The organism is Streptomyces sp. ISL-87 (genome assembly GCF_018614095.1).
Taxonomy (GTDB): Bacteria; Actinomycetota; Actinomycetes; order Streptomycetales; family Streptomycetaceae; genus Streptomyces.
Genome location: NZ_JAGGOY010000059.1, coordinates 137,980 through 194,636, shown reverse-complemented (window position 1 = coordinate 194,636; position 56,657 = coordinate 137,980). Strand labels below are relative to the sequence as shown.

49 protein-coding genes, 1 pseudogene and 1 riboswitch (1 of these 51 running past the window's edge) are annotated in these 56,657 nt (G+C 72.0%); of the genes and pseudogenes, 27 read left to right on the top strand and 23 right to left on the bottom strand.

Going from position 1 to position 56,657, the window contains the following annotated elements; genetic code table 11:
- Nucleotides 1–712: the 3' portion of a cobalt-precorrin-6A reductase gene (locus J7I97_RS21775; RefSeq protein ID WP_214937418.1), read on the top strand. The gene continues 95 nt to the left of window position 1, outside the view; only the last 712 of its 807 coding nucleotides appear in the window; its start codon lies beyond the left edge, outside the window; the stop codon is at nt 710–712.
- A 124-nt stretch (nt 713–836) separates the two neighbouring features.
- Here the strand turns inward: J7I97_RS21775 and J7I97_RS21770 are convergent, their stop codons facing one another.
- The 3 genes from J7I97_RS21770 to cobG are packed head-to-tail and all read right to left on the bottom strand — an operon-like array spanning nt 837 to nt 4,314.
- The gene (locus tag J7I97_RS21770) at nt 837–2,324 is read right to left on the bottom strand and encodes a precorrin-2 C(20)-methyltransferase (protein ID WP_214937415.1); all 1,488 of its coding nucleotides are present in this window, start codon (nt 2,322–2,324) and stop codon (nt 837–839) included.
- Complete coding sequence (locus J7I97_RS21765; RefSeq protein WP_214937413.1) at nt 2,321–2,968, bottom strand: precorrin-8X methylmutase; 648 nt, start codon at nt 2,966–2,968, stop codon at nt 2,321–2,323. The genes J7I97_RS21770 and J7I97_RS21765 overlap by 4 nt, the downstream gene beginning before the upstream one ends.
- Nucleotides 2,965–4,314 (bottom strand): precorrin-3B synthase, encoded by a 1,350-nt coding sequence (cobG, locus tag J7I97_RS21760; RefSeq protein ID WP_214937410.1) that lies wholly within the window; start codon nt 4,312–4,314, stop codon nt 2,965–2,967. Before cobG ends, J7I97_RS21765 begins: the two co-directional genes overlap by 4 nt.
- 434 nt (nt 4,315–4,748) lie before the next feature.
- Nucleotides 4,749–4,827: riboswitch (cobalamin riboswitch) on the top strand.
- A 53-nt stretch (nt 4,828–4,880) separates the two neighbouring features.
- Here cobG and cobN point away from each other — a divergent pair.
- Nucleotides 4,881–8,498 (top strand): cobaltochelatase subunit CobN, encoded by a 3,618-nt coding sequence (gene cobN / locus J7I97_RS21755; protein ID WP_214937408.1) that lies wholly within the window; start codon nt 4,881–4,883, stop codon nt 8,496–8,498.
- 15 nt (nt 8,499–8,513) lie between these two features.
- Here the strand turns inward: cobN and J7I97_RS21750 are convergent, their stop codons facing one another.
- A complete protein-coding gene (locus J7I97_RS21750) occupies nt 8,514–9,101 on the bottom strand; it encodes a hypothetical protein (RefSeq protein ID WP_214937406.1) in 588 nt (195 codons plus the stop codon).
- Between the two features lie 197 nt (nt 9,102–9,298).
- Here J7I97_RS21750 and J7I97_RS21745 point away from each other — a divergent pair, with 197 nt between their 5' ends.
- Entirely contained in the window at nt 9,299–11,515 is a 2,217-nt protein-coding gene (locus J7I97_RS21745; protein ID WP_214937403.1) for a germacradienol/geosmin synthase, read from the top strand.
- Nucleotides 11,516–11,582: 67 nt separating this feature from the next.
- On the opposite strand, the gene J7I97_RS21740 is transcribed toward J7I97_RS21745, so the two are convergent.
- The 6 genes from J7I97_RS21740 to J7I97_RS21715 all read right to left on the bottom strand — a co-directional run bounded on the left by J7I97_RS21740 (nt 11,583) and on the right by J7I97_RS21715 (nt 19,979).
- Nucleotides 11,583–12,851, bottom strand: coding sequence for a YncE family protein (locus J7I97_RS21740; protein ID WP_214937401.1), 1,269 nt, complete (start codon nt 12,849–12,851; stop codon nt 11,583–11,585).
- A gap of 117 nt (nt 12,852–12,968) precedes the next feature.
- A complete protein-coding gene (locus tag J7I97_RS21735) occupies nt 12,969–14,156 on the bottom strand; it encodes an XdhC family protein (RefSeq protein WP_214937398.1) in 1,188 nt (395 codons plus the stop codon).
- Nucleotides 14,157–14,238: 82 nt separating this feature from the next.
- Nucleotides 14,239–15,702 (bottom strand): NCS2 family permease, encoded by a 1,464-nt coding sequence (locus J7I97_RS21730; RefSeq protein ID WP_214937395.1) that lies wholly within the window; start codon nt 15,700–15,702, stop codon nt 14,239–14,241.
- Between the two features lie 337 nt (nt 15,703–16,039).
- Nucleotides 16,040–18,445, bottom strand: a complete 2,406-nt coding sequence (gene pucD, locus J7I97_RS21725) for a xanthine dehydrogenase subunit D (RefSeq protein WP_214937393.1) — start codon at nt 18,443–18,445, stop codon at nt 16,040–16,042.
- 2 nt (nt 18,446–18,447) lie between these two features.
- Entirely contained in the window at nt 18,448–19,080 is a 633-nt protein-coding gene (locus J7I97_RS21720) for a (2Fe-2S)-binding protein (protein WP_214937391.1), read from the bottom strand.
- A gap of 2 nt (nt 19,081–19,082) precedes the next feature.
- The gene (locus J7I97_RS21715; RefSeq protein WP_214937389.1) at nt 19,083–19,979 is read right to left on the bottom strand and encodes a xanthine dehydrogenase family protein subunit M; all 897 of its coding nucleotides are present in this window, start codon (nt 19,977–19,979) and stop codon (nt 19,083–19,085) included.
- A 254-nt stretch (nt 19,980–20,233) separates the two neighbouring features.
- On the opposite strand from J7I97_RS21715, the gene J7I97_RS21710 reads away from it, so the two are divergent.
- Nucleotides 20,234–21,910, top strand: coding sequence for a PucR family transcriptional regulator ligand-binding domain-containing protein (locus J7I97_RS21710; RefSeq protein WP_214937387.1), 1,677 nt, complete (start codon nt 20,234–20,236; stop codon nt 21,908–21,910).
- A 154-nt stretch (nt 21,911–22,064) separates the two neighbouring features.
- Nucleotides 22,065–22,841 (top strand): hypothetical protein, encoded by a 777-nt coding sequence (locus J7I97_RS21705; protein WP_308363565.1) that lies wholly within the window; start codon nt 22,065–22,067, stop codon nt 22,839–22,841.
- 184 nt (nt 22,842–23,025) lie between these two features.
- On the opposite strand, the gene J7I97_RS21700 is transcribed toward J7I97_RS21705, so the two are convergent.
- On the bottom strand, nt 23,026–23,706 hold the full coding sequence (locus J7I97_RS21700; protein WP_214937385.1) for a GntR family transcriptional regulator: 681 nt from the start codon (nt 23,704–23,706) through the stop codon (nt 23,026–23,028).
- Nucleotides 23,707–23,867: 161 nt separating this feature from the next.
- Here J7I97_RS21700 and J7I97_RS21695 point away from each other — a divergent pair, with 161 nt between their 5' ends.
- Together J7I97_RS21695 and J7I97_RS21690 are read left to right on the top strand one after the other, a co-directional pair.
- Complete coding sequence (locus J7I97_RS21695; RefSeq protein WP_214937383.1) at nt 23,868–24,734, top strand: (2Fe-2S)-binding protein; 867 nt, start codon at nt 23,868–23,870, stop codon at nt 24,732–24,734.
- Between the two features lie 198 nt (nt 24,735–24,932).
- On the top strand, nt 24,933–25,991 hold the full coding sequence (locus J7I97_RS21690; protein WP_214937381.1) for a DUF2637 domain-containing protein: 1,059 nt from the start codon (nt 24,933–24,935) through the stop codon (nt 25,989–25,991).
- A 50-nt stretch (nt 25,992–26,041) separates the two neighbouring features.
- Here the strand turns inward: J7I97_RS21690 and J7I97_RS21685 are convergent, their stop codons facing one another.
- From J7I97_RS21685 to J7I97_RS21670, 4 genes are all read right to left on the bottom strand, one after another.
- Nucleotides 26,042–26,443 carry an ATP-binding protein gene (locus tag J7I97_RS21685; protein ID WP_214937451.1) on the bottom strand — a complete coding sequence of 134 codons (402 nt, stop codon included), beginning with the start codon at nt 26,441–26,443 and terminating at the stop codon, nt 26,042–26,044.
- Nucleotides 26,444–26,631: 188 nt separating this feature from the next.
- A complete protein-coding gene (locus J7I97_RS21680) occupies nt 26,632–28,374 on the bottom strand; it encodes a pyruvate dehydrogenase (protein WP_214937379.1) in 1,743 nt (580 codons plus the stop codon).
- Nucleotides 28,375–28,440: 66 nt separating this feature from the next.
- On the bottom strand, nt 28,441–29,910 hold the full coding sequence (locus J7I97_RS21675; protein ID WP_214937377.1) for a protein phosphatase 2C domain-containing protein: 1,470 nt from the start codon (nt 29,908–29,910) through the stop codon (nt 28,441–28,443).
- A gap of 102 nt (nt 29,911–30,012) precedes the next feature.
- Nucleotides 30,013–30,282: a hypothetical protein gene (locus J7I97_RS21670; protein ID WP_214937375.1), complete on the bottom strand. Its 270-nt coding sequence runs from the start codon at nt 30,280–30,282 to the stop codon at nt 30,013–30,015.
- 198 nt (nt 30,283–30,480) lie between these two features.
- Here J7I97_RS21670 and J7I97_RS21665 point away from each other — a divergent pair, with 198 nt between their 5' ends.
- The 3 genes and pseudogenes from J7I97_RS21665 to J7I97_RS21655 all read left to right on the top strand — a co-directional run bounded on the left by J7I97_RS21665 (nt 30,481) and on the right by J7I97_RS21655 (nt 32,457).
- A complete protein-coding gene (locus J7I97_RS21665) occupies nt 30,481–31,458 on the top strand; it encodes a helix-turn-helix domain-containing protein (protein WP_214937449.1) in 978 nt (325 codons plus the stop codon).
- A 24-nt stretch (nt 31,459–31,482) separates the two neighbouring features.
- Entirely contained in the window at nt 31,483–31,971 is a 489-nt protein-coding gene (locus J7I97_RS21660; protein ID WP_214937373.1) for a DUF456 domain-containing protein, read from the top strand.
- Between the two features lie 108 nt (nt 31,972–32,079).
- Nucleotides 32,080–32,457: pseudogene (locus J7I97_RS21655) on the top strand (PPOX class F420-dependent oxidoreductase).
- A gap of 162 nt (nt 32,458–32,619) precedes the next feature.
- On the opposite strand, the gene rsgA reads toward J7I97_RS21655, so the two are convergent.
- Nucleotides 32,620–33,744 (bottom strand): ribosome small subunit-dependent GTPase A, encoded by a 1,125-nt coding sequence (gene rsgA / locus J7I97_RS21650; protein ID WP_214937370.1) that lies wholly within the window; start codon nt 33,742–33,744, stop codon nt 32,620–32,622.
- A 335-nt stretch (nt 33,745–34,079) separates the two neighbouring features.
- Between rsgA and J7I97_RS21645 the strand changes: the two genes are divergently transcribed.
- Complete coding sequence (locus J7I97_RS21645; RefSeq protein WP_214937368.1) at nt 34,080–34,469, top strand: VOC family protein; 390 nt, start codon at nt 34,080–34,082, stop codon at nt 34,467–34,469.
- On the opposite strand, the gene J7I97_RS21640 is transcribed toward J7I97_RS21645, so the two are convergent.
- On the bottom strand, nt 34,412–35,134 hold the full coding sequence (locus J7I97_RS21640) for a helix-turn-helix transcriptional regulator (RefSeq protein WP_214937366.1): 723 nt from the start codon (nt 35,132–35,134) through the stop codon (nt 34,412–34,414). The genes J7I97_RS21645 and J7I97_RS21640 overlap by 58 nt on opposite strands.
- A gap of 21 nt (nt 35,135–35,155) precedes the next feature.
- On the bottom strand, nt 35,156–36,271 hold the full coding sequence (locus J7I97_RS21635; RefSeq protein WP_214937364.1) for a YihY/virulence factor BrkB family protein: 1,116 nt from the start codon (nt 36,269–36,271) through the stop codon (nt 35,156–35,158).
- A gap of 17 nt (nt 36,272–36,288) precedes the next feature.
- Here J7I97_RS21635 and J7I97_RS21630 point away from each other — a divergent pair, with 17 nt between their 5' ends.
- From J7I97_RS21630 to J7I97_RS21570, 14 genes are all read left to right on the top strand, one after another.
- Nucleotides 36,289–37,932, top strand: a complete 1,644-nt coding sequence (locus J7I97_RS21630; protein WP_214937362.1) for an acyl-CoA dehydrogenase family protein — start codon at nt 36,289–36,291, stop codon at nt 37,930–37,932.
- A 345-nt stretch (nt 37,933–38,277) separates the two neighbouring features.
- Nucleotides 38,278–39,561, top strand: a complete 1,284-nt coding sequence (locus tag J7I97_RS21625) for a GAF domain-containing protein (protein WP_214937446.1) — start codon at nt 38,278–38,280, stop codon at nt 39,559–39,561.
- 5 nt (nt 39,562–39,566) lie between these two features.
- Entirely contained in the window at nt 39,567–40,130 is a 564-nt protein-coding gene (locus J7I97_RS21620; protein ID WP_214937360.1) for a GNAT family N-acetyltransferase, read from the top strand.
- Between the two features lie 181 nt (nt 40,131–40,311).
- A complete protein-coding gene (locus J7I97_RS40375) occupies nt 40,312–40,395 on the top strand; it encodes a putative leader peptide (RefSeq protein WP_312847410.1) in 84 nt (27 codons plus the stop codon).
- A 212-nt stretch (nt 40,396–40,607) separates the two neighbouring features.
- Nucleotides 40,608–42,317, top strand: a complete 1,710-nt coding sequence (locus J7I97_RS21615) for a nitrite/sulfite reductase (RefSeq protein ID WP_214937358.1) — start codon at nt 40,608–40,610, stop codon at nt 42,315–42,317.
- Nucleotides 42,314–42,493 carry a hypothetical protein gene (locus J7I97_RS21610; RefSeq protein ID WP_053785636.1) on the top strand — a complete coding sequence of 60 codons (180 nt, stop codon included), beginning with the start codon at nt 42,314–42,316 and terminating at the stop codon, nt 42,491–42,493. Before J7I97_RS21615 ends, J7I97_RS21610 begins: the two co-directional genes overlap by 4 nt.
- Nucleotides 42,490–43,188 carry a phosphoadenylyl-sulfate reductase gene (locus J7I97_RS21605; RefSeq protein ID WP_214937356.1) on the top strand — a complete coding sequence of 233 codons (699 nt, stop codon included), beginning with the start codon at nt 42,490–42,492 and terminating at the stop codon, nt 43,186–43,188. Before J7I97_RS21610 ends, J7I97_RS21605 begins: the two co-directional genes overlap by 4 nt.
- A 38-nt stretch (nt 43,189–43,226) precedes the next feature.
- Nucleotides 43,227–43,772: an adenylyl-sulfate kinase gene (cysC, locus tag J7I97_RS21600; protein ID WP_214937354.1), complete on the top strand. Its 546-nt coding sequence runs from the start codon at nt 43,227–43,229 to the stop codon at nt 43,770–43,772.
- Complete coding sequence (gene cysD / locus J7I97_RS21595) at nt 43,769–44,722, top strand: sulfate adenylyltransferase subunit CysD (protein ID WP_214937352.1); 954 nt, start codon at nt 43,769–43,771, stop codon at nt 44,720–44,722. Before cysC ends, cysD begins: the two co-directional genes overlap by 4 nt.
- 1 nt (nt 44,723) lies before the next feature.
- Entirely contained in the window at nt 44,724–46,073 is a 1,350-nt protein-coding gene (locus J7I97_RS21590) for a sulfate adenylyltransferase subunit 1 (protein WP_214937350.1), read from the top strand.
- A 221-nt stretch (nt 46,074–46,294) separates the two neighbouring features.
- Nucleotides 46,295–47,428: an aliphatic sulfonate ABC transporter substrate-binding protein gene (locus tag J7I97_RS21585; protein ID WP_214937348.1), complete on the top strand. Its 1,134-nt coding sequence runs from the start codon at nt 46,295–46,297 to the stop codon at nt 47,426–47,428.
- Nucleotides 47,429–47,462: 34 nt separating this feature from the next.
- Nucleotides 47,463–48,257, top strand: a complete 795-nt coding sequence (locus J7I97_RS21580; RefSeq protein WP_214937346.1) for an ABC transporter ATP-binding protein — start codon at nt 47,463–47,465, stop codon at nt 48,255–48,257.
- Nucleotides 48,244–49,143 carry an ABC transporter permease gene (locus J7I97_RS21575; protein WP_214937343.1) on the top strand — a complete coding sequence of 300 codons (900 nt, stop codon included), beginning with the start codon at nt 48,244–48,246 and terminating at the stop codon, nt 49,141–49,143. The genes J7I97_RS21580 and J7I97_RS21575 overlap by 14 nt, the downstream gene beginning before the upstream one ends.
- 5 nt (nt 49,144–49,148) lie before the next feature.
- Nucleotides 49,149–49,904 carry a sirohydrochlorin chelatase gene (locus tag J7I97_RS21570; RefSeq protein ID WP_374103566.1) on the top strand — a complete coding sequence of 252 codons (756 nt, stop codon included), beginning with the start codon at nt 49,149–49,151 and terminating at the stop codon, nt 49,902–49,904.
- Between the two features lie 157 nt (nt 49,905–50,061).
- Here the strand turns inward: J7I97_RS21570 and J7I97_RS21565 are convergent, their stop codons facing one another.
- On the bottom strand, nt 50,062–51,063 hold the full coding sequence (locus J7I97_RS21565) for a ketopantoate reductase family protein (RefSeq protein ID WP_214937341.1): 1,002 nt from the start codon (nt 51,061–51,063) through the stop codon (nt 50,062–50,064).
- 44 nt (nt 51,064–51,107) lie between these two features.
- Between J7I97_RS21565 and J7I97_RS21560 the strand changes: the two genes are divergently transcribed.
- Nucleotides 51,108–51,956, top strand: a complete 849-nt coding sequence (locus J7I97_RS21560) for an aldo/keto reductase (protein WP_214937338.1) — start codon at nt 51,108–51,110, stop codon at nt 51,954–51,956.
- A 27-nt stretch (nt 51,957–51,983) separates the two neighbouring features.
- On the opposite strand, the gene J7I97_RS21555 is transcribed toward J7I97_RS21560, so the two are convergent.
- Genes J7I97_RS21555 through J7I97_RS21540 form a run of 4 tightly spaced genes read right to left on the bottom strand, consistent with a single transcriptional unit; the run spans nt 51,984 to nt 55,657 of the window.
- Nucleotides 51,984–52,550, bottom strand: coding sequence for a DUF1697 domain-containing protein (locus tag J7I97_RS21555; RefSeq protein WP_214937336.1), 567 nt, complete (start codon nt 52,548–52,550; stop codon nt 51,984–51,986).
- Nucleotides 52,551–52,593: 43 nt separating this feature from the next.
- Nucleotides 52,594–53,919: a sugar ABC transporter substrate-binding protein gene (locus J7I97_RS21550; RefSeq protein ID WP_214937333.1), complete on the bottom strand. Its 1,326-nt coding sequence runs from the start codon at nt 53,917–53,919 to the stop codon at nt 52,594–52,596.
- Nucleotides 53,919–54,758 carry a carbohydrate ABC transporter permease gene (locus J7I97_RS21545; protein ID WP_214937331.1) on the bottom strand — a complete coding sequence of 280 codons (840 nt, stop codon included), beginning with the start codon at nt 54,756–54,758 and terminating at the stop codon, nt 53,919–53,921. The genes J7I97_RS21550 and J7I97_RS21545 overlap by 1 nt, the downstream gene beginning before the upstream one ends.
- A complete protein-coding gene (locus tag J7I97_RS21540; RefSeq protein ID WP_251049582.1) occupies nt 54,755–55,657 on the bottom strand; it encodes a carbohydrate ABC transporter permease in 903 nt (300 codons plus the stop codon). Before J7I97_RS21540 ends, J7I97_RS21545 begins: the two co-directional genes overlap by 4 nt.
- Nucleotides 55,658–55,789: 132 nt before the next feature.
- Between J7I97_RS21540 and J7I97_RS21535 the strand changes: the two genes are divergently transcribed.
- Nucleotides 55,790–56,641, top strand: coding sequence for a phosphotransferase enzyme family protein (locus J7I97_RS21535; RefSeq protein WP_214937329.1), 852 nt, complete (start codon nt 55,790–55,792; stop codon nt 56,639–56,641).
- The last annotated feature ends 16 nt before the right edge of the window (nt 56,642–56,657 follow it).

The following is a 56,657-nucleotide window of genomic DNA, read 5'->3' as shown; positions in this document are numbered from 1 at the left end:
GGGCGGTACGACGGAGGCCCGCCGCCTCGCGGAGGCGCTGGAGCGGGCCCCGTACCGGGTGACCACCTCCCTCGCCGGCCGGGTCACCGCGCCGGTGCTCCCGCCGGGCGAGACGCGGATCGGCGGCTTCGGCGGCCCCGCCGGCCTGGCGGCCTGGATCACCGCGCACCGGGTCACGCACCTGGTCGACGCCACGCACCCCTTCGCGGAGCGCATGAGCTTCAACGCGGCCGAGGCGGCGGCGCTTTCGGGCGTCCCGCTGCTGGCACTGCGCCGCCCTGGCTGGAGCCCCGGTCCCGGCGACGACTGGCACTTCGCGGACTCCCTCACCGAGGCGGCCGCCCTGCTGCCGGGCCTCGGCTCCCGCGCCTTCCTGACCACGGGCCGGATGGGCCTGCACAGCTTCGCGCACCTCACCGAGCCCTGGTTCCTGGTGCGTTCGGTGGACCCTCCGGCCGCACCTGCCCCGCCGCGCCTCGAAGTCCTGCTCGCCCGCGGCCCGTTCACCCTCGACGACGAACGGGAGCTGCTCGCGCGGCACCGTATCGACGTCCTGGTCACCAAGGACAGCGGCGGTTCGGCCACCGCCCCCAAGCTCACCGCGGCCCGCGAGGCCGGCATCCCGGTCCTCGTCGTCCGCCGCCCCCCGGTCCCGCGAGGTGTGGCGGAGACTTCGTCGGTGGAGCAGGTCCGGCACTGGCTGGACCACTGAGTCCGGGCCGGCCTCCTCGGCCCCGGCACGGCAGGCCGGGTACGGCCCGCCTCGTCGCCGCGCGCCACGGGTGAGGCCCGGGGCGGATACCGCCCCGGGCCTCATCTGACGCGGTTCCCCCCGGTCAGGGGTAGCGGCGCGGCGTCCAGGTGACCCTCGACCCGTCGGCCCGTTCCGTGACCTGGGTCTGCGAAGAGCCGATCAGCAGGATCGTGCGCATGTCCACCTCGGACGGCTCCAGTTCGGCGAGCGTGACGATCCGTACCGTCTGCGCCGGGCCGCCCACGTCGCGCGCGACGACCACCGGGGTCTGCGGCGAGCGCAGCTCCAGCAGCAGTTCGCGGGCCTGGGCGACCTGCCAGGTCCGGCTGCGCGAGCCCGGGTTGTACAGGGCGAGGACCAGGTCGGCCGCGGCGGCCGCACGCAGCCGCTCCGCTATGACCTCCCACGGCTTGAGCCGGTCGGAGAGCGAGATGGTGGCGTAGTCGTGGCCCAGCGGGGCGCCGGCCGCGGCGGCTGCCGCGTTGGCGGCGGTCACCCCCGGCAGGACCCGTACCGGCACGTCCTTGTACTCCGCCTGCCCCGCGACCTCCAGGACCGCCGTGGCCATGGCGAAGACCCCCGGGTCGCCGCCGGAGACCACGGCCACCCGCTTGCCGCGCCGGGCCAGGTCGAGCGCGAACTCGGCCCGCTCCGACTCCACCTTGTTGTCGGAGCCGTGCCGGATCTGCCCGGGCTTGACCGGGACCCGGTCCAGGTACGTCGTGTACCCGACCAGCACCTCGGCGTCGGCCAGCGCCCGCCGGGTCTCGGGCGTGAGCCACAGGGGACCGGCCGGACCGGTGCCGACGACCACGACCTCACCGGGCCCGGAGGGCACACTGCCCGGGTTGCCGATCCGGCTGGGCACGACGGCGACGGCGAAGTACGGCACGCTCTCGGGGTCGGTGTCCGCCAGGACGCCGGTGCGCTCGCCGGCCATGGTCGCGCGCTCGACGTACCGGGCCTCGGCGAGGCGCCCGCTGCCCTCCATGGCCCGCCGCACGGCGGGGAAGGTGCGGCCGAGCTTCATCACGACCGCCGAATCGGTGGCGGCGAGGCGGGCGGTCAGCTCCTCCTCCGGCAGGGTGCCGGGCAGGATGGTCAGCACCTCCTCACCCTCCACGAGCGGGGTGCCGAGCCGGGCGGCGGCGGCGCTCACCGAGGTCACCCCGGGGATCACCTCGGCCTCGTACCGGTCCGCGAGCCGCTTGTGCATGTGCATGTACGAGCCGTAGAAGAGCGGGTCGCCCTCCGCGAGCACGGCGACGGTCCGGCCGGCGTCCAGGTGCACGGCGAGGCGGGCGGCGGAGGCCTCGTAGAACTCCTCCATCGCCCCCTGGTAGCCGCCGGGGTGGTCGGTGGTCTCGGTGGTGACCGGGTAGACCAGCGGCTCCTCGATGTGGTCCGCGCGCAGGTGCTCGGCGGCGATCGACCGGGCGATGGAGCGTCCGTGCCGGGCGGAGTGGTAGGCGACCACGTCCGCCTCCGCGATCACCTCGACGGCGCGCAGGGTCATCAGGGACGGGTCGCCGGGCCCGAGCCCGACTCCGTAGAGTCGTCCGGTGCTCATTCGGCCACGCTCGCGATCGCGTTGACGGCGGCGGCGGCGATGGCGCTGCCGCCGCGCCGGCCCCGGACGATCAGATGGTCGAGCCCGGAAGGGTGCGCGGCGAGGGCGTCCTTGGACTCGGCGGCGCCGATGAAGCCGACCGGGACGCCGATGACGGCGGCGGGGCGCGGGGCGCCCTCCTCGATCATCTCCAGCAGCCGGAACAGCGCGGTCGGCGCGTTGCCGACGGCGATCACGGAACCCTCCAACAGGCCACGGTCCCGCCACACTTCGAGGGCGGCGGCGCTGCGCGTGGTGCCCATCTTCGCGGCGAGCTCCGGCACGGCCGGGTCGGAAAGGGTGCAGATCACATCGTTTCCGGCGGGCAGCCGCTTGCGGGTGACCCCGCTGGCGACCATCTGCACGTCGCACAGGATCGGCGCGCCGGCCTCCAGGGCGGCCCGCGCCCGCAGGACGACCTCGGGCGTGTACCCGAGGTCCTGCGGGAGGTCGGTCATCCCGCAGGCGTGAATCATGCGCACCGCGACTTGGGCGACCGAGGCGGGCAGCCTGGAGAGGTCCGCCTCGGCGCGGATCGTGGCAAAGGACTGGCGGTAGATCGCGGCGCCGTCCTTCTCGTACTCAAACACGGTGTACTCGCTCATTTCTTCACTGCGTCTTCGGAAACTCGGGGGTTGTTCTGTACGTTCTGCACGTTCCGCGCGTCGGCGAGGACCACGGCAAGCTCAGGGACGGTCGGGAGCCGCTGCACGGCCCGCCCGGGCACGGAGAGTTCATACCCGTCCCCGGCGGTGGCCACCACATCCACCCAGTCGGTACCGCGCGGATGCCCGCACCGCCGCTCGCAGCCGGACCAGTGAACGGGCAGCCGCCCCTGCGCCAGCTCTACGACCGCACGCGCGTCGGCGCGTACATCCGCGAGGGACTTGGCACAACCGGGCCGCCCGGTACAGGCGGTGACGGACTCCCAGGCGCTGTCCGGCGCGAGCACCAGCCCGGCTCTCTCGATCCGGCCCAAGCCGTCGATCGGCATCCGGGCACCCGCCCAGGGCAAGATGACGGTCCGCCACGGCGTGATCCGCAGCTCTCCGTTGCCCCGCTCGGCGGCCTGCACCAGTACCCGCCACTGCTCGGAGGTGAGCCTCCCGAGCGGGGGCAGCACGCACAGGGCGGCCCGGTCGCCGACACCCGGGCCCCAGGGCCGCGGCGGCGGCGCGTACGGCCACGCCACCGCGGGCGCGCACACCGCGTCGATCCCCGCCGCGCCCAGCCGTACGCTGAACTCTCCTGCATCCAGGGCGTGTTCGGGGGGCAGCTCGGACACCCGCCAGGCGCGGTTGCCGGCCGCGTCCGCGGCGTCGAGGAAGTACTCGGCGGCCAGCAGCGCCGCCCGGGCGGCGTCCGGCGCGGCCAGCTCCACCGCGTCGGGGGCCGGGCCGAGCCGGACCAGCGCCCGGCCGTCGGGCACGGCGAGCACGGTGACATCGGGGCCGAGCGCGGCGACGTCACCGCGCCCGTCGTCGAAGGCGAACAGGAACCGCCCGGACAGGGCGGTGGCGCGCATGCTCGCGCAGAGCAGCCGGTCCAGCTCCCGGGCCCAGGGCAACACGTCCGGCCGGGCCGTCCCCTCAAGTCCGGACAACGGGGTGGCCACGATATTCCGCACCCGCTCATGGCTCGGCGCCGGCAGCAGCCCCGCCGCATCCAACAGCTCCGCCAGCCCGGCGCCGCAACCGTCCGCGAGGCCGCGCAACTGGACGTTGCCGCGGGAGGTCAGCTCCAGATGCCCGTCCCCGAACCGGTCGGCGGCGAGCCCGAGCACGGCGGCCTGAGCAGCCGTGAGCAGCCCGCCGGGAATCCGCACCCGCGCGAGGAACCCGTCATCGGCCCCGTGCAGCCGCAACGCACCGGGACATGCGTCACCGCGGTCCCGTATGACGGGTTCATCCCGCGATGCGGCGGAGGGGGGCTGGGGCATGGCGGCGAGCATACCCACGATTCTCCGCCCGCCCGCTGTGTCGATCACCACCCCGAACCGGCCAACGAGTCCCTCCCACGAATCCAGCCGTCAACACCGCCGCACCCATCCACCCCGCGGCACCCACCCACCTCGCTGGCCCCAACCACCTCTAGGCCCCAACCAGCCCCGCCGGCCCCCACCAGCCCCGCCGGCGTTTGAGGCGCGGGGCCCGGGGCAGAGCCCCGGCAACGGCGCCGCACCCACCCACCTCACCGCACCCACCCACCTCCCCGGCCCCGCCCACCTCGCCGACCCCATCCAGCCCCGCCGGCGTTTGAGGGGCGGGGCCCGGGGCAGAGCCCCGGCAACGGCGCCGCACACCCAACGGCGGCCCCCACCACCGCTCCCCCTAAGATGGCGGCGGCGAGCCGATCGGCCCGCCATCGCCGAGGACGGCGACATGGGAGGAAGCCCGGTGCGATTCCGGCGCGGTCCCGCCACTGTGAACCCCGCGGAGCAACCCGCCGGGTGAGTCAGGAACTCCCGCTGTCCTCACTGCCCGGGGCGCGGAAACCCCGAGGAAGGCCTGCCGCCGCATGATCCTGCTGCTGTCGACGTCCGACACCGATCTGCTCAGCGCCCGCGCCGCGAACACGGCGGACGGTCCCGTCCCGTACCGGTTCGCGAACCCCTCCCGCCTTCCCCTCGACGACCTCCCCGGCCTCCTCGACGGCGTCGACCTGGTCGTCGTACGCCTCCTCGGCGGACTCCGCGCCTGGCAGGACGGCCTCGACCTCCTCCTGGCCCCCGGCCAGACCCGCCCGGTCGTCGTGCTGACCGGCGAACAGGCCCCGGACGCCCAGCTGATGGAGGCCTCCACGGTCCCGATCGGCATCGCCGCCGAGGCGCACGGCTACCTCGCCCACGGCGGCCCCGCCAACCTGGACCAGCTGGCCCGCTTCCTCTCCGACACCGTGCTCCTCACCGGCCACGGCTTCGAACCCCCGGCCGCCGCCCCCACCTGGGGCCCGCTGGAGCGCACCGCCCAGCCCGGCCAGGGCCCCCGCATCGCCGTGCTCTACTACCGCGCCCACCAGATGAGCGGCAACACCGCCTTCGTGCACGCCCTCTGCGACGCCATCGAGGCCCAGGACGCCCAGGCCCTCCCCCTCTACGTCTCCTCCCTCCGCATCCCGGAGCCGGAGCTGCTCGCCGCCCTGGAGTCCGCGGACGCGATCGTCACCACCGTCCTCGCCGCCGGCGGCACCCGCCCCGCCACCGCCTCGGCCGGCGGTGACGACGAGTCCTGGGACGCGGGCGCGCTCGCCGCGCTCGGCGTGCCGATCCTCCAGGCCCTGTGCCTCACCGGCTCCCGCAGCGCCTGGGAGGAGAGCGACGAGGGTCTCTCCCCCCTCGACGCCGCCACCCAGGTCGCCGTGCCCGAGTTCGACGGCCGCCTGATCACCGTCCCGTTCTCCTTCAAGGAGCTCGACGAGGACGGCCTGCCCGCCTACGTGGCCGACCCCGAGCGGGCCGCCCGGGTCGCCGGTATCGCCGTACGCCACGCCCGCCTGCGGCACATCGAGCGCCGCGACAAGCGGGTGGCCCTGGTCCTCTCCGCGTACCCCACCAAGCACTCCCGCATCGGCAACGCGGTCGGCCTCGACACCCCGGCCAGCGCCGTCGAACTGCTGCGCACGCTGATCTCCGGCGGCTACGACTTCGGCCCCGTCGAGGACATCCCGGGCCTGGTCTCCGGCGACGGCGACGAGCTGATCCGCGCCCTGATCGAGGCCGGCGGCCACGACCAGGACTGGCTGACCGAGGAGCAGCTGGCCCGCAACCCGGTCCGCATCCCGGCCGCCGACTACAAGCGGTGGTACGCCGAACTCCCCGCCGAACTGCGCGAGAGCGTCGAGCAGCACTGGGGCGAGGCCCCGGGCAGCATGTTCGTCGACCGCTCCGCCAACCCCGAGGGCGACATCGTCCTGGCGGCCCTGCGCCGCGGGAACCTCCTCATCCTGATCCAGCCGCCGCGTGGCTTCGGCGAGAACCCGATCGCGATCTACCACGACCCGGACCTGCCGCCGTCGCACCACTACCTGGCCGCGTACCGCTGGATCCAGGCCCGCGCCGAGGACGGCGGTTTCGGCGCCGACGCGATGATCCACCTGGGCAAGCACGGCAACCTGGAGTGGCTGCCGGGCAAGAACGCCGGCCTCTCCGCGGCCTGCGCGCCCGACGCCGCGCTCGGCGACCTGCCCCTCATCTACCCGTTCCTGGTCAACGACCCGGGCGAGGGCACCCAGGCGAAGCGCCGCGTGCACGCCACCCTGGTCGACCACCTGGTGCCGCCGATGGCGCGCGCCGAGTCCTACGGCGACATCGCCCGCCTGGAGCAGCACCTCGACGAGTACGCCCAGATCTCGGCGATGGACCCGGCCAAACTCCCGGCCATCCGCGCCCAGATCTGGACCCTGATCCAGGCCGCGAAGCTCGACCACGACCTGGGCCTCGCCGAGCGCCCGGACGACGACGGCTTCGACGACTTCCTCCTCCACGTCGACGGCTGGCTGTGCGAGGTCAAGGACGCCCAGATCCGCGACGGCCTGCACGTCCTGGGCGGCGCCCCGACCGGCGCGGCCCGGGTCAACCTGGTCCTCGCCATCCTGCGCGCCCGGCAGATCTGGGGCGGCACCACTGCCCTGCCCGGCCTGCGCGAGGCGCTGGGCCTGGACGAGTCGGCGGCCACCCGTACCACCGCCGACGAGGCGGAGGAGGCGGCCCGCGCGCTGGTCCAGGCGATGGAGGACGCCAACTGGTCCCCCGGTGCGGTGGCTTCGGTCGCCGCCGGGTACTCGGCGGACGTGGTGGCCGTACTGGACTTCGCGGCCTCCGAGGTCGTGCCGCGCCTGGCCGGCACGACCGATGAGATCGCCCACGTGGTGAGCGCCCTGGACGGCTCCTTCGTCCCGGCCGGCCCGTCCGGCTCGCCGCTGCGCGGCCTGGTCAACGTCCTCCCCACGGGCCGCAACTTCTACTCCGTGGACCCGAAGGCCGTCCCCTCGCGCCTCGCCTGGGAGACGGGTCAGGCACTGGCCGACTCCCTCCTCACCCGCTACCGCACGGACAACGGCGAATGGCCCGCGTCCGTCGGCCTGTCCCTGTGGGGCACGAGCGCGATGCGCACCTCGGGCGACGACGTGGCGGAGGCGCTCGCCCTGCTCGGCGTCCGCCCGGTCTGGGACGAGGCCTCGCGCCGCGTGACCGGCCTGGAGCCGATCCCGCTCGCCGAACTCGGCCGCCCCCGCATCGATGTCACCCTGCGCATCTCGGGCTTCTTCCGCGACGCGTTCCCGCACGTCATCGGGCTGCTGGACGACGCCGTCCGGCTCGCCGCCTCGCTCGACGAGCCGGCCGACCAGAACTTCATCCGGGCCCACGCCCAGGCGGACCTGGCCGAGCACGGCGACGAGCGGCGCGCGACGACCCGTATCTTCGGCTCGCGCCCGGGCACGTACGGCGCCGGCATCCTCCAGCTGATCGACTCGCGCGACTGGCGTACCGACGCCGACCTCGCGGAGGTCTACACGGTGTGGGGCGGGTACGCGTACGGCCGCGGCCTGGAGGGCCGCCCGGCGCGCTCCGAGATGGAGACGGCGTACAAGCGCATCACGGTGGCCGCGAAGAACACGGACACCCGTGAGCACGACATCGCGGACTCGGACGACTACTTCCAGTATCACGGCGGCATGGTGGCCACCGTCCGCGCCCTTCGCGGCACGGCCCCGGAGGCGTACATCGGTGACTCCACCCGCCCGGAGACGGTCAAGACCCGCACCCTGGTCGAGGAGACCTCGCGGGTGTTCCGCGCCCGCGTGGTCAACCCGAAGTGGATCGAGGCGATGCGCCGCCACGGCTACAAGGGCGCCTTCGAGCTGGCCGCGACCGTGGACTACCTCTTCGGCTACGACGCGACGACGGGCGTGGTGGCCGACTGGATGTACGACAAGCTGACGGAGACCTACGTCCTGGACCCGGAAAACCGCGCCTTCCTGGAGGAGGCGAACCCCTGGGCCCTGCACGGCATCGCGGAGCGCCTTCTCGAGGCGGAGTCCCGCGGCATGTGGGAGAAGCCGGACCCGCAGATCCTGGAATCCCTGCGCCAGGTGTACCTGGACACGGAGGGCAACCTGGAGGGCGACGCGGAGTAGCGGCCGCAAGGCCCCTCAGCAGTCGAGCCGCTCCCCGTCCACCCCCGCGCCGACCTCTATCGAGTAGAAGGTCTCGGCGCGGGGGTCCGCCGGCGGCTCGTAGCCGTAGAACTCCTTCGCCTCCGACGCCGGCATGAAGCTCAGGTCGAGCTCGCGCCAGTTCCCCTCGCCGCCACGGGAGAAGCACAGCCCGGCCACATCGGCCGGCACCCCCGATGAGTTCCGCGCCTCCTTCCAGCCGTCCGCGGCGGCCGCCTCGCGGTAGAACCGGAGCACCTCCCCGCGGCCCACCGGCGCCACGTAGACCCGGCGCGCGTACATCCAGGCGTCCCCGCTGTCGTCGAGACACTCCGACGCGACAGCGCCGTCGGCCTCGCCGGCCCCGTCGGCCCCGGGTGGTGCGGCAGCCCCCTCGGGCCGCGCCTCCAGCACGGGGTACCCGGCCAGCCGTTCCAGCGCCGGTCCCGTTCCCCGGCACGTGGTGAACGGCGAGAGCAGCGAGCACCCGGTCAGCCCGCCCGCCACGACCACGAGGGCCAGCACCCCGCGGGCCCCGCACATCCCGCGCGTCCCGCGACCGACACCCGAGTCAGACATGTTCATGGCTGAAGTATGGGGGGGTCCCCCGGACACCTGCGCGCGGACCCCTTTTATCCCCCGGCAGGCCCCGGTGTCGCCGAACGACGCTTCCGTCACCTGAAGCGGTGAACTCCCCCTTATCCCAACGGCACCAGGGTAGGGCACTGCTGATCTCGTACGGGGGGCCCGGCGAGACAGACAGAGGAAAGGCCCACCCCGCCGTGACGCAGCCGTTTCAACTGCCGGATTTCTACGTGCCTTATCCGGCACGACTGAACCCCCACCTGGAGGACGCGAGGGCCCACACCAAGCGATGGGCCCGCGACTTCGGGATGCTGGAAGGTTCCGGCGTCTGGGAGGAGAGCGACCTCGACTCGCACGACTACGCGCTGCTGTGCGCGTACACCCACCCCGACTGCGACAGCGAGGCGCTGTCCCTGGTCACCGACTGGTACGTGTGGGTGTTCTTCTTCGACGACCACTTCCTGGAGATGTACAAGCGCACCCAGGACCGCACCGGCGCCAAGGAGTACCTCGACCGGCTCGCCGCCTTCATGCCGATGGACCTGGCCGAGGGTTTCCCCGAGCCGACCAACCCGGTCGAGGCGGGGCTCGCCGACCTGTGGGCCCGGACGGTGCCGGCGATGTCGATGGACTGGCGGGAACGATTCTCCGAGTCGACCAGGAACCTCCTCAACGAATCGATGTGGGAGCTCGCCAACATCAACATCGGGCGGGTGGCGAACCCGCTCGAATACATCGAGATGCGCCGCAAGGTGGGCGGCGCCCCCTGGTCCGCCGGCCTGATCGAGTACGTCTCGGCCGAGGTCCCGGCGCGCGTCGCGCACTCACGCCCGCTCGGCGTGCTCCGCGACGCCTTCTCCGACGCCGTGCACATCAGGAACGACATCTTCTCCTACCAGCGCGAGGTCGCCGACGAGGGCGAACTCTCCAACGCCGTCCTGGTGTTGGAGACCTTCCTCGGCTGCACCACCCAAGAGGCCGCCGACGCCGCCAACGACCTCCTCACCTCCCGACTCCACCAGTTCGAGCAGACCGCGCTGTCCGAACTCCCCCAGCTCATCGCCGACCACACGCTGAACCCGGCGGAGATCGCGGCCGTCCTCGCGTACGCCAAGGGCCTCCAGGACTGGCAGTCCGGCGGCCACGAGTGGCACATGGCCTCCAGCCGCTACATGAACGAGGAGGCCCGTCCCACCGCCCCGCTCACCCTGCCCTTCCTCCCCTCCGGAGTCGGCACCACGTCCCTGGACCTCCGGTCGATCCTGGCGCCGCGCGCGCTGGACCTGCGCCGCCGGTCCTTCACGCACGTCCCCTTCGAGCCCACGGGCCCGTCCGTCATCCCGGACGTCTACATGCCCTTCAAGCTCTCCCTCAGCCCGCACTACGCGTACGCCCGCGAGGGATCCGTCGCGTGGTCCCGGGACATGGGCCTGCTCGACGCGCAGCCCGGCGACCCCGGCTCCGCGATCTGGAACGAACAGAAACTGCGCGGCTACGACTTCGCGCTCTGCTCGGCCGGCCTCGACCCCGACGCCACCCGCGAAGCGCTGCTGCTCAACGCGTGCTGGCTGACCTGGGGGACGTACGGGGACGACTACTACCCGGTGGCCTTCGCCCAGGCCAAGAACCTCCCGGCGGCCAAGGCGACAACGGCCCGGCTCGTCGCGATGATCCCGGTCGACCACGCCGAGCAGCCCACGCCGCTAACCGCGATGGAGCGCTCCCTGGGTGATCTGTGGGTGCGCACCACGCGGGACATGACCCCCGGGGTCCGGTCGGAATTCCGCACCACGCTCGTGAACATGCTGGCGAGCTGGGTGTGGGAGGTGGAGAACCAGATCCTGGGCCGCATCCCGGACCCGGTGGACTACGCCGAGATGCGCCGCCACACCTTCGGCTCGCACCTGACGATGTACCTGTGCCGGCTCGGCCAGGCGGGCCGGGGCATCCCCGACGAGATCTACGCCTCCGGGACCATCCGCTCGCTGGAGAGCGCGGCCGCCGACGCCGCCTGCCTGATCAACGACGTTTTCTCGTACCAGAAGGAGGTGGAAGTCGAGGGCGAGGTGCACAACTACGTGCTCGTCACCCGGAACTTCTTCGACATCGGCTATCCGCAGGCTCTGCACATCTGCCATTCACTGATGACGCAGCGCATGGAGGAGTTCGAGCACATCGTCGCGAACCAGCTGCCGCTGCTCTACGACGACTGGAAGCTGGACGGGAAGGCGCGGGCCGGACTCGACGCGTATGTGGTCGAGTTGCAGGACTGGCTTGCCGCGATCCTCAACTGGCACCAGAGGACGATTCGTTACCGTGAGGAGGATCTGCACCGGCTCCCGGGCGGGCTGTCCGCGGGCGTCTGGAGCTCCGGCTTCGGCATGTCGGCCACCCGGGTCTCGCTGCCCGGCTGACCTGCCGAACCCGGCGGGGGCGGACCGCTCGCCCGCCCCCGCCGACCAGCCGACCAGCCAGGAGCACCTACCGCGACCCGGGACCGGTCCAGCCAGCCGGAACGTGCCCGAGCCGGACCCGCTGCGGATGGTCGCCGACGGGTACGGACACTCGCTTGGCGCCGGTGGCGAAGTCGATGGCGGTGACCCTGTCGGCGCCGCTCTCGGAGATCACACAGCCGCTGCCGTCCCCGTCGACCGTGGCCCAGTAGGGCTTGTCGGCGGGCACCGGCGGCCCCTCGGTGAGGGTGGCCCGGTCCACGACGGCCGCGTAGTCATCCATGGTTCCCGCGACGCAGAGCTTGGCGCCGTCCGGGCTCATGGACATGCCGTGGTGGCGCGAGTCGTTGACCCAGGTGGTGCGGTCCTTGCTGGTGGCCGGGTTCTGCGGGAATTCCTTGACCCGGGTGATCCGGTCGGTGGCCACGTCGTACTCCACGATCCCGTTGAAGAACGACACCTGGAAGTAGAGCTTCGTCTCGTCGGGGCTGAAGGACATCGGCCGCACGGCGTCGGAGAGGTCCGGCCGCCCGAAGGCGTCCAGCCGCTCGCGCATGTCGATCACGCGGACCGTACGGAACGTCTGCGCGTCGACGACGGTGATCTTCCGGTCGCCCTTCGTCCAGTCCAGCCAGGACGCGTCGAGGGCGGAGGTCACGTCGCCGATGGCGCTGTTCCACAGGTAGCGGCCGTCACGGGTGAAACTGTTCTCGTGGGGCTTGTCGCCGGTGGCGAAGGAGCCGACCTGCCGGCCCGTGGCGATGTCGAGGACGTGCACGGTGTTGGCGGTGGAGGCGGATACCGCGACCCGGGTTCCGTCCGGCGAGACCGCCATGTGGTCGGATCGGTAACCGGCTACGGGGAAGCGCCAGTTGATCCGCCCGGTCCGCACGTCGATCGAGACGACGTCGGCGAAGCTGGGCCGGGAGGCGACGACCGCGGAGCCGTCCGGGGTGGTGTACATGTCGTCCACAAACTGGTCGTGCCCCTCGCCGGCGGTGGCGCGGATGCCCAGAAAGTAGCCGAGCTTCACGGGGTTGAGGTAGATCTCCCGGAGCCGCTCCTCCTTGTCGGGGACCACGTTGATCCGCCCGACCTTGCCGAGATCGCCGGTCGAGGCCAGGACATCGGCGGTCCCCTCCCAGTTGTTCCCGACGAACAGCACCTCCCGCAGGTCGGCGGCGGCGGAGGGGACCGGGGCAGCCCCGAGCGTGGCCGCGGCCAGGGCGCAGCCGGCCGCCATGGCGAGGAGCGTACGTACGGGGGTGCGGGCGCTACGCTTGACGGTCCGGGACATCCGCTCAACTCCGTTGCGGGAAGGCGCTGTTACCGGCCGGTAAAATAGGCGCAAGAGCAAAAGGGCGCAACCCCCAGGGGGATGCGCCCTTTTCTCACACGCTACATCTCACACGCTTCAAGCGACGGAGCCGATCCTGCCGATCAGCGTGTTCGAGGTGTCCGGGTGGATCGGGATGTGCGCGCCGGTGAGGGCGGCGCCGGAGCCGCCGCGCCGGTTGGCGACGATCTCGGCGGCGATGGACAGCGCGGTCTCCTCCGGGGAGCGGGCGCCCAGGTCCAGGCCGATCGGGGAGCGCAGCCGGGCCAGTTCGAGCTCGCTCACGCCGACGTCGCGGAGCCGCTTGTTGCGGTCCTCGTGCGTTCGGCGGGAGCCCATGGCGCCGACGTACGCGACGGGAAGCTTGAGGGCCAGTTCGAGGAGGGGGACATCGAACTTGGCGTCGTGGGTCAGTACGCACAGGACGGTGCGGGCGTCCACGTCCGTGCTCTCCAGGTAGCGGTGCGGCCAGTCGACCACGATCTCGTCCGCCTCGGGGAAACGCTTCTTCGTGGCGAAGACGGGCCGAGCGTCGCACAGTGTCACGTGGTAGCCGAGGAATTTGCCGATCCGCACCAGGGCGGAGGCGAAGTCGATGGCACCGAAGACGATCATCCGCGGGGGCGGGACGCTGGACTCGACCAGCACCTTGAGGGGCTCTCCGCAGAGCCTGCCGTCGGCGCCTATCTCCAGGACCCCGGTCTTGCCGGCGTCCAGCATGGCGCGGGCTTCCTCGGCGATGGCGCGGTCCAGCTCGGGGTGTCCGCCGAAGCCGCCCTCGTACGAGCCGTCGCCGCGGACCTCGCCGGGACCGTCGGCGCGGACCCCGCCGCGGACGAGCACGGCGCGGCCCATGAGCTCGGCCGGACCCTCGGCGATCCGCGCGACCGCCGCCGCCTCCCCACGGGCGGCGGCGGCCAGAGCGGCCGCGAACACCTCCCGCGCGGGAGAGCCCACGGGAACCGGGGTGACCAGGATGTCGATGATGCCGCCGCAGGTCAGACCCACGGCGAAGGCATCGTCGTCGCTGTAGCCGAAGCGCTCCTGGACGGTTTCGCCGTCCTCCAGCGCCTGCTGGCACAGCTCGTACACCGCACCCTCCACGCATCCGCCGGAGACGGAACCGATCGCCGTGCCCTCGCTGTCGACGGCCAGGGCGGCCCCGGGCTGCCTGGGCGCGCTCCCGCCGACCGCCACGACCGTGGCGACGGCGAAGTCACGCCCCTGCTCGACCCACCGGTTCAGTTCGTCGGCGATGTCCAGCATGGGGGCCTCCTCGGAGAGGTTCGGTTTCCAGTATCGGATACGTGGAAGATGCGGCTTTTGTACGGATCGGAATCCGGCCGGGTCAGCTGACGCCGAGCCATCCCTCGATCGGGTGGAGCGCGAAGTAGATCACGAAGATCCCGGTCAGCGCCCACATGAAGGCACCCACCTCGCGGGCCTTGCCCTGCGCGATCTTGATGGCCACGTAGGAGATGACACCGACCGCGACACCAGCGGTGATCTGGTACGTGAACGGCATGATCACGACGGTCAGGAAGACCGGGATCGCGGTCGCGCTGTCGGCCCAGTCCACGTGGCGGGCGTTCTGCATCATCATCGCGCCGATGACGACCAGGGCCGCGGAGGCGACCTCACCCGGGACGATCTGCGTGATCGGGGTGAAGAAGAGGCAGGCGGCGAAGAACAGGCCGGTGACGACGGAGGCGAGGCCTGTGCGGGCTCCCTCACCGACGCCGGTGGCGGACTCGACGAACACGGTCTGGCCGGAGCCGCCCGCGACACCACCGATGGCGCCACCGGCGCCGTCGATGAACAGTGCCTTGGACAGGCCGGGCATGCGGCCCTTGTCGTCGGCGAGCTTGGCCTCGGTGCCGACGCCGATGATGGTGGCCATCGCGTCGAAGAAGCCGGCGAGCACGAGGGTGAAGACGATCATGCCGACCGTCATGACACCGACGTCACCCCAGCCGCCGAACTCGACCTTGCCGAAGAGCGAGAAGTCGGGCATCGAGACGGCGGAGCCGGAGAGCTCCGGCGGGCCGTTCTTCCACGCCTTCGGGTCGATGTCGACCACGGCGTTGAGGATGGCCGCGAGGACGGTTCCGCCGACGATTCCGATCAGGATCGCGCCGCGGATCTTGCGGGCCTGCAGCATGAAGATGGTGAGCAGGGTGACGCAGAAGAGCAGGACGGGCCAGCCGGCGAGCTCGCCGACCGAACCGAGCTGGACCGGAGGGCCGAACTCGGAGCCGTGTCCGACGAAGCCGGCCTTCACGAGGCCGATCAGGGCGACGAACAGGCCGATACCCATGGTGATGGCGTGCTTGAGCGCGAGCGGGATCGCGTTCATGATCATCTCGCGGAGGCCGGTGACGACCAGGAGACAGATCACGACGCCGTACATCACGCACATGCCCATGGCCTGCGGCCAGGTCATCTGGGGGGCGACCTGCGAGGACAGCACACCGGAGACGGAGAGGCCGGCGGCGAGGGCGAGCGGGACCTTGCCCACGAAGCCCATGAGGAGCGTCGTCAGGGCCGCGGCGAAAGCCGTGGCCGTGATCAGGGCCTTCTGGCTCATGGTGTCTCCGGCGACGTCCTTGCCGGAGAGGATCAGCGGGTTGAGCAGGAGGATGTACGCCATGGCCATGAAGGTCGTGACGCCGCCACGAACCTCATTGCCGACGTTTGATCCTCTGTGGGTTATATGGAAATACCGGTCGAGCCAAGAACGTCCGGCGGGGTTCAGAGAGCCGTCGCCGGCCTCTTCCGCGGTGGTCTTGGGCTCCACAGACGACTGGGTCATGGTGCCTAACTCCCAAGGTTCAAAGGGGCACCCGCATGGGGATTGGAGATCGCGGGATTTGGGATGGTGCGTTTGGCTGCACGACCCGGGGTGACGGCCCGAGGCGACGCGATGGTTACTGCGTGTACTGCGGGTATTGCTGATGCAGCTGGTGCTGCTGGTGCTACTGGTGATGCTGTGAGGGGGGATGCAGCGGGCCCTGCCTGTGAAGCCTCCGCGAGCGGTGCGGTTACTTCGTACTCCGGGCGGTGCGACTGGAAGTGTGACGTTCCCGTGTCACGCCGCCCGGAGAGCCTGTGGGGGTCCGGGGGCCTCTCGGCCCCCGGACCACGCCGTCCTAGAGGGTGCCTGTGAGGGCTTCCGGACGGATCGGCGTCTTGTTGATGTCCAGACCGGTCGCCGCCCGGATCGCCGCGATGACGGCCGGGGTGGACGAGAGGGTCGGGGCCTCGCCCATTCCGCGAAGGCCGTAGGGCGCCTTCGGGTCGGCGAGCTCCAGGACGTCGACCGGGATGGTCGGGGTGTCGAGGATGGTCGGGATCAGGTAGTCCGTGAAGGAGGGGTTGCGCACCTTCGCGGTCTTCGGGTCCACGATGATCTCTTCCATGATCGCGACGCCGAGGCCCTGGGTGGTACCACCCTGGATCTGGCCGACCACGGAGAGCATGTTCAGCGCCTTGCCGACGTCCTGCGCGGTCGCCAGCTCGACGACCTTGACGAGGCCGAGCTCGGTGTCCACCTCGACGACCGCGCGGTGCGCGGCGAAGGTGTACTGGACGTGACCGTTGCCCTGGCCGGTGACCAGGTCGAAGGGGACGGTCGGGTGGTGACGGAACTCGAGTTCGAGGTCGATCGCCTCCTCGCCCTCCAGGATGTCGGCGATGTCCGCGAGGACCTCGCCGCCGTCGGTGACGACCTTGCCGCCTTCCAGCAGCAGCTCGGCGGTCGCCCACGCGGGGTGGTAGGAGCCGTTCTTGCGCCGGCCGATCTCCAGGAGGGCCTCCCGGACGGCCTCACAGGTGTTCTTCACGGCGCCACCGGTCATGTACGTCTGCCGGGAGGCGGACGTGGAACCGGCGGAACCGACCTGCGTGTCGGCCGGGTGGATGGTCACCTGCGTGACACCCAGCTCCGTACGGGCGATCTGCGTGTGGACGGTGATGCCGCCCTGGCCGACCTCCGCCATGGCCGTGTGGACCATCGCGACGGGCTCGCCGTTGATGACCTCGAGGCGCACGCGGGCGGTCGAGTAGTCGTCGAAGCCCTCGGAGAAGCCGACGTTCTTGATGCCGACCGCGTAGCCGACGCCGCGGACGACGCCTTCACCGTGGGTGGTGTTCGAGAGGCCACCGGGCAGCGCGCGGACGTCCGCACCCTCGCCGGCCGTCTCCCACTGGCGCTCCGGCGGCAGCGGGCGGGCCTTGACCCGGCGCAGCAGCTCGGCCACGGGCGCCGGGGCGTCCACGACCTGGCCGGTGGGCATGACCGTGCCCATCTCCATGGCGTTCAGCTGGCGGAACTCGACCGGGTCCATACCCAGCTTCGCCGCGAGCTTGTCCATCTGGGCCTCGTACGCGAAGCAGGCCTGGACGGCGCCGAAGCCGCGCATCGCGCCACAGGGCGGGTTGTTCGTGTAGAGCGCGATCGCCTCGATGTCCACGTCCTCCAGGACGTACGGACCCACCGAGAGGGAGGACGCGTTGCCCACGACCGCCGGGGAGGCGGACGCGTACGCGCCGCCGTCCAGGACGATCTTGCACTTCATGTGCGTGAGCTTGCCGTCCTTGGTGGCGCCGTGCTCGTAGTAGAGCTTCGCCGGGTGACGGTGCACGTGACCGAAGAAGGACTCGAACCGGTTGTAGACGATCTTGACCGGCTTGTTCGTGGCCAGGGCCAGGAGGCAGGCGTGGATCTGCATCGAGATGTCCTCGCGGCCACCGAAGGCACCGCCGACGCCGGAGAGCGTCATGCGCACCTTCTCCTCGGGCAGACCGAGGACGGGGGCGATCTGCTTGAGGTCCGAGTGCAGCCACTGGGTGGCGACGTACAGCTCGACACCGCCGTCCTCGGACGGCACGGCCAGACCGGACTCCGGGCCGAGGAAGGCCTGGTCCTGCATGCCGAAGGTGTACTCGCCCTCGACGATGACGTCGGCGCGCTTGCGGGCCTCTTCCACGTTGCCGCGGATGATCGGCTGGCGGTGCACGATGTTCGGGTGCGGGACGTGACCGATGTGGTGGTCGTCGCGGCCCTCGTGGATCAGCGGCGCGCCGGGGGCGAGGGCGGAGGCCTCGTCCGTGACGAGCGGCAGCTCCTTGTAGTCGATCTTGATCTTGGCGGCCGCACGGCGGGCGGTCTCCGGGTGGTCGGCGGCCACGAGGGCGACCGGCTCACCGTGGTGACGTACCCGGCCGTTGGCGAGAACCGGGGTGTCCTGGATCTCCAGGCCGTAGTTCTTCATCTCGGCCGGCAGGTCGTCGTACGTCAGCACCGAGTAGACGCCGGGCATCGCCAGGGCCTCGGAGATGTCAATCGAGACGATCTCGGCGTGGGCCACGGTGCTGCGCAGGGTCTGGCCCCACAGCATGTCCTCGTGCCACATGTCCGAGGAGTACGCGAACTCACCGGTGACCTTGAGGGTGCCGTCCGGACGGAGGATGGACTCGCCGATGCCGCCCTTGTTGTGCTTCTGGGTGACATTGGTGGGCGTACCCGCCGGAACGGTGCGCGTGTTCTGCGCCATGGTCAGACCGCCTCTCCCTGACGGGCGGCCGCGAGGCGGACCGCGTCGAGGATCTTCTCGTAGCCCGTGCAGCGGCAGAGGTTGCCGGACAGGGCCTCACGGATGTCCTGGTCGGACGGGGAGGGGTTCTCCTCCAGCAGGGCGTCGGCCTGGACCAGGAGGCCCGGGGTGCAGAAACCGCACTGCACGGCGCCGGCGTCGATGAACGCCTGCTGGATGTTGGAGAGCTCGACGCCCTCGCCGGTCTGCGAGTCGCCTGCCCGCGAGCGGAGCTCGCTGTTGGGCCCGTGCGCCTGCCACTGCTTGGCCGCGTCCAGGGAGACGCCCTTGCTGCCGCAGCCGCCGCCGGTGCCGCAGGCACCGCCGTGGCCGTGCTCCTCGCGCTGCTTGGCGAACTCCGCCAGGCCCTCGACGGTCACGACGTCGCGACCCTCGACCTGGCCGGCGGCCACCAGGCAGGAACAGACCGGCACGCCGTCGAGGCGCACGGTGCAGGAACCGCACTCGCCCTGCTCACAGGCGTTCTTCGAGCCCGGCAGGCCCAGACGCTCACGCAGGACGTAGAGAAGGGACTCGCCCTCCCAGACGTCGTCCGCTTCCTGATGACGGCCGTTGACAGTGAAATTGACGCGCATGATTACGCAGCCCCTTCAAGCGAGCGGCCGTTGCCGGTACCGCGGTACTGCTCCCAGGTCCAGACGAGCTGGCGGCGAGCCATGATGCCGACCGCGTGACGGCGGTACTTCGCCGTGCCGCGGACGTCGTCGATCGGGTTGGCCGCGCCGGAGGCGAGGTCACCGAACTGCTTGGCGATCGACGGGGTGATGACCTTGCCGGACTCCCAGAAACCGCCCTCTTCCAGCGCGGCGTTCAGGAACTCCTCGGCGGCCTTCGCGCGGATCGGGGTCGGCGCGGCCGATCCGATGCCGGTGCGGACCGTACGGGTCTCCGGGTGCAGTGCCAGACCGAACGCGCAGACCGCGATGACCATCGCGTTGCGGGAGCCGACCTTGGAGTACTGCTGGGGGCCGTCCGCCTTCTTGACGTGGATGGTCTTGATGAGCTCGTCGGCGGCCAGCGCGTTGCGCTTGACGCCGGTGTAGAACTCGTCGATCGGGATCAGGCGAGAGCCGCGTACGGACTCCACCTCGACCTCGGCACCCGCCGCGAGCAGCGCGGGGTGCGAGTCACCGGCCGGCGAGGCGCAACCGAGGTTGCCGCCGACGCCACCGCGGTTACGGATCTGCGGGGACGCGACCGTGTGCGAGGCGAGCGCGAGACCGGGAAGCTCCGTGCGAAGGTTTTCCATGATCTGCGTGTACGGGACGGAGGCGCCCAGACGAACCACGTCCTCGCCGACCTCCCACTCCCGCAGCAGACCGATGCGGTTCAGGTCCAGGAGGTACTCCGGCCGACGGTGGTCGAAGTTGATCTCGACCATCACATCGGTGCCACCCGCAATCGGCACAGCTGTGGGGAACTCGGCCTTAGCGGCGAGCGCCTCCTCCCAGCTGGCGGGGCGAAGGAAGTCCATGAGCGGCTCTCTTCTTCTTCATCGTGTCGTTCACTTCAAGCCAGGAGGCCGTGGGGCCCTCGACTGGTCGTTCACGTGCTGTTAACGCGGTGTGGAGTCAGTACACCGGCCACGCGTCCCCCGGGTGCAGTCACCGAAACCATGAAGGAGTTGGCTGACGGCCTCCCTCGTCTTGTAGATTCGTATGAAAGGCAGGATGCAACGACCTGCCCGATTTCCAACGGCAACATTCGAGACAGATCGGCGGCGACACCATGCGGCTGCGCGCACTGCTGGAAACCGAGGCGCTGGGGCTGCGGCTGCTGGGCGGCGAGGAAGAACTCGACCGGACGGTCCGCGGAGTCATGACGACCGACCTGAGGGATCCCAGCCGGTACCTCACCGGGGGCGAGCTCGTCCTCACCGGCCTGGCCTGGAGGCGAAATTCAGCCGACTCCGAGCCGTTCGTACGAATCCTCGCGAGCGCGGGCGTCGCGGGCCTCGCGGCGGGCGAGGCGGAGCTGGGAGACATCCCGGATGATCTGGTCTCAGCCTGTCGGCGCAATCGGCTGCCGCTGTTCGCTGTAAACGAAGACGTTGCATTCGCCACGATCACCGAGTACGTGGTGCGGCAGGTTTCCGGCGAGCGCGCGGGCGATCTCGCGGCCGTCGTGGACCGCCACCGCCGCCTGATGACCTCGGGTCCCGCGGGCGGTGGTCCCGACGTGGTGCTGGATCTGCTCACCACTGACCTCGATCTGCGCGCCTGGGTGCTCTCCCCCACGGGGCGGCAGATCGCCGGAGCGGGTGAACCGCTGGCGCCGGGCGTGTGCGCGGCATTGGCCAGCGAGCACCTGGCGGCGGTCCGCACCGGACGCAGGGGCCCGCACCGGATCTCCATCCAGGGTATTACCTACTCCCTCTTCCCGATCAGAGGACACGGCCGGGGTCCCGGGCCCGGCACCCGCGATGTCCGCGAGAGCGTGCTGTCGGACTGGATGCTGGCCGTGGAGGCGGACGCGGGCGACTGGCCGGCCGAGCGGCTCGACCTGCTCCAGGGCGTCACCCAGCTGATCGCCGTCGAGCGGGACCGGCGCGACGCGGCCCGCACGGTGCGCCGCCGGCTGGCGCAGGAGGTGCTGGAGCTGGTCCAGACGGGCGCCCCGCCCGCCGAGATCGCCGCCCGCCTGCGGGTGGCCGCGCCGGTGCTGCTGCCCGGCCTGGGCGCGGCCCCGCACTGGCAGGTCGTCGTGGCCCGGGTGGACTGGGAGGGCGGGGACATCCCCGGCGGCCCGGTGGCCCAGTCGCTGCTGGAGGAGATCCTGGTCGACCCGTCCATGTCGGGCCCCGAGCCCTCGGACCGGATCGCCGTAGCCCATGCAGGTGACGAGGCCATCGCCCTCGTACCGCTGCCCGCGCTGGCCGGCGAGGCCGGGGAGGACAAGGGCCCGGATTCGGCCCTGCACGCCGATGCGCTGCTCGCGGCGGTACGGGACCCCCTCGCGGCCGGTCTGGCCGACGACGGCCGGCTCACCCTGGGCGTCAGCGCGGCCGTGCACTCCGCTGAGGGGCTGCGCGGGGCGCTGGAGGAGGCCCGGCACGCCCGCCGGGTCGCCGCCGCCCGCCCGGGCCGGGTCTGCGCGGCGGGCCACCACGAGCTCGCCTCACACGTCCTGCTGCTGCCGTTCGTCCCGGACGACGTCCGCCGGGCGTTCACGGCCCGGCTGCTCGACCCGCTCCGGGACTACGACCGCCGCCACCGCGCGGAGCTGATTCCCACCCTGGAGGCCTTCCTGGACTGCGACGGCTCCTGGACCCGGTGTGCGACGCGGCTGCACCTGCACGTCAACACGCTGCGGTACCGGGTCGGGCGAATCGAGCAGTTGACGTCGCGGGACCTGTCCCGGCTGGAGGACAAGCTCGACTTCTTCCTGGCACTGCGCATGAGCTGAGCCCGGATGTGGTGAGGCGTGACGAGGCGTCCGGACTTTGTGAAAGAGTTCACCCGACCCCTTGGCCGGAGCCGCCGATCCGTGCTCTCATTTCGCCCCAGGGGCTCAACGACGTGTCAACGACGTGCTGCTTGATTGCTTTGGGGAGGGCAATGTGGCGGATACCGCCATGTCCGGTGCCGGATCTACCGGGGGAGACGACCCCCTCCAGCGGGCGATATGGCGGCTGCGCTCGCGCGGCTGTTGGACCGACGCGGCGGCCCTGCTGACGCCGCATGTACACGACGCGGGGGCGGCTGTGCAGCGCACCGCGCTGCTGGTCGAGCGGTGCCTGTTCACCGGGCAGGGCTGGGCCGAGGCGGAGGACGCGCTGCGGATCGCGGAGGCGGTGGCGCACAACGACGACGAGCGGGGCGCGGCGGCGTGCGAGCGGGGGCAGCTGGCGTACGCGGCGACCTTGCTCGGGGTCCGCGACCGCGCCGATGAGGCCCGCTCGGCGCTGGGGCGGGCGGCTGCCCTGCTGGCGCCGGGGTCGCGGACCCGCCCGCTGCTGGATTTCCGGCGGGGGCTGGTCGCGGAGCACCTGGCGGACGCCCCGCAGTCGGCGCGTCCGGCGTACCGGCGGGCACATGCCGGGGCGATGGAGCACGGGGACACCCTGCTGCTGTCCTTCACGTGGCGGCACCTGGCGGCGCTGGCCCTGCGGGACGGGGAGGTGGCCGAGGCCCGCAAGGGGTTCGCGGAGTCCCTCCGCATCCGGGAGGACCTGGGGTTCCTGATCGGTACGGCCCCCGCGCTGGCGGCCCTGGCCGAGGCGGAACCCGAACCGGAGGCCACCCGCCTGCGCGAGGAGGCTCGCCGCCTGTTCCATCTCCTGGGCGGCATCCCCACCTGGCTGGCGGACCAACTCCACCCAGCTCCAGCCACCTGACCAGCGTTGCCGGGCCCGGCCCCCGGGCCCGGCCCGGTCCCGCGCCTCAATCGCCGGCGGGGCTGAACGGACCTGGGGCTCCGCCCCAGACCCCGCGCCTCAAACGCCGGCGGGGCTGGATTTGCCTGCGGAGCGGGGTACCGGAGGGTTAGGCGGTGTCCGGCGGATCAGGGTCGGACAGCCCCTACGCGGGGTTGCCGGCGAAGTGTTCGCGGACCAGGGATTCGACGACCGGGAGGTCGCGGGCGATCAGGGCCTCCAGGAGCGCCGAGTGTTCCGCCGCGTCCGCGATGAGGTCCGCGCGGCGGATACGGGCGGCGCCCGGCAGGGGCCACTGCGCCCGGCGGTGGAGTTCCTCCGCGACCTGGACCAGCTGGTCGTTGCCGGCCAGGGCGAGGACCTGGCCGTGGAAGGACCGGTCTGCGTCCGCGTACCGCGGGAGGTCGCCGGCCGCCGCCGCCTCGGCCGTTGCGGCCGCGGCCGGCCGCAGGGACTCGAAGGCGGACACCGGGACGGTACGGGCCAGCCTCAGCATCACCGGGACTTCGAGCAGCGCCCGTACCTCGGCCAGCTCCGCCAGCTCCCGCGCCGTCCGGGTCAGCACCCGGAAGCCCCGGTTCGGGAGGCATTCCACCGCCCCCTCCAGCGCCAGCTGCTGCATCGCCTCGCGGACGGGCGTCGCGGACACCCCGAAACGCTCTCCCAGCGCGGGGCCGGAGTAGATCTCCCCGGGCGCCAGATCCCCGTCGACCAGCGCCGCGCGCAGCGCGTCCAGGACCTGCCCGCGCACCGAATGGCGCAACACCTTCTGCTGCGCCGGAATCAGCGGCTGCGCCGGCACCCTGGCGTGGGCCGGTTCGTGCATCGGTCCTCCTCCAGGGTCTCGACCTGTTCCGAGAATAGGTGACACGGGCGGGCCGGTGGCGAGGATGGCGCGGGGGCGAGGTCACAGATCAGTGCAGATCACGGAAGGTCTAGTAAGGTAAGGCTAACCTGTTAACGATCGCGCGATTCGGTGGTCCCCCCATGACCGTCACGGCCGTCAGCACCCTCGACGCCGCCCCGCCCCTCCAGCCCATGGCGGACGCCTACACGCGGCTCGCCGAGGCCTACACCGGGCTACGGGTCACCGAGCACTCCGCGCACGAACCCGCCCCCCGCGGCGCCGGTTGGATCGGCGCGGACGAACTCGCGGCGGGCGGGGCCGCCCTGGACGGCTTCCTCGACTGGGACGAAGCGCAGGTCCTGCGGGACTACGGCCGCCCGGCCCGGCCCGACGTGGTCGCCGGCTTCGGGCTGCACCGGTACGCGTGGCCCGCCTGCCTGCTGATCACCGTCCCCTGGTTCCTGCACCGGCGGGTGCCCCGGCTCCCGGCCAGCAACGTGGCCTTCCACCGGGCCCACGGCCGGATGGCCGTGCGTGTCGACACCTTCGCCTGCCTGCCGGACGACCCGGCGGCCGCTCTCCCCGGGGCCCGGGTCGTGCCCGACGAGGAGGCGCTGCGGGCCGAGGTGCGGGCCGCGGTGGCCCAGCACCTCGAACCCGTGCTGGAAGGTTTCGGCCCGCGCATGCGGCGCGGCCGCCGGGCCCTGTGGGCCATGGTGACCGACGAGGTCGTGGAGAGCCTCTGGTACGTCGGCCACCTGCTCGGCGAGGAGCAGGAGCACCGGGCCATGGCCGAGCTGGAGGCGCTGCTGCCCGGCTCGACCGCCCCGTACACCGGCGGCGCGGGCTTCCGTACGCTCACCGGCCCGAACGGTGAGGCGCTGCCCACCCGGGACCGGGCCGGCTGCTGCCTCTTCTACACGATCCGCCCGGACGACACCTGCGCCACCTGCCCCCGTACCTGCGACGCGGACCGCGTCGCCCGCCTCACGGCAGCCGCCGACTGAACCCACCCGTCGGAGTGATCGCAAATCGAACCCAGCCCAGCGCGTACGAGCGGGAGTTCGAGCCACAACGCCCTATCCGACGGGCCCCGCCCCCCGTTGGCGTCCTCTTGACCCGAAACCCGCATGCGCGACGGACCGGCTGCGCCAGTATGGCGCCGGTACGCCGCAGACGCGGGGCGCGAGGCAAGGGACATCCGCATGAGACTGACCGACATATCGCTGGACTGGCTGCTGCCCGGCAGCCTGTTGATCCTGGGCGTAGTTGCGGCAGTGGCGGTACTGGCCCGTGGCAAGCGGGACGGCGAGAAGGCCGCGGCCGACGACAGCTGGGAGCGCAGCGAGGAGCGGCGGCGGCGCAAAGAGGCCGTCTACGGAACCGCCTCGTACGTCCTGCTCTTCTGCTGTGCGGCGGTCGCCGCCGCACTCTCGTTCCACGGGCTCGTCGGCTTCGGCCGGCAGAACCTGAACCTCTCCGGGGGCTGGGAGTACCTGGTCCCGTTCGGCCTCGACGGCGCCGCGATGTTCTGTTCGGTGCTCGCCGTCCGCGAGGCCAGCCACGGTGACGCGGCCCTCGGCTCCCGCATGCTGGTCTGGCTGTTCGCGGGCGCGGCCGCCTGGTTCAACTGGGTGCACGCGCCGCGGGGCATGGGCCACGACGGAGCCCCCCAGTTCTTCGCCGGGATGTCGCTCTCGGCGGCCGTTCTCTTCGACCGGGCCCTCAAGCAGACCCGCCGGGCGGCGCTGCGCGAACAGGGCCTGATTCCCCGGCCGTTGCCGCAGATCCGGATGGTCCGCTGGCTGCGGGCACCCCGGGAGACTTTCGGCGCGTGGTCGCTCATGCTGCTGGAGGGGGTACGCACCCTCGACGAGGCAGTCGACGAGGTGCGGGAGGACAAGCGGGAGAAGGAGCAGGACCGGCACCGCAGGCGCGATCAGAACCGGCTGGACCGGATGCGCATCAAGGCACTGGGCCGGCAGAACCGGGCGTTCGGGCGCTCGCGCGGCCGCCAGGTCGATCTGCCGGGGCTGGCCCCCGGAACGGGCTCCGCGCCGGTCGGCGCGGAGCCGGCCATATCGGAAGCGGGACAGCTGCCATGGCGCCGCCGGCCCTCCCTCCAGGCCGTGAACGCAGCCGAATCCACTGATTCGGCGGGCCCCCGGACGGTGGACCTCACCGCCGAGGACGACACCCAGACCATCCCCCGGCTCGACTCACTGGAACGCAAACTCAAGGACCTGGAGCAGCAGTTCGGCTGATCCGCCCTGACTTGGCACGCCCCCGCGGGGCCGGCCCGGCGCTTCTGCGCTCAGGCGGGCCCCGCGTCGGCCTTCCCGTCCAGCTCGAACCACACCACCTTGCCTCGGCCAGGCACCAGCGCGTCCACCCCCCAGGCGTCGGCGAGCGCCTGCACCAGGACCAGCCCCCGGCCGTGCGTACCGTCGTCGGCGGACGGTACGTACGGCCGGGGCGGGCGGTTGGCGTAGTCCCGCACCTCCACCCTCAGCCGAGTGGCGTCGAGAGTGGCGGACACCTCCGCGCCCTGCCCGGTGTGGACGAGGGCGTTGGTGACGAGCTCGGTGATCAGCAGCTCCGCCACCTCGGCGGTGTCCGGCCGGCACCGGTGCCGCATCAACTCCCGCAGCGCCCGCCGGACTTCGCCCACCGCCTTCAGGTCCGCCCGCCGCACGCTACGGGTGATCTCCAGCACGTCCACCGCGCCCCCGTCCTCGACCGACGGTTCACGCGGTACAGGCTGCCCTCTCGTCCACGGCTTCCCGCTCTTCGCCCCCACCCGCACGGCGATGCCCCTCCCCCGCTTGCACACTCCGACATGACGGCCTCTCGAACAGGCCTACGGGATGCATGCCCGCCGAAGCGATCCGCACTCCTGCGGGGTTACGGGCGCGGCACGTTGCGGAGATTGGATCGCGCCATCTGGATCATCCGGCCCACCCCTCCGTCGAGCACGATCTTGCTGGCGGAAAGTGCGAAACCGGTCACCATCTCGGCGCTGATCCTCGGTGGAATGGACAACGCGTTGGGGTCGGTCACCACGTCCACCAGTGCCGGTCCCTTGTGCCGGAAAGCGTCCTTCAAAGCGCCGGTGAGCTGCTTGGGTTTCTCCACCCGGACCCCGTAGGCGCCGGCCGCGCGGGCGATACCGGCGAAATCCGGGTTCTTGTTCGTTGTTCCGTACGAAGGCAGGCCGGAAACCAGCATCTCCAACTCGACCATCCCGAGAGATGAGTTGTTGAAGAGGACCACTTTGACGGGCAGGTCGTACTGCACCAGGGTGAGGAAATCTCCCATCAGCATCGAGAAACCACCGTCACCCGACATCGACACCACTTGACGGCTGCGGTCGGTGAACTGTGCGCCGATGGCCTGCGGGAGGGCGTTGGCCATCGAGCCGTGACTGAAGGAGCCGATGATGCGCCGCTTGCCGTTCGGGGAAAGATAGCGCGCCGCCCACACATTGCACATGCCCGTGTCGACGGTGAACACTGCATCCTCGTCGGCGAGTTCGTCCAGTACGGACGCCACGTACTCGGGATGGATCGGCGTGCGCTTCTCCACCTTCCGCGTGTACGCCTTCACCACCCCCTCCAGCGCGTCCGCGTGCTTCTTCAGCATCCGGTCGAGGAAACGGCGGTCCGTCTTGGCCTTGACCCGGGTGTTCAGCGCGCGCAGGGTCTCCCGTACGTCGCCCCAGACCGCGAGGTCCAGCTTCGAGCGGCGGCCCAGGTGTTCGGGGCGGATGTCCACCTGGACGATCTTCACATCGTCGGGGAGGAAGGCGTTGTACGGGAAGTCCGTGCCGAGCAGGATCAGCAGATCGCACTCGTGGGTGGCCTCGTAGGCCGCGCCGTAGCCGAGAAGCCCGCTCATGCCGACGTCGTACTGATTATCGTACTGAATCCACTCTTTTCCGCGCAGGGCGTGCCCGACCGGGGCCTTGACCCGGCCCGCGAACTCCATCACCTCGGCGTGCGCTCCGGCGGTGCCGCTGCCGCAGAAGAGCGTGACCTTGTCCGCCTCGTCGATCAGCCGGACCAGCTTCTCGATCTCGGCGTCGCCCGGCCGTACGGAGGGCCGCGCGGTGACGAGTGCGTGCTCCACCGTCTTCTCCGGGGCGGGGAGGGAGGCGATGTCGCCGGGCAGGGAGATCACGCCGACCCCGCTGCGGCCGATGGCGTGCTGGATGGCGGTCTGGAGCACCCGGGGCATCTGCTTCGGGTTGGAGATCAGCTCGCTGTAGTGGCTGCACTCGGTGAACAGCCGGTCCGGGTGGGTCTCCTGGAAGAAGCCGAGGCCGATCTCGCCGGAGGGGATGTGCGAGGCCAGCGCGAGGACCGGCGCCATCGAGCGGTGGGCGTCGTACAGGCCGTTGATCAGGTGCAGATTGCCGGGGCCGCAGGAGCCCGCGCAGGCTGCGAGCCGGCCGGTGATCTGGGCCTCGGCACCGGCCGCGAAGGCGGCCGTCTCCTCGTGCCGGACCTGGATCCAGTCGATGTCACCCGTCCGGCGGATCGCGTCGACGATCGGGTTGAGGCTGTCGCCGACGACTCCGTACATCCGCCGCACGCCCGCGCGTACGAGGATGTCGACAAACTGCTCCGCCACGTTCTGCTTGGCCATGGAGGGGGCGCCCTTTCCGGTTCGGCTCTGCCGCGTGCGCCTTCCATCCACGCACGTTCCGCGCGGTTACGCCTCCCAGACCGCGGCGGCCGTCCGGTCGTCGGCGTAGCCCTTGAGGCGGAGCTGGGTATCCGCGAGGAAGGCCGCCAGGCCGGGCGGGTCCGGCTCGGCCCACCGCGCCGCGAGCTCGGCCGGGAGCAGGGCCTCCTCGCGCATCGGGTCGGCAAGGCCGCCGGAGCAGAGCAGCAGGGTGTCGCCCGGGCGGGACACGGCGGCCCGGAAGCGGAACCGGAAACCGCCCTCCGCGGGCTCGGCGCCGTCGCCCTGCTCCTTCGGCTCGGCCGGCTCCAGGTCCTGCCACTGGCCCGCCCGGAGACGGAACAGCCCGCCCTCGCCCGCGCCGAAGCAGACCCGTGTCGTGCACAGCGGGTCCACCGGGAGCAGCAGTCCGCGCAGCCCGGCGGTGTACGCCTCCTCCGGGAGCCCCAGCTCCGCGGCGCGGGCCCGCAGCCGCCCGTAGCCCCGGTCGGTGAGCCGCTGGAGCCCCGAGCGCAGGGCGTCGCGCCTGCCCGCCCGGATGTCGTCGGCCAGCCGCTGCTGGCTGCGCCCGATGGCCGACGCGACCCAGTGGCACACCTCGGCGGCGGCCTCCCGGGCCCCGGGAGCGGCCCGGTCCCCGCCGGCGAGGGCCACCAGGACCAGGGCGTCGTCGCCACTGCCGAAGCGAGCGGTGAGCAGGAAGTCCCGTCGGGCCTCCCCGCGGAAGCGGGCCGAGTCCCCGCGTACGGAGGCCGCGCGCAGGGTGTACGAACCGTGGCGGGCCCCCTCCAGGACGGTGTCGGGGATCAGCTCGTCGAGGTTGGCCGGATCGGCGACGGGCAGCGCCCCCGGCTCGGCGGCGTACGTCGGGGCCCGGTCGCCGAGGTGCCGGACCTCGGGGCGCTCCGCGGGGGCGGGGCGCGCTGGGGCCGCGTCCGCCGGGGCGGGGGCGGTCGCGGCGGGAACGGGGTGTGCGGGGTGCGCCGGATGCGCGGGGGCCGGGGCGGCGGCGGGGGCGGGGTGCTGGGGTTTCGGCTCCGGCGCGGGCTCCGGCGCGGTCGGGGTGTCCGCGCGCGGCACCCCCCACCGCCGCACCGGCGTCTGCGACCGCTCGGTCTCCGCGGGCGGCACGGTCACATCTCCGAGGGCGTACCCGGTGGGCCCGGCCTGACGCGGGTCCCTCGGCGGAGGCTCCGGGTCGGCCGGGACGGAGGTGTCCCAGAGCGCGTACCCGGCGGCCCCCAGGTCCGGCAGCGTCACATCCCGCTGCGTCACGTCCGGCCGTGCCCCAGTCGGCCGTGTCACTCCCGGTTCCCCCTGCCGCTGCCCTGGCAGGACGGGCTCCGCCGGCGGGACCGGCGGACCAGCGGGGTCCGTCACGACCACCGCCGCCGAGCGGAACCGGTTGTCCAGGGTGTCCCCCGGGTCGGGCTCCGGTCCCGCGTCCGGGTCCTCGTACAGCTTCTGCCACCAGTCGTCCGCGCCCTGCTGACTCATGACCTCATTCTGGGCCCCGCGGAGCGGCGGAAAACGCCGAATACCCGAAAGGGGCCCACCGAGCTGCTGTCCGGCGGCCCCCTTCACACTCATCCGTATGAACTAGCGGATGTCGTACGGCCGGGCGACCGCCTGGGTGACGGAGGCGCCGTTCGAGTCGGTCAGTTCGACCTTCAGCGTCACCGGCTTGCCGGCGGCGCCGGCGTGGTTCACGACCGCGGTCCACTCGCCGCCGCGCTCGCTCACCTTCGCCTCGGTCCAGTTCTCCGTCGATCGGCTGTGCCGCAGAGCCGCGGACGGGCCGACGGCGGTGACGGCGGCCAGCACTGCCGCGGCGGCCGCTCCCAGTGCCGTGCGCGATATCGGGCGCATCGCTCTCCCCAGGTGAATTCCGGCCATCTATTGCATTGCGCGGCAAAGTCGCCGCGTAAATGGCTTCTGGCCAGCGGATGTTGGTGCTGCGGTGGCGTCACCTTGGCAGAGTGGCGGTGGGTGCGGCGATGATGTCCGCGGCGGGTTTGCGCCGTGGCCGCTTCCCGCCAGGCGCCACGTGGAGAGTGGGTGGGCGGTTTGCTGGGTGCGATAGGTCTGGACGAGGGCCAGGAGTCGGCGTACCGGGTGCTGGTGGCGTTGGGGGCGGCGGAGGTGCCGGACCTCGCGCACCGGCTGACCCTGCCTGTGCCGCAGACCGAGCGGGCGCTGCGGCATCTGGAGCGGCAGGGTCTGGCGGCGCAGTCCTCGGCCCGGCCCGGGCGGTGGGTGGCGGCCCCGCCGGGGGTGGCACTGGGCGCGCTGCTCACGCAGCAGCGTCACGAGCTGGAGCAGGCGGAGCTGGCGGCGGCGCTGCTGGCGCAGGAGTACCGGGTGGAGGCGGCCGAGCCGGCGGTGCACGACCTGGTGGAGGTGGTGACGGGCGCGAGCGCGGTGGCGCACCGCTTCCACCAGCTCCAGCTGGGTGCGGCACAGGAGGTGTGCGCGCTGGTCAGCGGCCGGCCGCAGGTGGTGACGGGGGTGGAGAACGAGGCGGAGGAACGGGCCTCCGTACGGGGTGTCGAGTACCGCGTGGTGATCGAGCGGGAGGTACTGACCCTGCCGACCGGGATCCGGGAGGCGTCGACGGCGCTGGCCCGCGGGGAGCGGATCCGGGTGACGGGCGAGGTCCCGACGAAGCTGGTGATCGCGGACCGCAGCCTGGCGATGGTCCCGCTGACGGCGCGCGGCGCGGAGCCGTCGGCCCTGGTGGTGCACGCGTCGGGCCTGCTGGAGTCGCTCATGGGCCTGTTCGAGGCGGTGTGGCGGGAGGCGCTGCCGCTGCGGCTGGGGGCGAGCGGGACGGCGGAGCAGTCCGGCGGCGGCCCCGACGAGACCGACCTGGAGATCCTCTCCCTGCTGCTGGCGGGGATGACGGACGCGAGCGTGGCCAAGCACCTGGAGCTGGGCCTGCGGACGGTGCAGCGGCGGGTGAAGGGCCTGATGGAGCTCGTCGGGGTCACGACGCGGCTCCAGCTGGGCTGGCACGCGTACGAGCGGGGCTGGGTGGCCCGATAGCCGCTGGTCAGTCACGCTGAGCAGATGGATCTGCCTCAGCTGCTCCTGGTGGGGCTGGTGCTGCTGCTCGGGATCTTCGGGGTGCTGGTGCCGGGCGTGCCGGGGACGTGGCTGGTGTGGGCGGGGCTGATGTGGTGGGCGCTGCACGAGCGGTCTTCGGTGGCGTGGGCGCTCCTGGTCGCGGCGACGGCGCTGCTGCTGGTGGTCCAGGTGGTGAAGTTCGAGCTGCCGCCGAGGCGGCTCCGGGGGGTGGGGGTCACCCGCCGGATGGCGGTGTACGCGGGTGTGGGGGCGGTGGCTGGCTTCATCCTGCTGCCGGTGGTGGGGGCGGTACCCGGTTTCGTGGGCGGCGTCTACCTGTGCGAACGCCTTCGCCTGGGGACGCACGGGGAGGCCTGGGCCTCGGTGCGGACGGTGATGCGGGCGGTGGGCACGAGCGTGCTGGTGGAGCTGTTCGCGTGTCTGCTGGTGGTGGGGGCTTGGCTCGGGGCGGTGGTGGCGTCGGGGCCCTGACGGCCTGGGCGTACGGACCAGGCATACGGACCGGGCGTACGGACTAGGCGTACGGACTAGGTCCGGCGCCCGATGCGGCGGGCGGTGTCGCCTGTGAGGCTTTCGCACATGACGGACTTCAAGGGATTCAGCGAGGCGGAACGGTCCTACCTGGGGTCCCAGCGCCTGGGGCGGCTGGCCACGGTGGACCCGGCGGGGCAGCCGCAGGCGAACCCCGTGGGGTTCTTCCCGTAGGACGACGGGACGGTCCTGGTGGGCGGGATGGCCATGGGGACGACGAAGAAGTGGCGCAACCTCCAGGGCAACCCGCGGCTGTCACTGGTCGTGGACGACCTGGTGAGCACGCGGCCGTGGAGGGTGCGGGGCGTCGAGATCCGCGGCCACGCCACCCTGGAGGTGGGCCCGCACGCCCTGGGCCCCCACTTCAGCCCGGAAGTCATCCGCATCCACCCGGACCGGGTCTTCGCCTGGGGCCTGGACACCTGACCCTCCCGCCGCGCGGGGGCCGCCTCGGCCGAGGCCGACGCCCGGGGACTCCCGGTCGCCGGTCCCTCCTCGAACGCCGGCCCGATCCGGCCGCGCCGGCGTCTGAGGTGCGGGGGCCCGGGGGCCCCCGGGGGCCCCGGGGGCCCCCGGGGCCTTGTCCGGTCAGGTTCGGCCGTTGCGCTTGGCCGCGTAGTTGGCGCGGCCCTCCGCCGACTTCATGCGCCAGTCCCGCCGGATCTCCGCCCGCAGCCGCGCGTCCGTCTTCGCCACGATCCGCTGGTTCTCCCGCAGCAGCTTCCGGTAGCTGTCCAGGCGGCGCTCCGCCAGCTCCCCCGAGGCGACCGCGGCCAGCACCGCGCACCCCGGCTCCGCCTCGTGCGCGCAGTCGTGGAAGCGGCACTGCCCGGCGTACTCCTCGATCTCCGAGAAGACCTGCCCGACGCCCGTCTCCGCGTCCCACAGCCCGACGCCCCGCAGCCCGGGGGTGTCGATCAGGACGCCCCCGCCCGGCAGGGCGAGCAGGTTGCGCGTCGTGGTGGTGTGGCGGCCCTTGCCGTCGACCTCGCGGGTCTCCTGGACTTCCATCACGTCCGCCCCGAGCAGCGCATTGGCCAGCGTGGACTTGCCCGCGCCCGAGATGCCGAGCAGCACGCTCGTACCACTCGCCAGCACGGCCGCCAGCACGTCCGTGCCCTCCCCCGTCATCGAGGAGACCGTCAGCACCTGGACGCCCGGCGCGGCCGTCTCCACGTCCTGGACCAGGTGTCCGACCGTCGCCGGGTCCGGGACCAGGTCCGCCTTGGTCAGGACGACCAGCGGCTGCGCCCCCGACTCCCAGGCGAGCGCCAGGAACCGCTCGATCCGCCCCAGGTCGAGCTCGACGGCCAGCGAGACCGCGATGACGGCGTGGTCGACGTTCGCGGCGAGGATCTGCCCCTCGGAGCGCTGCGAGGAGGTAGACCGTACGAACGCGGTCCGGCGCGGCAGGTACGCCTTCACATAACGCGGGTTTCCGGCCGTTTGCACGGCTGCCCAGTCACCGGTGCAGATGACCCGCAGCGGGTCGTGCGGGGTGACGAAGGCGGTGTCGGCGCGGACGATGCCGTCCGCGGTCATGAGGTCGCACTGGCCGCGGTCGACCCGCACCACCCGGCCGGGTACGAGGCCCTGCTCGGCGTAGGGGGCGAACTCCGCCGCCCATGCGTCGTCCCAGCCGTAGGGGGCGAGAGCGTGCGGAAGCGAGGCCTGCGGGAAAGACGGGAAGGAAGAGACAGAAGAGAAAGACAAGGGAAACCCTTCACAGGGTGGCCCCGGCCGCGCGCGCCGCTACAGAGCGCGCAAAGGGTGAGAGGTCAGCCGGAGACCACGGAAGTGACATTGATGGACTTCTGAGTGCGGGCAACGCCCTGCGCCATGACAGTCATCAATGAACTCACCTCCGGGTCCTTGCACATGCTGACGGTTCCGCACCGATCGGCGGGAACGGGTTCACCGTAACAAGTCCCGTCCCCCCGGTGCCAATTCTTTTTCCGGTTCCTTTTCCGGGGCGTTCCGGAGGCCCTCGGACGGTGATGTCCGAATCGTTCAAGACCGGCCGCCCGGGCGGCTCCTAGCCTGGCCGTATGACTCCCCGACTCGACATGATCGGCCTGGTCGTCTCCGACATGGCCGCCTCGCTCGCCTTCTACCGTCGCCTGGGCCTGGACATCCCGGCCGAGGCGGACGCCCAGCCGCATGTGGAGGCCGCCCTGCCCGGGGGCCTGCGGATCGCGTGGGACACGGAGGAGACCGTCCGCTCCTTCGACCCGTCGTGGACCCGCCCGAGCGGCGGCGGCCGGTGCGAGCTCGCCTTCCTGTGCGACTCCCCCGCCGAGGTGGACGCCGTCTACGCGGAACTCACCGAGGCCGGGTACCCGGGGCACCTGAAGCCTTGGGACGCCTTCTGGGGGCAGCGCTACGCCGTCGTGCTCGACCCGGACGGCGGCGGGGTCTCCCTGTTCGCCGCCGCGTAGGCCCTCGGCGTGGTGCCGGCCAGCGCCCGCACCTCGCGGGCCAGGTGGGCCTGGTCGGCGTACCCGGCGGCGTAGGCCACCTCCGCCTGCGGCAGCCCGCGCCGGGCCAGTGCGAGCGCCCGCTGGAGCCGCAGCACCCGGCCCAGGGTCCTGGGCCCGTACCCGAACGCGTCGAGCGAGCGCCGGTGCAGCTGACGCTCCCCGAGGCCGACCGCCGCTGCGACGGCGGCCACCGTCTGACCCGCCCCGAGCCTGGCCGCCACCTCCGCGGAGAAGGGGTCCGGCGGCCCCGTCCCGGCGGCGCGGCCACGGGCCAGCTCCTCCAGCCCGGCGCGCGGGTCCCCGTAGGCCCCCACGCGCTCCGCGAGGCGGCGTACCTCCGGGCCGGGCCACAGGTCGGCCAGATCCACCCGTCGGTCGCGCAGCTCGTGCGCCGGTACGCCGAGGAGCGCGGGCGCCGTTCCCGGCGCGAGGCGGATCCCGGCGAAGGAGCCGCCCGGCACCTCCCCGGCGGGGTGCGGACCGGTGTCGGGGCCGGCCACCAGCAGCCGCCCCTCGACCCACAGCAGGTCCATGCACCCGTCGGGCAGGACCACCACGCCCGGCCCGGCGGCCCGCCACAGCACGGCGCCGGGCACCAGCCGGGACCGCCGCTCCTCGTACACAAGGGCCAGGCTATGCCGGGGTCAGTGCTTGCGCAGGCGGGAGGAGTAGTCCTCCGGCGGCAGGAATCTGGACCACCGCTCCGGGAACTCCGAGGGCATCTCGCCGTCCTCGTCGTCCTCCGACTCGCCTTCCGCGAGCGCCCGCCAGGCGGCGGCCCGCGCCACGAGCTGGGCGGCCTCCGCCTCGCGGACCCGCTCGTTCGCCTCGCGCGCCGCGGCCGTGGCCACCGAGGGCCAGACCCGGTCGATGGCAGCGTTGACGGCGGCGCCGACCAGCACCGCGAAGGCCGAGATGCCGATCCAGAGCAGCACCGCGACGGGCGCGGCGAGTGATCCGTAGATCGTCGGCCCCTCCACGGTGTTGGTCAGGTAGATCCGCAGCAGGAACGAGCCCAGCACCCACATGGCGAGGGCCACCAGCGCGCCGGGAACGTCCTCGATCCACGGCGAGCGCACGGGCACGGACACGTGGTAGAGCGTGGTCAGGAAGACGATGGACAGCAGGGTGACGGTCGGCCAGTAGAGCACCGCGATCACTTCCGTGCTCCAGGGCACCCACCGCACGACCGCGTCCGGCCCCGCCACCATCAGCGGCAGCACGACCGCGCCGATCACCAGCGCGATCACGTACAGCAGGAAGGCCAGCAGCCGGGTCTTGACGATGCCGCGCTGTCCGTCGAGCCCGTACATCACGGTGATGGTGTCGATGAAGACGTTGACCGCCCGCGAGCCCGACCACAGGGCGAAGGCGAAGCCGAGGGAGATCAGGTCCGGGCGGCCGCGCGAGGTCACGTCGTCCAGCATCGGCTTCGCGATGTCGTTGACGCCCCGGTCCGAAAGCACCGTGCCGACGGCCCGCAGGATGTTCTCCTCGATGCTGGCAACGAACGTTCCGTGGGTCCACCCGTCCACGTATCCGAGCACACCGAGCAGACCGAGGAAGAGCGGCGGCAGCGACAGCAGCGTGAAGAACGCCGCCTCGGCCGCCAGGCCGAGGATCCGGTACTCGATGCACGAGTTCACGGTGTCTTTGAGAAGCAGCCACGCCATCTTGCGCTTGGATACGTTGCGGTAGAGGGCACGGGCCCGATGGAGCCGCCCTGGGATCCGCTCGGGTGTTTCTTTTGCTGGCTGCACGTCCTTACGGTATCCGCATGGCAGCCACCACCCACACAGTCAGCAACCAGGCCCCGCCCCTCGTGGGCTACGACGTCTACGGCGGCGACCGGGCCCTCACCGAGGGCGTGGAGCGGCACCTCGCCGACGCGGCCCCCGAACTCCTGGGCGAGGTAAGGCAGGAGCTCACCCGTCTGGGACTCGCCGCGGGCTCCTCGCAGGCCCAGGAATGGGGTACGCAGGCGAACGAGAATCCGCCGAAGTTGCGGACGCACGACCGGTACGGGAACCGGATCGACGAGGTGGAGTTCCACCCGGCCTGGCACCGGCTGCTGGGGCACGCCGTGACCTCGGGGCTCACCGACGCCTGGGGGCGGCCCGCCGGGCATCTGCGCCGCGCGGCGGGGTTCTTCGTATGGTCACAGGCCGAGGCGGGGCACGGTTGCCCGGTCTCGATGACGCACGCGGCCGTGCCGGCGCTGCGTACGGATCCGGAGCTGGCCGCCGAATGGGAGCCGCGGCTGACCTCGCACGTGTACGAGGAGGGGCTGCGGCCGGCCGCGGAGAAGGCCGGTGTGCTGTTCGGCATGGGCATGACGGAAAAGCAGGGGGGCAGCGACGTACGGGCGAACACGACGGCCGCGAAGCCGCTGGACGCGTCCGGCGAGTACCTGCTGACCGGGCACAAGTGGTTCTGCTCGGCGCCGATGTCGGACGGTTTCCTGGTCCTCGCCCAGGCTCCGGGCGGGCTGAGCTGCTTCCTGGTACCGCGGGTGCTGCCGGACGGCACGCGCAACGTCTTCGCGATCCAGCGGCTGAAGGACAAGCTGGGCAACAGGTCGAACGCGTCGAGCGAGGTCGAGTTCGACGGGACCTGGGCGCGCCGGGTGGGCGAGGAGGGCCGGGGGGTGCGGACCATCATCGAGATGGTCGCGGCGACCCGGCTGGACTGCGTCATCGGCTCGGCCTCGCTGATGCGGCAGGCCCTGACCCAGGCCGTCCACCACACAGAGCACCGCTCTGCTTTCGGAGCACGGCTCATCGAGCAGCCTCTGATGCGCAACGTACTGGCCGACCTCGCCCTGGAGTCGGAGGCTGCGACCGTGCTGACGCTGCGCCTGGCGGCGGCCTACGACGCCGGGACGGAGCAGGAGCGGGCCTTCCTGCGCATCGCGGTACCCGCCGCGAAGTACTGGGTGACCAAGCGCTGTACGCCGATGGTGGCGGAGGCCCTGGAGTGTCTGGGCGGCAATGGCTACGTAGAGGAGTCGGGGCTGCCGCGTCTGCTGCGCGAGTCCCCGCTGAACTCGATCTGGGAGGGCTCGGGCAACGTACAGGCGCTGGACGTGCTGCGGGCGCTCCAACGGGAGCCGCAGGCGCTGAACGCGTTCCTCCAGGAGGTCGGACTGGCCCGGGGCGCCGATCACCGGCTGGATTCGGCCATCAAGCACCTGCTGACGGACCTCGCCGACCTGGAGGGGATCCAGGCCCGGGCCCGCCGGGTGGTGGAACGGATGGCCCTGGTGCTGCAGGGGTCGCTGCTGGTCCGCTGGGCCCCGCCGGAGGTGGCGGACGCGTTCTGCGCATCCCGGCTGGGGGGCGACTGGGGCACGGCGTTCGGGACGCTGCCGCACAGCCTGGACCTGGGGGCGGTGGTGGAACGGGCGCGGATCGCCGGCTGAGGAGGTCCCCAAACCGCCCCGAGCCGGGATCCGGCCCGTTGACCTGAGAGCAGGGGTGGCGCCGCGCCGACTCGGCGCCACCCCCGATCCGAGAAGCCCCGAGGAAGGAGCTGCACGCCGCTCAGCGACGTCCGGACAGTTTCGGTCGTGCGACCGGGACTTGGCGAGAGTTGCATACCGTTGCAACCCTTTGAGTAGGAACCCCCGCCGGGCGGTCCGCGCGTGCCGGGGGAAGCGGCACGCGCGGACCGCCCGGGAGGCTCCGCAGTACGTCCTGTTCCGCACGGGGAGGTTCTGGTGGGCGACACCGCAGGCAGCACGGTCGATGTGGCACGCATTTCGGCCATGGACGCGCGGGAGGCCGCGCGTCTGCTCAAGGGAGTACGGGCGGCCGCGCTGGCCGGGGACCGCCCGCCGGCCGCCCCGCGCCCGGAGATCGCCGAATCCTGGCGGCGGATGCTGGCCGGCGGGGTGCACCCGGACCGGGACGCCCGCTCGCGGATGCTGTCGGCCGCCGAGACGGAGGAGCGGCGGCAGGTCTCGCCGCTGCGCGAGCTGCTGCCGGTGCTGCGCGAGGGGCTGCTGCCCGAGCTGGACGAGGCCCTGCACATCATGGTCGTAGCCGACGCGGACGGGCGGCTGCTGTGGCGGGAGGGCCACAGCTCGATCCTGCGCAAGGCGGACCGGCTGGGCTTCGCGGTGGGCGCCGACTGGGACGAGGCCGTGGTCGGCACGAACGGGGTGGGCACCGCCCTGGTGACCCGGCGGCCGGTCCAGGTGTTCTCGGCCGAGCACTTCGTCTCCAGCCACCACGACTGGACCTGCGCGGGAGCGCCCGTACGGGACCCGCGGGACGGGCGGCTGCTGGGGGTGGTGGACGTCAGCGGACCGCTGGCCACCATGCACCCGGCGACGCTGGCGTGGGTGAGCTCGGTGGCCCGGCTCGCGGAGCGGGAGCTGCGGGTGCGGCACCTGGAGTCCCTGGAGCGGCTGCGGACGGTGGCCGCCCCGCTGCTGGCCCGACTGCCGGGGCGGGCGCTCGCGGTGGACGCACACGGCTGGACGGCGGCGGTGACGGGGCTGGCCCCGGCGGAGCGGATGCCGCTGCCGAAGGCCTTCGGGCCGGGCCGGGTGTGGATGCCGCAGCTCGGCGACTGCGTGGTGGAGCCGCTGCCCGGTGGCTGGCTCCTGCGCGTCGAGGAGGCGCACGGCACGGGCGCGGCGGCGAGCCGGGTGGTGCTGGACGTGAGCCGCCCGCGCGCCTGGTCGGCGACGGTGTACGGGGCCGCGGGCAGCTGGTCCCAGGAGCTGAGCCCGCGCCATGCGGAGCTGTTGTTCCTGCTGGCGGAGGCCCCGCGCGGGCGCTCGGCGGCGGAGCTCTCGCTGGAGCTCTTCGGGGACCCCACCCGCACGGTGACGGTCCGCGCGGAGATGTCCCGGGTACGCCGCCACCTCGCGGGGGTCCTCACGCACCGCCCGTACCGCTTCGCGGAGGACGTGGAGGTGGAGCTGATCCGTCCGCAGGACCCGTCCGAGCTGCTCCCGCACTCCACGGCCCCCGCGGTGGTCCGGGCCCGCCTGGGCCGGACGGGGCCCTGGGGGTCCGCCCCGGCGGATGTGGTTCCCTGACGTGCATGAGCACCATCACTCTCACCACCTGGTCCCTGGAAATGACCTCGCCGACGGACCTGGTCCCGGCGGCCGTACCGGGCGACGAGATCCGCGTGGCCCGGGCGGAGGTCCCGTCCCCTGAGTTCAGCCGGTTCCTGTACGCGTCGGTGGGCGGGGACATCCACTGGACGGACCGGCTGTCGCTGACGCGCGCGCAGTGGGTGGAGCAGCTGGGGCGGCCGGGCGTGGAGACGTGGGTCGCGTACGACCGGGGGACCCCGGCCGGGTACGTGGAGCTCGACCCCCAGCCGGGCGGTGTGGTGGAGATCATGTACTTCGGGCTCCTCCCGGACTTCCGCGGGCGCCGCATCGGCGGTCACCTGCTTTCGGTGGGCGTCGCCGCGGCCTGGTCCCTCGCGGAGCGCTGGCCGGAGCTGGAGCCGACCCGGCGCGTCTGGCTCCACACGTGCAGCCAGGACGGCCCGACGGCGATGGACAACTACCTCCGGCGCGGCTTCAAGGTCTTCAAGACGGAGACGGAGTCCAAGGAGGACACCCCTGCTCCCGGCCCCTGGCCCGGCGCGTAGCCCGACGGGCCTGCCACTGCGCCGCGCCGGTGGCGTGGACAGCTCGGCGCGGCCGGAAGCAAGCGTTCCGGCCGCCCTTCACCGCGTGACCCCCATCACGCCGTCCCACGATCCGGGACGAGTTCGTCCGTATCGTGGACAGTAGTGGACTCCTCCAATCGGCACATGACACGCTTCCGCCATGAATGGAGCTGGAATTGCCTTGGTGAGTCGGCGGCACGTCGACCTCGGCCGCATGTCCAGCGCCATCTGTCCGGCGCGCTGACGGAACCAGCCACGCCGCACATCGCCGTCGTCCCCGCCGTCGCGGACGCGTCGCACCCGCAAGCCCCTGAGGCCGAAGACCGCCCTGCCCACCGGAAACACCGGACAAGGGCGGCGATCAGCCACACCTGCTCAGCGTCAGGCTGATGACTGGGGGCTCACCGCCGCTCCCCCCTGCCCTTGCCTCGAGCCGCCGAAGAAGGACGTACCGCCATGGCCGCCACCCCCGTAACGCCCGCAGCCGCAGCTCCGGCCGCAGCCGCGCGCCGCAAGACCGGCCGTCACCGCGGCGAGGGCCAGTGGGCCGTCGGACACCACACGCCCCTCAACGGCAACGAGCAGTTCAAAAAGGACGACGACGGTCTCAACGTGCGGACACGCATTGAGACGATCTACTCCAAAACGGGCTTCGACTCGATCGACCCCAACGACCTCCGCGGCCGCATGCGCTGGTGGGGCCTCTACACCCAGCGCAAGCCCGGGATCGACGGCGGCAAGACCGCGATCCTGGAGCCGGAGGAGCTGGACGACAAGTACTTCATGCTGCGCGTCCGCATCGACGGCGGCCGGCTGACCACCGAGCAGCTGCGCGTCATCGGCGAGATCTCCGAGGAGTTCGCGCGCGGCACCGCGGACCTCACCGACCGTCAGAACGTGCAGTACCACTGGATCCGCATAGAGGACGTCCCGGAGATCTGGCGCCGTCTGGAGGCCGTCGGCCTCTCGACCACCGAGGCCTGCGGTGACACCCCCCGCGTCATCCTCGGCTCGCCCGTCGCCGGCATCGCCCAGGACGAGATCATCGACGGCACCCCCGCCATCGATGAGATCTACCGCCGGATCGTGGGCAACCCCGACTTCTCCAACCTGCCCCGCAAGTTCAAGTCCGCGGTCTCCGGCTCGCCGCTGCTCGACGTGGCGCACGAGATCAACGACATCGCCTTCGTCGGCGTGAACCACCCCGAGCACGGCCCCGGCTTCGACGTCTGGGTCGGCGGCGGGCTGTCGACCAACCCCAAGCTGGGCGTCCGCCTGGGCACCTGGGTCTCGCTCGACGAGGTCCCGGACGTCTACGAGGGCGTCATCTCGATCTTCCGCGACTACGGCTACCGCCGGCTGCGCACCCGCGCCCGCCTGAAGTTCCTCGTCGCCGACTGGGGCCCGGCCAAGTTCCGCCAGGTCCTGGAGGACGAGTACCTGAAGCGCAAGCTGACCGACGGCCCCGCGCCCGAGCAGCCCAGCGGCCAGTGGCGCGACCACGTCGGCGTCCACCAGCAGCAGGACGGCCGCTTCTACGTCGGCTTCGCGCCCCGCGTCGGCCGCGTGGACGGTGCCACCCTGACCAAGATCGCGGACGTCGCCGAGCAGCACGGCTCCGGCCGCCTGCGCACCACCGCCGAGCAGAAGATGATCGTGCTCGACGTCGAGGCGGACAAGGTCGACTCCGTCGTCGCGGCCCTGGAGGCACTGGACCTGCGGGTCAAGCCGTCCCCGTTCCGCCGCGGCACGATGGCCTGCACCGGCATCGAGTTCTGCAAGCTGGCCATCGTCGAGACCAAGGCGCGCGGCGCCTCGCTGATCGACGAGCTGGAGCGCCGCCTGCCGGAGTTCGCCGAGCCGCTCACCATCAACATCAACGGCTGCCCGAACGCCTGCGCCCGTATCCAGGTGGCGGACATCGGTCTCAAGGGCCAGCTGGTCCTGGACGACGACGGCAACCAGGTGGAGGGCTACCAGGTCCACCTGGGCGGCGCGCTCGGCCTGGAGGCCGGCTTCGGCCGCAAGGTCCGCGGCCTCAAGGTCACCTCGGCCGGTCTGCCCGACTACGTCGAGCGGGTCGTCACGCGCTTCGAGGAGCAGCGTGAGGACGGCGAGCGCTTTGCCGCCTGGGTCGGCCGCGCGAAGGACGAGGACCTCTCGTGAGCGAGCGCGCCGCCCCGTTCTACTGCCCGTACTGCGGCGACGAGGACCTGTTTCCGAACGAGACGGGTCACGGCGCCTGGGAATGCAGGGCCTGCAACCGAGCCTTCCAGCTGAAGTACCTCGGGCTGCTGGCCCGGGGCGTTCAGTCGAACACCGCTGGAGGGGACGAGATATGACCACCACTCAAGACGTGAGTCTCAAAGCGCTGGCCGAGCAGGCCGGACGGGACCTCGAGGACGCCTCCGCGCTGGAGATCCTCACCTGGGCGGCCGAGACCTTCGGCAAGAAGTTCTGCGTCACCTCCTCCATGGAGGACGCGGTCGTCGCCCACCTGGCGTCCCGCGCCTTCCCCGGCGTGGACGTGGTCTTCCTCGACACCGGCTACCACTTCGAGGAGACCATCGGCACCCGCGACGCGGTCGAGGCCGTGATGGACGTCAACATCATCACCCTCACCCCGCGCCAGACGGTGGCCGAGCAGGACGCGGAGTACGGCCCCAAGCTGCACGACCGCGACCCCGACCTCTGCTGCGCGCTGCGCAAGGTCAAGCCCCTCGAAGAGGGCCTGACCGCGTACGACGCGTGGGCGACGGGCCTGCGCCGCGACGAGTCCCCGACCCGGGCCAACACCCCGGTGGTCGGCTGGGACGAGAAGCGGCAGAAGGTCAAGATCTCGCCGATCGCCCGCTGGACCCAGGACGACGTGGACGCGTACGTCGCGGAACACGGCGTGCTCACCAACCCGCTGCTGATGGACGGCTACGCCTCCGTCGGCTGCGCCCCCTGCACCCGCCGCGTGGCGGAGGGCGAGGACGCGCGGGCCGGGCGCTGGGCCGGGCGGGGCAAGACCGAGTGCGGACTGCACGGCTGATGACGACCGAACGTACGGAACTTACGGAGACAGAGCAGATGAGCGTGAGCGACCAGGGCGCCACCGTGTGGCTGACCGGGCTGCCGAGCGCGGGCAAGACCACCATCGCCTACGCGCTGGCCGACCGGCTGCGCGCGGAGGGCCACCGCGTGGAGGTCCTCGACGGCGACGAGATCCGCGAGTTCCTCTCCGCCGGCCTCGGTTTCAGCCGCGAGGACCGGCACACCAACGTGCAGCGGATCGGCTTCGTCGCCGAGCTCCTCGCGAGCAACGGCGTCAAGGCGCTGGTGCCGGTGATCGCGCCGTTCACGGACAGCCGTGAGGCCGTTCGGGGGCGCCACGCGGCCGCCGAGACGAACTACCTCGAAGTGCACGTGGCCACCCCGGTCGAGGTGTGCTCCGAGCGTGACGTGAAGGGCCTGTACGCCAAGCAGGCGGCGGGCGAGATCTCCGGTCTGACCGGCGTCGACGACCCGTACGAGGCGCCGGAGTCCCCGGACCTCCGTATCGAGTCGCACACGCAGACCGTGCAGGAGTCGGCTTCGGCCCTGCACGCGCTGCTCACCGAGAGGGGTCTGGCATGACGACCACCGTCGCACACGTCCACGACGCTGCAGATGATTCTTTGGGGTCCGCGCCCTACGCGCTGTCGCACCTCGACGCCCTCGAATCCGAGGCCGTGCACATCTTCCGCGAGGTGGCGGGCGAGTTCGAGAAGCCGGTGATCCTGTTCTCCGGCGGCAAGGACTCCATCGTCATGCTGCACCTGGCACTGAAGGCGTTCGCGCCGGCGCCGGTGCCCTTCACGCTGCTGCACGTCGACACGGGCCACAACTTCCCCGAGGTGCTGGAGTACCGCGACCGCACGGTCGAGAAGCACGGCCTGCGCCTGCACGTGGCGTCCGTCCAGGACTACATCGACGCGGGCAAGCTGCGCGAGCGCCCGGACGGCACCCGCAACCCGCTGCAGACCGTCCCGCTGACCGAGGCGATCCAGAGCCTCAAGTTCGACGCCGTGTTCGGCGGCGGCCGCCGCGACGAGGAGAAGGCCCGCGCCAAGGAGCGGGTGTTCAGCCTCCGCGACGAGTTCTCCCAGTGGGACCCGCGCCGCCAGCGCCCCGAGCTGTGGCAGCTCTACAACGGCCGCCACGCGCCCGGCGAGCACGTGCGCGTCTTCCCGCTGTCCAACTGGACCGAGCTGGACGTGTGGCAGTACATCGCCCGCGAGGGCATCGAGCTGCCGGAGATCTACTTCGCCCACGAGCGCGAGGTCTTCCAGCGCAACGGCATGTGGCTGACGGCCGGCGAGTGGGGCGGCCCGAAGGAGGGCGAGACGCCCGAGACGCGTCTCATCCGCTACCGCACCGTCGGTGACATGTCCTGCACCGGCGCCGTCGACTCCGAGGCCGCCACGCTGGACGCCGTGATCGCCGAGATCGCCGTCTCCCGCCTCACCGAGCGGGGCGCGACACGCGCCGACGACAAGATGTCCGAGGCCGCGATGGAAGACCGCAAGCGCGAAGGGTACTTCTAACATGACCAGCACCACCGATCAGGTCGCCAACCTGGCTGACCTCGCAGCGACGACCCTGCTGCGCTTCGCGACCGCCGGATCCGTCGACGACGGCAAGTCCACGCTGGTCGGCCGCCTGCTGCACGACTCCAAGTCGGTCCTGACCGACCAGATGGAGGCCGTCGAGGCCGTCTCCGCCCAGCGCGGCCAGGACGCCCCCGACCTCGCGCTGCTCACCGACGGCCTGCGGGCCGAGCGGGAGCAGGGCATCACCATCGACGTCGCGTACCGCTACTTCGCCACCGCGCGCCGCCGCTTCATCCTCGCGGACACCCCGGGGCACGTGCAGTACACGCGGAACATGGTCACCGGCGCCTCCACCGCCGACCTGGCCGTGGTCCTGGTCGACGCCCGCAACGGCGTGATCGAGCAGACCCGCCGGCACGCGGCCGTCGCCGCGCTGCTGCGCGTCCCGCACGTGGTGCTGGCCGTCAACAAGATGGACCTGGTGCGCTACGAGGAGTCGGTCTTCGCGGCGATCGCCGAGGAGTTCACCGCGTACGCCTCCGACCTGGGCGTCCCGGAGATCACCGCGATCCCGATCTCGGCCCTGGCCGGGGACAACGTGGTCGAGCCCTCCGCCAACATGGACTGGTACGGCGGCCCGACGGTGCTGGAGCACCTGGAGACCGTCCCGGTCAGCCACGACCTCACCGCCTGCCCGGCGCGCTTCCCGGTGCAGTACGTGATCCGCCCGCAGTCCGCCGAGCACCCCGACTACCGCGGCTACGCGGGCCAGATCGCCTCCGGTGTGCTGCGCGTCGGCGAGGCCGTGACCGTACTGCCCTCGGGCCGTACGAGCACCATCGTGGGCATCGACGCGCTCGGCGAGAGCGTGGACATCGCCTGGGCCCCGCAGTCGGTGACGCTGCGCCTGGCGGACGACATCGACATCTCGCGCGGCGACCTGATCGCGCCGTCCGCGAGCGCCCCGGCCACCACGCAGGACGTCGAGGCGACGGTCTGCCACGTGGCGGACCAGCCCCTCTCCGTCGGGGCCCGAGTGCTGATCAAGCACACGACGCGTACGGTCAAGGCGATCGTCAAGGAGATCCCCTCGCGGCTGACCCTGGACGACCTGTCCCAGCACCCGAACCCCGGGCAGCTGGTGGCCAACGACATCGGCCGCGTGGTCGTCCGTACCGCCGAGCCGCTCGCGCTCGACGCGTACGCCGACTCGCGCCGCACCGGGTCCTTCCTGCTGATCGACCCGGCCGACGGAACCACCCTGGCGGCGGGCATGGCGGGCGAGTCCTTCGCCTCCAAGGCCGAGACGACCGTCCAGGCGGATGAGGAAGGGTGGGACTTCTAGCCCATGCTGCCCGACATCTACTCCACCTTCGCCAAGGAGGGCGGCCGCGTAGGCAGCGGCCGCCTGGGCAGCGGCCAGGGAGGGGTGGCGCGATGTGCGCGATGACCAAATTGCCGTCGGCATCCCGCCTTCGCGCCCACACCCCCCACGAGCCGTATCCGCCCTTGCTCCGCAAACGAAGACGTGCGTCATGAGATGACGCGACGAGAGGAAGTCCTCCCGTGCCTGCCACCGAGAACACTCGTAAGACCCTGCGCCGCGGCGTTGTCGCCGCGGCCGCCCTGCCGCTGCTGATCGGCGCGCTCGCCTCCTGCGGCTACGGCTCCCAGGCCGAAGAGCCTGCCAACGAGGGCGCTAAGCAGGCGAACGCCGCGACCGGCGGCAAGAAGCTCTCCGCCTCCGAGGTCCGCATCGGCTACTTCCCGAACCTGACGCACGCCACCGCGCTGGTCGGCATCCAGGAAGGCCTGATTGCCAAGGAGCTGGGCGGCACCGCGCTCAAGCCGCAGACTTTCAACGCGGGCCCGTCCGAGATCGAAGCCCTCAACGGCGGCTCTCTCGACATCGGTTTCATCGGCCCCTCTCCGTCGATCAACGGTTACGTGAAGTCCAAGGGCTCCAACCTGCGGATCATCTCGGGTTCCGCCTCCGGCGGCGTGAAGCTCGTCGTGAACCCGGACAAGATCAAGACCCTGGACGACGTCAAGGGCAAGAAGATCGCCACCCCGCAGAAGGGGAACACGCAGGACGTCGCGTTCCTCAACTGGATCTCCGAGAAGGGCTGGAAGGTCGACCCGGAGTCCGGCAAGGGTGACGTCTCCGTCGTCCGCACGGACAACAAGGTCACCCCGGACGCCTTCAAGCAGGGTTCGATCGACGGCGCCTGGGTGCCGGAGCCGACCGCCTCGAAGCTCGTGACCAAGGGTGGCAAGGTCCTCCTCGACGAGACCGACCTGTGGCCCGACAAGAAGTTCGTGATCACGAACGTCATCGTGTCCCAGAAGTTCCTCAAGGAGCACGCGGACGTCGTCGAGGCCGTGCTGCGCGGCACGGTGAAGACGAACGAGTGGATCAACGCCAACCAGGACAAGGCGAAGGCCTCCGCGAACGCGGCCCTCAAGTCGCTCAGCGGCAAGGGGCTCGACGCTGCGGTCCTCGACCCGGCCTGGTCCAGCATCCTCGTCACCGACGACCCGCTGGCCACCACGCTGAAGACCGAGTCCGACTGGGCGGTCAAGGCCAAGCTCATCGAGCAGCCCGACCTCGCCGGCATCTACGACCTGACGCTGCTGAACAAGGTCCTGAAGGGCGCCGGCAAGCCCGAGGTCTCCGACGCCGCTCTCAGCGCCAAGTAAGCCCGACCCCCAAATCCCCCAGGAGGTGACGACCATGGCCACCACGCTTGCCAAGGCTGCCGAGGGCACCGTAGCGGAGCAGACGCACGCCGCCCGCATCGAGCACGTCTCGAAGTCCTTCTCCGGCCCGGCCGGATCGCAGCTCGTCCTGGACGACGTCAGCCTCGACGTCGCTCCCGGAGAGTTCGTCACCATCCTGGGGGCCTCGGGGTGTGGCAAATCCACCCTGCTCAACCTGGTCGCGGGGCTCGACAAGCCCTCCTCCGGCGTCATCGAGACGCCCGGCGGGCGGCCGGCCCTGATGTTCCAGGAGCACGCCCTCTTCCCGTGGCTCACCGCGGGCAAGAACATCGAACTCGCCCTGCGCCTGCGCGGGGTGGCCAAGGCCGAGCGCCGCCCGGAGGCCGAGCGGCTGCTGGAGCTGGTCCGCCTCGGCGGCGCGTACGGCAAGCGCGTCCACGAGCTGTCGGGCGGTATGCGGCAGCGCGTGGCCCTGGCCCGTGCGCTCGCCCAGGACAGCCGGCTGCTGCTGATGGACGAGCCGTTCGCCGCGCTGGACGCCATCACGCGTGACGTGCTGCACGGCGAACTCACCCGTATCTGGGCGGAGACCGGTCTGTCGGTCCTCTTCGTCACGCACAACGTGCGCGAGGCCGTCCGCCTCGCCCAGCGCGTGGTCCTGCTCTCCTCGCGGCCCGGCCGGGTCGCGAAGGAATGGACCGTGGGCATCCCGCAGCCGCGCCGCATCGAGGACGCGGACGTCGCGGAGCTGTCCCTTGAGATCACTGAACACCTGCGTGGGGAGATCCGCCGCCATGGCCAGCACTGACATCAAGTCCAAGGGCAAGGCCAACGGCACGGACGACCTTGCCGGCCTGGAGGCCGGACTGGACGCCCTCGACGCGGTCCAGACCCACCGCACGCCGGTCCGTGAGGTACTCCTCAAGAAGATCCTGCCGCCGCTCGTCGCCGTCGGCCTGGTCCTCGCCGTCTGGCAGATCCTCGTCTCGGCGAAGGTCACCGAGGAGACCAAGCTGCCCGCCCCGTCCGCGGTGTGGGACGGGCTGTCCGAGATGTGGCTTCAGGGCACCCTGCTGGAGGTCATCTGGACCAGCGTCTCGCGCGGCCTGCTCGGCTTCCTGCTGGCCCTGGCCATCGGCACCCCGCTGGGTCTGCTGGTCTCCCGGGTGAAGTTCGTCCGCGCGGCGATCGGCCCGATCCTGTCGGGTCTGCAGTCCCTGCCGTCGGTGGCGTGGGTGCCGCCGGCCGTCATCTGGCTCGGCCTGAACGACTCGATGATGTACGCGGTCATCCTGCTCGGCGCCGTCCCGTCGATCGCCAACGGCCTGGTGTCGGGCGTCGACCAGGTCCCGCCGCTGTTCCTGCGGGCCGGCCGCACGCTGGGCGCCACGGGCCTCAAGGGCACCTGGCACGTGGTCATGCCGGCCGCGCTGCCGGGCTACCTGGCCGGCCTGAAGCAGGGCTGGGCCTTCTCCTGGCGCTCGCTGATGGCGGCGGAGATCATCGCCTCCTCGCCGGACCTGGGCCTGGGCCTGGGCCAGTTGCTGGAGAACGGCCGCAACAACATCGACATGCCGGGCGTGTTCCTCGCGATCATCCTGATCCTGGTCGTCGGCATCGCGATCGACCTGCTGATCTTCAGCCCGGTCGAGCGGTGGGTGCTGCGCAGCCGCGGCCTGCTGGTGAAGAGCTGAGTCCCGTGTCTCCCGCACTTCTGGTCATAGCCCACGGCAGCCGCGACCCGCGGCACGCGGCGACCGTGCACGCCCTCACCCGGCGGGTACGGGCGCTGCGGCCCGGGCTGCGGGTGGAGACGGCCTACCTGGACTTCAACGCCCCGCGCGTCGACCAGGTCCTGTCGTCCCTGTACCTGTCGGGAGTCCGCGACGTCGTCGCCCTCCCGCTGCTCCTCACCCGGGCCTTCCACGCGAAGGCGGACATCCCGGCGGTCCTGTCGGAGGCCACGACCCGCCTCCCCGGCCTCTCGGTCTCCGTCGCCGACGTCCTCGGCCCGTCCCCGCTCCTGGTCTCGGCCCTGGAGCGCCGCCTCGCGGAGGCGGGCATCACCCCGGCGGACCGCGCCACCACCGCGGTGGTACTCGCGTCCGCCGGCTCCACAGACCCGGAGGCGATCGCAGTGATCGCTGAAATCGCGCGGGAGTGGCGGCACACCGGTTGGTGCGCCGTGCGGCCTGCGTTCGCCTCCGCTGCCCTTCCCCGTACGGAGGACGCCGTACGGGCCCTGCGCGCGGAGGGCGCCCGGCGGGTGGCGGTGGCCCCGTACGTCATCGCCCCGGGCCGGCTCCCGGACCGCATCGCGACGGGCGCCGTCGAGTCGGGCGCGGACTTCGTGGCCGGTGTCCTGGGAGCGGCGCCGGAACTGGCCCGCCTCCTGCTGCGCCGCTACGACGCGGCCGCCTCCGCCCCGGCCCTGCTCCCGGCCCTGACGGCCTGACTCGCGCCGACGGGGCTGGATGATGCCGCGCAGCGGCATTTCCAGCCCGTCCGGCGTTTGAGGACCGGGTCCGGGCAGAGCCCGGTTTCGGGAAGGGGCGCGGCGGGGCGGGGCGGGGACGGCTCCGCACAGCGGCACCCGCGCACGCGCACGGCGGCTACGCCCGACCCGCGGCCTCGTCGGCCAGGGCCGTCAGGTCCTCGACGGACATCGCACCCGGCGGCAGCCCCTCGCGGGCGAAGATGTTCGCCGCGTGGCGGAGCGTGTCGTTCACCGGGGTCGGCACACCGTGCAGGCGGCCCAGCATCGAGATCTCACCGTTGAGATAGTCCGCCTCCACCGATCCCGTGCCCCGCGCCAGTGATTGCCAGGACGACCCGCCCCGCACACCCGGCGCCGGCTCCACCTTTCCGTCGCGGGCCGCCGACTGCTCCGCGTCGGAGGCACGGGCGATCCCGGCCGCCTCGAACACGGCCTTGCCCTCCCGGATCGCCCGCACCAGCAGCGCCGCCTTCGCCGGGTGGGGCTCCGGGCCCGTCGTCGCCTGGATCGCGTTCCCCAGGTTTCCCAGCAGCTTCGCGTACTTCCACCGCATCACGTCCTCGACCACCGGCGCCTCGAACCCGGACCGCTCCAGGTCGGCCGCGATCCGGTGGACGAGCTTGTCGGTCCCTCCTGCCGCCCTGCCCAGGTGCAGGATCCCGGTCAGCGGTGTGCACAGCGCCGACACCACGCCCGGCTCCAGGAACGTGGAGGGCAGCCAGACGCACACCCCGTACACCCGCGCGAAGCGCCGTAGGGCCAGCCGCTCGCTCTCGACCCCGTTCTGCGCGCACAGCACCGGCAGCCGCTGCGCCGCCGTACCGCCGCCCGCGACCTCCGCGTCGCCCCACGCGTCGAGCGCGGCGATCGCGTCCTGGGTCTTCACGGCCAGCAGCAGCACATCGTCCGGCCGCAGTTGACCCAGCTCCGCGGGCCCGGTGACGACCGGCAACCGGTGCACCCGCTCCCCGTCCGCCGTCGTGAGCCTCAGCCCCTCCGCCTTGATCGCCTCCGCGTGCGCGCCGCGTGCGACGAGTACGACCTCATGGCCGGCTTCGGCGAGCCGGCCGCCGATGGACGCGCCGATCGCCCCGGCGCCGATGATGATGTAACGCATGCCGTGAGCCTGGCACATCCTGCGCCGTGGGTTACCGTCGGGCCATGATGGACTTGACGTTCAGTCTCGGTGGGGATCTGCCCGTACGCCGGCTCGGCCTCGGCACGGGCGGTCTGGTCGGCCCCGGCTACTGGGGCCCGCGTGGCGGGCGGGCGGAGGCCGTGGCGCTGCTGCACTCGGCGGTCGAGCGCGGGGTCACCTTGCTCGACACGGCCGACAACTACGGTCCCGACCTGGCCGAGGAACTGATCGCGGAGTCCCTGCACCCGTACGACGAGCGGCTCGTGATCGCCACGAAGGGCGGGGTGGTGCGCACCGGCCCCGACCGGTGGCACTGTGCGGGCCGTCCGGAGCAGCTCCGGGCCCAGTGCGAGGCGAGTCTGCGGCGGCTGCGTGTGGACAGCATCGGCCTCTATCAGCTGCACCGCTTCGACCCGGCGGTCCCGATGGCCGAACAGCTGGGCGAGCTGGCCCGGTTGCGGGCGGAGGGCAAGATCCGGCACATAGGCCTGGACACGGTCACGGCCGAACAGCTGCGGCTGGCACTGGAGTCGGCCCCGATCGCCTCGGTGCAGAACCCGTACAACCTGCTGGACCGCTCGTCGGCCGAGGTGCTCGCACTGTGCGAGGCACGCGGGATCGCCTTCCTCCCGTACTACCCCCTCGGCAGCGGGACCCTGCCCCACGAGAGCGCGGCCGCCGTCACCGCGGTGGCCGCCGAGCACGGGGCGGGCCCGGGCCAGATCGCCCTGGCCTGGCTCCTCCACCACTCGCCGGTCCTGTGCCCCACCCCGGGCACGGGTTCCCTCTCCCACCTCGCCGAGAACCTGGACGCGGCGACGATCCACCTCACGGCGCGGGAACTGGCGCTGCTGGACGCACTGGCCGACTAGGGTCTGTCTTCCGGGGACCGCTCGGGGTCAGGGGGCGTCCGCCGTCAGCTCGACCAGCTTGGCGACCGTGTTCCAGTTGCGGCTCGTCACGTCGATGCCCTTCACCACCGCGGGCCTGTTGAGGGCCTCCGCCAGCTTTGAGCGGCCGAGGCCGTTCGGGGCGTAGAGGTAGACGACCCGGTCGCCGATCCGGAACTCCTCCGGGAGGTACGAGGGCCCGTCGATCGCCGCGAAGCGGTCCTCGGGGGGCTGTTCGGAGAAGAAGGAGGCGTGGAGCTGCTTGCCCTCCAGCTCGGCGGCCGGGAAGGGACAGGCGTCTGCGACGGCGCGCAGGTATGCGCCGTCCAGCACCAGGCAGGACACCTTGAAGCCGAAGTGGGCCTCGATGGCCGCCTCCAGTTCCCGGGCGAGGGCCACGGGGTCCTTCTTCGTGCTGCTGAACACGACGTTGCCGCTCTGCAGGTACGTCTGGACATCGGCGTGGCCCAGGCCCTCCAGGACCTCGCGCAGCTCCGCCATCGGGACCTTCCTGCTCCCGCCGACATTGATGCCGCGCAGCAGCGCGGCGAACTTCTGAGGGGTGCGAGTCGTCATGCCCGAACGATAGGGCGGACCGCCGACAGTGCGCGCGTGTCTCTTACCTCTGGTACCGGGCCAGGACCCGGTTGCCATCTTCCACCAGGCGCCGTTCCAGCTCGGCGGCGCCGATCGCGCCGCTGTAGTACTCCTGAAGGGCGGGGGTCGCCACCTTGTCCTTCCACTCCGGGTAGCCGCGCACCGACTGCGCTGGCGCCGGGCGCAGCTGCCCGGCCAGGGCCGCGCCCGTGGCCCAGCCGAGCTCGGGGGTGCGCAGTGCGGGGTCGGCGAGGGCCTGCGTACCGGTCGGCAGCATCCAGTCGCCGCGGGCGAGGCGGACCATGTTCGCCGGGCGCAGCAGGAAGTCGATGAAGGCGGCCGCCTCCTTCTTGTGGGGGCTGTCCTGGGCGATGGACAGGGTCTGCGGGCTGACCCCCTGGGCCAGGCCGTCCGCGCCCTGCGGCGGAGGCAGCACCTGCCACTCGAATCCGGGCGGGGCCTGCCGGACGATCTGCTGACGGTACGAGAACCCGAGCGGCACCATGGCGTACTTGCCGGCGAAGAAGCCCGGCAGGGTGTCGGACCCGCCCATCGCGAGGGTGGAGCGGGAGGCGCTGTGGTCGGTGTCGACCTGGGTCCGGATGGTGGAGGGGACGACCGCGTCGCCCTCGGCCCAGCGGATCCTGACCTTCCCGTGAGGCTCGCGGTGGAAGAGCCGGCCGCCCGCGGACACGCCGAGGTTGAGGGTCGCGGAGACGGGCTCCTTGAGCGGCCACGCCACCCCGTACCGCCCGTCGGCGGTGAGCTGCCTGGCCGCGGTACGGAACTCCGCCCAGCTCCAGGGGGCTTCGGGGGTCGGGATGCGGACCCCCGAGGAGCGCAGCAGCGCGGAGTTGGCCATCAGGACCCGGGGCTCCTGGAGGAAGGGCACCCCGTACACCCCGCCGTCCGCGCCGAAGGCGGTGGTCTCCCAGCTGCGGGCCGGGATATCGGCCTTCAGCCGGTCGGAGAGCAGCGGCCGCAGGTCGGCGAGGTAGCCGCCGTACGCGAAGTCGGCCAGGTCGTCGGAGGCGTCGTGGATCACGTCCGGGGCCTCGCCGCCCTCGAAGGAGGTCAGCAGCTGGTCGTGGACGCTGCTCCAGCTTCCCTGGACGTACTGGACCTGGATGCCGGGGTGGGCGGCGTTCCACTCAGCGACCAGGGCCTTGTTGGCGTCGACGGACTCCTTCTGCCAGGCCAGCGACTGGAACCGGATGCTGATTTTCCGGTCAGGGCCCTCACCCCGGCGGCCGGCCGCGGAACAGCCGCCGAGCAGGGCGGCCAGCAAGGCCAGGACCAGGGCCGCTACGGCCGCCCGCGCGCGGCGGGCTTCGGAGAGGACCGGCATCAGCTCTTCACCGCCCCCGCCAGCATGCCGCCGGTGATGCGCTTCTGGATCACCGAGAAGATCACCAGCGAGGGCAGCGTCGCGAGGAACGCCGCGGCGGCGAGCGGTCCGAGGTCGGCGGCTCCCTCCGCGCCGAGGAAGTGGGTCAGGACGACCGGCAAGGTCTGCTTCTCCGGGGACTTGAGGAGGACGAGGGCGAAGAAGAACTCGTTCCAGGCGGTGATGAACGCGAAGAGCGCGGTGGCCACGATCCCCGGGGCGAGCAGTGGGGCGACCACAGAGACCAGGGTGCGCAGCCGGCCGGCTCCGTCCATCGCCGCCGCCTCCTCCAGTTCCGGCGGCACGGCCCGGACGTACCCGGTCAGCATCCACAGGGCGAAGGGCAGCGACCAGACGACGTAGACGAGGATCAGGCCCGGCACCGAGTTGATCAGGTGCAGGTTCTTGAGCACCAGGAACAGCGGGATGATCACCAGCACGAACGGGAACGCCTGGCTGACCACGACCCAGCCGGTGGCCGCGGCGGACATCCGGCCCCGCCGGCGGGCGAGGACGAAGGCCGTCGGGGTGGCGAGCAGTACGGAGACCACGGCCGCGCACAGGGCGGCGATCAGGCTGTTGAGGGCGGCGTGCAGCAGCGGCTGCTCCTCGAACGCCTGGCGGAAGTTGCCGAGGGTGGGGTTCCTCGGGATCCAGGTGGGGTCCAGGCTGCCGAGTTCCCGCGCGGGTTTGAAGGCGGTGGAGACGAGCCACAGGAACGGGAGGGCGAGGAAGGCGAGATAGCCGGCGAGGGCCAGGTACTGCGCCGCCCGTACGGGGCGCGGGGTCCGGGTGTTCACCGCGCGTCCCCTCCCTTCAGCCGGCCGGCCAGGTACACGGCGAGCAGTACGGAGACCACGGCGACCATCACGCACCCCATGGCCGCGGCGTAGCCGAACTGCCCGTAACGGAAGGCCTCTTCGTAGGCGAAGAGCATCGGAAGCCGGGTGCGGCCGCCGGGCCCGCCGTTGGTGAGGACGTAGACCAGGGCGAAGGAATTGAAGTTCCAGATGAAGTTGAGCGCGGAGACGGACAGCGCCACGGGCTTGATCGCGGGCCAGGTCACGGCCCGGAAGCGGCGCCAGGCCCCGGCCCCGTCGAGGGCGGCGGCCTCGTGGAGTTCGTGCGGGCTGTTCTGCAGGCCGGCGAGGAGCGCCACGGTGGTCTGGGGCATGCCCGCCCAGACGCCGACGACGATCACGGCGGGCAGGGCGGTGGCCAGGCCGCTGAGCCAGTCGGTGTCCCCGGCGAGGCCGAGGCCGGACAGGGTTTCGTTCAGTACGCCCGCGTCGGGGTGGTAGACGAGCCGCCACATGATGCCGACGACCACCTCGGGCATGGCCCACGGGATGATCGCGAGCGACCGGGCCAGCCAGCGGAAGCGGAGGTTCTGGTTGAGCAGGAGGGCGAGGCCGAGGGCCAGTAGGAACTGCGGCACGGTGACGCCGATCGCCCACAGCAGGCCGATCCGGAAGGAGTCCCAGAACAGCCGGTCGTGCAGCAGGTCCTGGAAGTTGAGCGCGCCCGCCCACTGGGTGGGGGCGGTCCTGCCGGACTGGGAGTCGGTGAAGGCGAGGGCGATGCCGTAGAGCAGCGGGCCGACGCTGAGCAGCAGGATCGGGATGAGCGCGGGCAGGACCAGGAACCAGGCTCCGTGATCGGAGCGGCGACGCGCGGGAGTGGCCGACGGGGTGGCCATTTCCCCCCCTTCCGGGTGGATCATCCGGATCCGATCCGCCTCGGTCATCGTGCGCAGCCCCCGTTGGCGCGTCAAGGTTCCGCACACCTGGATGGGAGACTTGGCGGATTCACGACGATGCGGAGACACGGCATGGACGAGGCGCGTGCCAGGGACGTACTCGCGGCGGCGGGCCTGGCCGGCCGGGCCGAGCTGCTCGCCCTCGGCGAGAACGCGGTCTTCGCGCTGGGCGACCTGGTGGTGAAGGTGGCCCGGGAGGCGGCCCTGCTGGAGCGCGCCGAGCGGGAGCTCGCGGTGGCGGGCTGGCTCGCCGAGTCCGGGGTGCCCGCCGTCCGCGCGGCCGAGCCGAAGCCCCGGCTGGTGGACGGGCATCCGGTGACCCTGTGGCACCGGCTTCCGGGCGCACTGCGCCCGGCCGGCCCCGAGGACCTCGCGGCGCTGCTGCGGCGGATCCACGCGCTGCCCGCGCCACCGTTCGGCCTGCCCCCTCGGGACCTGCTCGGCGGCGTCGAGCGCTGGCTCCGGCTGGCCGGCGAGGCCATCGACCCGGCGGACGCGGCGTACCTGCGGGCCCGGCGCGATGCCTACGCCGACGAGGTCGCCGGGCTCACTCCGCACCTCCCCGTGGGCCCGATCCACGGCGACGCCCTCCCCCGCAACGTCCACGTGGGCCCGGCCGGCCCGGTCCTGGTGGACCTGGAGACCGTCTCGGCCGACCTGCGCGAGCACGACCTCGTGGTGATGGCTCTGTCCCGCGACCGCTACGGCCTGCCCGCCGAGGCGTACGAGGCCTTCGCGGCGGCGTACGGCTGGGACGTCCGCGACTGGGAGGGCTGCGCGGTCCTGCGCGGCGCACGCGAGACCGCCAGCTGTGCCTGGGTCGCCCAGCACGCCCCCGCCAACCCGAAGGCCCTGGCCGAATTCCGCCGCCGGGTCGCCTCGCTGCGGGACGGCGACACGGAAATGCGCTGGCACCCCTTCTAGTGCCGTGACCGGCAAG

Bases quoted from the DNA above. Each gene is read 5' to 3' on its own strand.
- J7I97_RS21770 (WP_214937415.1), bottom strand. From the start codon at position 2,324: ATGAGCACCGGACGACTCTACGGAGTCGGGCTCGGGCCCGGCGACCCG.
- J7I97_RS21765 (WP_214937413.1), bottom strand. From the start codon at position 2,968: ATGAGCGAGTACACCGTGTTTGAGTACGAGAAGGACGGCGCCGCGATC.
- cobG (WP_214937410.1), bottom strand. From the start codon at position 4,314: ATGCTCGCCGCCATGCCCCAGCCCCCCTCCGCCGCATCGCGGGATGAA.
- cobN (WP_214937408.1), top strand. From the start codon at position 4,881: ATGATCCTGCTGCTGTCGACGTCCGACACCGATCTGCTCAGCGCCCGC.
- J7I97_RS21750 (WP_214937406.1), bottom strand. From the start codon at position 9,101: ATGAACATGTCTGACTCGGGTGTCGGTCGCGGGACGCGCGGGATGTGC.
- J7I97_RS21740 (WP_214937401.1), bottom strand. From the start codon at position 12,851: ATGTCCCGGACCGTCAAGCGTAGCGCCCGCACCCCCGTACGTACGCTC.
- J7I97_RS21735 (WP_214937398.1), bottom strand. From the start codon at position 14,156: ATGCTGGACATCGCCGACGAACTGAACCGGTGGGTCGAGCAGGGGCGT.
- J7I97_RS21730 (WP_214937395.1), bottom strand. From the start codon at position 15,702: ATGACCCAGTCGTCTGTGGAGCCCAAGACCACCGCGGAAGAGGCCGGC.
- pucD (WP_214937393.1), bottom strand. From the start codon at position 18,445: ATGGCGCAGAACACGCGCACCGTTCCGGCGGGTACGCCCACCAATGTC.
- J7I97_RS21720 (WP_214937391.1), bottom strand. From the start codon at position 19,080: ATGCGCGTCAATTTCACTGTCAACGGCCGTCATCAGGAAGCGGACGAC.
- J7I97_RS21715 (WP_214937389.1), bottom strand. From the start codon at position 19,979: ATGGACTTCCTTCGCCCCGCCAGCTGGGAGGAGGCGCTCGCCGCTAAG.
- J7I97_RS21710 (WP_214937387.1), top strand. From the start codon at position 20,234: ATGCGGCTGCGCGCACTGCTGGAAACCGAGGCGCTGGGGCTGCGGCTG.
- J7I97_RS21700 (WP_214937385.1), bottom strand. From the start codon at position 23,706: ATGCACGAACCGGCCCACGCCAGGGTGCCGGCGCAGCCGCTGATTCCG.
- J7I97_RS21695 (WP_214937383.1), top strand. From the start codon at position 23,868: ATGACCGTCACGGCCGTCAGCACCCTCGACGCCGCCCCGCCCCTCCAG.
- J7I97_RS21690 (WP_214937381.1), top strand. From the start codon at position 24,933: ATGAGACTGACCGACATATCGCTGGACTGGCTGCTGCCCGGCAGCCTG.
- J7I97_RS21680 (WP_214937379.1), bottom strand. From the start codon at position 28,374: ATGGCCAAGCAGAACGTGGCGGAGCAGTTTGTCGACATCCTCGTACGC.
- J7I97_RS21675 (WP_214937377.1), bottom strand. From the start codon at position 29,910: ATGAGTCAGCAGGGCGCGGACGACTGGTGGCAGAAGCTGTACGAGGAC.
- J7I97_RS21670 (WP_214937375.1), bottom strand. From the start codon at position 30,282: ATGCGCCCGATATCGCGCACGGCACTGGGAGCGGCCGCCGCGGCAGTG.
- J7I97_RS21660 (WP_214937373.1), top strand. From the start codon at position 31,483: ATGGATCTGCCTCAGCTGCTCCTGGTGGGGCTGGTGCTGCTGCTCGGG.
- J7I97_RS21645 (WP_214937368.1), top strand. From the start codon at position 34,080: ATGACTCCCCGACTCGACATGATCGGCCTGGTCGTCTCCGACATGGCC.
- J7I97_RS21630 (WP_214937362.1), top strand. From the start codon at position 36,289: ATGGCAGCCACCACCCACACAGTCAGCAACCAGGCCCCGCCCCTCGTG.
- J7I97_RS21625 (WP_214937446.1), top strand. From the start codon at position 38,278: ATGGACGCGCGGGAGGCCGCGCGTCTGCTCAAGGGAGTACGGGCGGCC.
- J7I97_RS21620 (WP_214937360.1), top strand. From the start codon at position 39,567: ATGAGCACCATCACTCTCACCACCTGGTCCCTGGAAATGACCTCGCCG.
- J7I97_RS40375 (WP_312847410.1), top strand. From the start codon at position 40,312: ATGAATGGAGCTGGAATTGCCTTGGTGAGTCGGCGGCACGTCGACCTC.
- J7I97_RS21615 (WP_214937358.1), top strand. From the start codon at position 40,608: ATGGCCGCCACCCCCGTAACGCCCGCAGCCGCAGCTCCGGCCGCAGCC.
- J7I97_RS21605 (WP_214937356.1), top strand. From the start codon at position 42,490: ATGACCACCACTCAAGACGTGAGTCTCAAAGCGCTGGCCGAGCAGGCC.
- cysC (WP_214937354.1), top strand. From the start codon at position 43,227: ATGAGCGTGAGCGACCAGGGCGCCACCGTGTGGCTGACCGGGCTGCCG.
- cysD (WP_214937352.1), top strand. From the start codon at position 43,769: ATGACGACCACCGTCGCACACGTCCACGACGCTGCAGATGATTCTTTG.
- J7I97_RS21590 (WP_214937350.1), top strand. From the start codon at position 44,724: ATGACCAGCACCACCGATCAGGTCGCCAACCTGGCTGACCTCGCAGCG.
- J7I97_RS21580 (WP_214937346.1), top strand. From the start codon at position 47,463: ATGGCCACCACGCTTGCCAAGGCTGCCGAGGGCACCGTAGCGGAGCAG.
- J7I97_RS21575 (WP_214937343.1), top strand. From the start codon at position 48,244: ATGGCCAGCACTGACATCAAGTCCAAGGGCAAGGCCAACGGCACGGAC.
- J7I97_RS21565 (WP_214937341.1), bottom strand. From the start codon at position 51,063: ATGCGTTACATCATCATCGGCGCCGGGGCGATCGGCGCGTCCATCGGC.
- J7I97_RS21560 (WP_214937338.1), top strand. From the start codon at position 51,108: ATGATGGACTTGACGTTCAGTCTCGGTGGGGATCTGCCCGTACGCCGG.
- J7I97_RS21555 (WP_214937336.1), bottom strand. From the start codon at position 52,550: ATGACGACTCGCACCCCTCAGAAGTTCGCCGCGCTGCTGCGCGGCATC.
- J7I97_RS21550 (WP_214937333.1), bottom strand. From the start codon at position 53,919: ATGCCGGTCCTCTCCGAAGCCCGCCGCGCGCGGGCGGCCGTAGCGGCC.
- J7I97_RS21540 (WP_251049582.1), bottom strand. From the start codon at position 55,657: ATGGCCACCCCGTCGGCCACTCCCGCGCGTCGCCGCTCCGATCACGGA.
- J7I97_RS21535 (WP_214937329.1), top strand. From the start codon at position 55,790: ATGGACGAGGCGCGTGCCAGGGACGTACTCGCGGCGGCGGGCCTGGCC.